The sequence below is a fragment of the Streptomyces sp. NPDC045998 genome, assembly GCF_056430285.1.
Map to the genome: position 1 here is coordinate 287,653 of NZ_JBWKLJ010000001.1, position 40,611 is coordinate 328,263.

Sequence of the window (40,611 nt, forward strand, 5' to 3'; positions counted from 1 at the left end):
CCCTGGTCGCGCAGGGCCTGTCCAACGACGAGATCGCGGGCCGCATGGTGATCAGCCCCATGACGGCGAAAACCCACATCAACCGCGCCATGGCCAAGCTTCACGCCCGTGACCGGGCCCAGCTCGTGGTCCTCGCCTACGAAACCGGCCTGGTGGCGCCGCGCGGCTCCTGAGACTGTCGTGCGTGCCGGACGGCCTCGCCCGCCTCCTCCGGTACGCCGAAGGCCCCGGCCGCGGTCCTGGGGAAGGACCGAGGCCGGGGCCTTCGGATCACGATGCTGGGTCCGTACCCGCGTGGCGAACGCAGGCCGCGTACGGTCCCGGGGTGCCGGTCGGGAGCGGATGAGAGGGCCCGCTTGGGTCCCTTCCGGCGGCTGATCCCGTGGGATCAGGGTGAATCAGGATGGATCAAGAGCAGAAGGCTCAGCCCTGGAGGGAGGACACCTTGGCAGCCAGCGCCGACTTCTTGTTGGCGGCGGCGTTCTTGTGGATGACACCCTTCGAGACGGCCTTGTCGAGCTTGCGGGCGGCCTCGCGAGCGGCCACGGTGGCCTTCTCGACGTCACCCGCGGCGGCAGCCTCACGGGCCTTGCGGATCGCGGTCTTGAGCGACGACTTGACGGCCTTGTTGCGCAGGCGCGCCTTCTCGTTCGTCTTGTTCCGCTTGATCTGGGACTTGATGTTCGCCACGAAAGAGCCTTTTCAGGTTCGTAAGGATTTCTTAGAGGAGTGCCTCAATGCTGAGAGGGCTATGAGACACAGCTGCCCACGGTACCAGTCGCGCTGCGAGCGGCCCAAACCGAGCGCCCGTCCCCGTCCGTGGGACCATGGAACCTACGTATCGATCCGACGTCGACCCGAGCAGAGACGCCAGCGTCTCGAGAATCAGGACCCTGCGTGCCCGCGACCCCTACCCACGTGCCCGAGCCGAGCCGTACCGACCCGGCGCTGATCCGCAACTTCTGCATCATCGCGCACATCGACCACGGCAAGTCGACCCTCGCCGACCGGATGCTCCAGCTGACCGGTGTGGTCGAGCAGCGGCAGATGCGCGCTCAGTACCTCGACCGCATGGACATCGAGCGCGAGCGCGGCATCACGATCAAGTCCCAGGCTGTGCGTCTGCCGTGGGCCCCGACCACGGGCCCCGGTCAGGGCAACACCCACATCCTCAACATGATCGACACCCCCGGCCACGTCGACTTCACGTACGAGGTGTCGCGGTCCCTGGCCGCCTGCGAGGGCACCATCCTGCTCGTCGACGCCGCCCAGGGCATCGAGGCGCAGACCCTCGCCAACCTCTACCTGGCGATGGAGAACGACCTCACCATCGTCCCGGTGCTCAACAAGATCGACCTCCCGGCCGCCCAGCCGGAGAAGTTCGCCGAGGAGCTGGCGAACCTGGTCGGTTGCGAGCCCGACGACGTCCTGCGGGTGTCCGCCAAGACCGGTCTCGGCGTCGAGGCGCTGCTCGACCGCGTGGTCAAGGACGTCCCGGCACCGGTCGGCGTCGCCGACGCCCCCGCCCGCGCGATGATCTTCGACTCGGTCTACGACTCGTACCGCGGCGTCGTGACGTACGTCCGTGTCATCGACGGACAGCTCAACAAGCGCGAGCGCATCCGCATGATGTCCACCAACGCGACCCACGAGCTGCTGGAGATCGGTACGAACTCGCCCGAGATGCTCCCGGCGGACGGGCTCGGCGTCGGCGAGGTCGGGTACCTGATCACGGGTGTGAAGGACGTCCGGCAGTCCAAGGTCGGTGACACCATCACCACCCTGCACAAGGGCGCCACCGAGGCCCTCGGCGGTTACAAGGACCCGAAGCCGATGGTCTTCTCGGGCCTGTATCCGCTGGACGGCTCCGACTACCCCGAGCTGCGCGACGCCCTCGACAAGCTGCAGCTCAACGACGCCGCGCTCGTCTACGAGCCGGAGACGTCCGCCGCGCTCGGCTTCGGCTTCCGCGTCGGCTTCCTGGGCCTGCTCCACCTCGACGTGATCCGCGAGCGGCTGGAGCGCGAGTTCGGCCTCGACCTCATCGCCACCGCGCCCAACGTGGTCTACCGCGTCCTCATGGAGGACGGCACCGAGCACACGGTCACCAACCCGAGCGAGTTCCCCGAGGGCAAGATCAGCGAGGTGTACGAGCCGGTCGTACGCGCCACGATCCTCGCCCCCAGCGAGTTCATCGGCTCGATCATGGAGCTGTGCCAGACCCGCCGCGGCACGCTCCTCGGCATGGACTACCTCTCCGAGGACCGGGTCGAGATCCGCTACACCCTCCCCCTCGCCGAGATCGTCTTCGACTTCTTCGACCAGCTGAAGTCCAAGACGCGCGGGTACGCCTCCCTCGACTACGAGCCCACCGGCGAGCAGGCCTCCAGCCTCGTCAAGGTCGACATCCTGCTGCACGGCGACAAGGTCGACGCCTTCTCCGCCATCACGCACAAGGACGCGGCGTACGCGTACGGCGTCCGGCTCGTCGCCAAGCTGCGCGAGCTCATCCCGCGGCAGGCCTTCGAGGTGCCGATCCAGGCGGCCATCGGCTCCCGTGTCATCGCCCGCGAGACGATCCGCGCCATCCGCAAGGACGTCCTCGCCAAGTGCTACGGCGGTGACATCTCCCGTAAGCGGAAGCTGCTGGAGAAGCAGAAGGAAGGCAAGAAGCGGATGAAGATGGTCGGCTCCGTCGAGGTGCCGCAGGAGGCCTTCATCGCGGTGCTGTCGAGCGACGAGTCCGCCGGCGGCAAGAGCAAGAAGTAGCCGGGAGCTGCGAAGAGGCAGCCCCGCGCGGGTACGTGCGCCAAAGCGCCCGTTCGGTTCACGGACGGGCGCTTTTGCGTGCCCACGGACCGCACAGGTACTGCACAGTCGTTATGAACCGGGTATCAAGCGCCTGGCCGTAGCCCCTTACATGGCGGACGACGGCGCTCTAACCTGATCCCGCCCGAGGGTTACTCGCCAGTTAAACAACCACCCCGTCGTGCAGCCCTGCCGCAAGCCGCCGCCCGGAGGACGCCGTGAGCGACACCAAGACCCTGATCGAGAACCGGCCGCCCTCCGTGGCGTCCCTCTTCCTTGAGCGCGTCGCGAAGACCCCGGACGCCGAGGCCTACCGCTACCCCGTCCCCGCGGCCTCCGGACAGGGCCCCGACGACTGGAAGTCCCTCAGCTGGCAGCAGGCCGCCGACCGCGTGTACGCCGTCGCCGCCGGCCTCGTCGACCTGGGCGTCCAGCCGGAGGAGCGCGTCGCGCTCGCCTCCGCCACCCGCGTCGAGTGGATCCTTGCCGACCTCGGCGTGATGTGTGCCGGCGCGGCCACGACCACCGTCTACCCGCAGACCAACGCCGACGAGTCCGCGTACATCCTCGCCGATTCCGACAGCCGCGTGCTGATCGCCGAGGACGCCGCCCAGCTCGCCAAGGCCCGCGCCAAGCGCGCCGACCTGCCCCACCTCGCCCACGTCGTCGTCATCGACGCCGGCGCGGTGCAGGCGGACGAGGCCGACCCCGAGGGCTGGGTCCTCTCCCTCGCCGAGCTCGAAGAGCGCGGCAGGGCGTACCTCGCCAAGCACCCGGACGCCGTCAAGGAGCGGGTCTCCGCGATCACCGCCGACCAGCTCGCCACCCTCATCTACACCTCCGGCACCACCGGCCGTCCCAAGGGCGTACGGCTGCCGCACGACAACTGGTCGTACATGGCCAAGGCCATCGCCGCGACCGGCCTCATCACGGCGGACGACGTGCAGTACCTGTGGCTGCCGCTCGCGCACGTCTTCGGCAAGGTGCTGACCTCCGGCCAGATCGAGGTCGGGCACGTCACCGCCGTCGACGGTCGCGTCGACAAGATCATCGAGAACCTGCCGGTCGTCCAGCCCACTTACATGGCCGCCGTGCCCCGCATCTTCGAGAAGGTCTACAACGGGGTCGCGGCCAAGGCACGGGCGGGCGGCGGCGCCAAGTACAAGATCTTCACCTGGGCGGCCGGGGTCGCGCGCGAGTACGCCAAGGTCACCCAGGACAACTTCCGCCGCACCGGCACCGCGAGCGCCCCCTTCGGCCTCACCGCCAAGCACAAGGTCGCCGACGCGCTCGTCTACTCCAAGCTCCGCGACGCCTTCGGCGGCCGGCTGCGCGCCGCCATCTCCGGCTCGGCCGCCCTCGCGCCCGAGATCGGCTACTTCTTCTCCGGCGCCGGCGTCCACATCCTGGAGGGGTACGGCCTGACGGAGTCCAGCGCCGCCAGCTTCGTCAACCCCGGCGAGGCGTACCGCACCGGTACGGTCGGCAAGCCGCTGCCCGGCACCGAGGTCCGCATCGCCGACGACGGCGAGATCCTGCTGCGCGGCCCCGGCATCATGGCGGGCTACCACGGGCTGCCGGAGAAGACCGCGGAGGTGCTGGAGCCGGACGGCTGGCTGCACACCGGGGACATCGGCGAGCTGTCGGTCGACGGCTACCTGCGCATCACCGACCGCAAGAAGGACCTCATCAAGACGTCCGGCGGCAAGTACATCGCGCCCGCCGAGGTGGAGGGCCAGTTCAAGGCGGTCTGCCCGTACGTCTCGAACATCCTCGTCCACGGCGCCGACCGGAACTACTGCACGGCGCTGATCGCCCTCGACGAGCCCGCCCTCCTCGGCTGGGCCGAGGAGCACGGCCTGAGCGGCACGTCGTACGCCGACCTCGTGGCCAGGCCCGAGGTGAACCAGCTCGTGCAGGGGTACGTGGACCGGCTCAACGAGGGGCTGCAGCGCTGGCAGACCATCAAGAAGTTCCGGCTGCTCCCCCGCGACCTGGACATCGAGCACGGCGAGCTCACGCCGAGCCTCAAGCTGAAGCGGCCGGTCGTGGAGCGCGAGTACAAGCACCTGATCGAGGAGATGTACGAGGGCGCCAGGGAGGCGTGAGCGGCTGCCGGGCCCACCGGCCGGCCCACGCGCTCGCCCGGGCCGCGCCCGCCGGCCCGGACCCGCCCCGCCGGCCCGGGCCCGCTCCGGCGGGCGCGGGCTACGGTCGAGGCGTGACCGGCGTGACCGGCGTGACCGGCGAGGCGGGCATGACACCGGTGACTTCCGTGACTTTGGTGATGCCGGTGACATCGGTCGCCGGAGTGCCCGGAGTGCCCGGAGTGCCCGGAGTGACCGGTGTGAACGTCCCCCGCCGCCGCTCGATCGCCGCCGCGGCCCGCAGGCACAGGTCCTCCCGGTACATCCCGCCGATGATCTGCACGCCCTGCGGCAGCCCGTCGGCGACGCCCACGGGCACCGTCACCGACGGCGTACCGACGAACGTGTTCGCCCTGCACAACCGAAGCGCCGCCATCGTGCGGGCGTTGTCCTCCACAGTGCCGTGCATGGTGTCGGGGAAGGGCGCCGGCTCGGTCGACACCGGCCCCAGCACGAGCGGGAACCGCTCGAAGAGCCGGGCCCAGTCGCGCTGGACGCCCAGGCGGACACCGGTGAGCCGGAGGTACTCCGCGAGGTCGACGGGCGGGTGCTCCTGGAGGGTGTACTCCACGTGCCGCCGGTTGTCCTCGGTGAGCAGGTCCCGCACCGCCGGCCACATGAGGGCGAACTCCGTGAAGATCAGCCCGTGGTAGGCGTCGACGGCCTCGTCCAGCCTCGGCACCTCGACCTCCTCCAGTGCGTACCCGGCGTCCTCCAGCGCCGCGGCCGCCGCCTCCACCCCGGCCCGCACGTGCGGGTGGACGCCACCCCCGCCCGGGTCGGTGACGACGCCGACCCGGACCGGGCGGCCGGGCGCGAGGGGCGGCCCGTCGAGCGGGACCGGCACCGCGCGCGGGTCCTGCGGATCGGCGCCGGCGAGGACCTCGTACACCAGCCGCAGGTCCGCGACCGAGCGCGCGAGCGGGGCGTCGACGGGAAACAACTGGGAGGACAGCGTCGGGTCCTGCGGACCGATCCGGTGGTCGAGCGCGAACCTGCCGTAGGAGGGCTTCAGCGCGGCCACGCCGTTGAACGCCGCCGGAACGCAGATCGACCCGCCCGAGTCGTTGCCGAGCCCGAGCGGCGCCATGCCCGTGGCGACCGCGACCCCGTCGCCCCCGCTGGTTCCCCCGGGTGTCCGGGCCGGGTCCCAGGGGTTGCGGGTGGCGCCGTACAGCGTGCTGACGGTGTGCATGCCGGCGACGGTCATGTCGGGCAGGTTGGTCCGGCCGACGGGTATCGCCCCGGCCCGGCGCAGCCGGCGCACCGGCGGCGCGTCCTCGGCGGGTACGAGACCGCGGAACCGGGGCACGCCGAAGGTCGTGGCCGAACCGGCGACGTGGATGTTCTCCTTCACCGTGAACGGCACGCCGGCCAGCGGGCCGAGCGGCTCACCCGCGGCCCGGCGGCGGTCGGTGTCCCGAGCCGCGGCACGGGCGCTGTCGGCGAGGACCTGGGTGACCGCGTTCACCTCGGGGTTGGCCGCGTCGATACGTGCGAGATGGGCCTCGACGACGTCCACGGCGGGGACCTCGCCGCCCGCGACGGCATCCGCCAACGCGGAGGCGTTCCAGTGCCACAGTTCCTGATCCATGCGACGGCTCCTCGGCTGCTCATAGAGATACAATCCTGTATACGGATACAGGTCTGTATATGAAGAGCGCCATCGGGTTTTCCCGCCCCGCGCGAAGGGCGAGCGGTGAGGGGTGACGGGCGACGGATGGCCGACGAGGGAGAGCAGGTCACGGCATGGCACCCCCCAAGCGGCGCCTGACGCGCGAGGAGACCAGGAAGCAGACGCGGGACCGCCTGCTGGAGGCCGCGGCCGAGCTCTTCACCGAACGCGGCGTCAACGGCACGTCCGTCGAGCAGATCGCCGAACGAGCCGGCTTCAGCCGCGGCGCGTTCTACGGCAATTTCGACGACAAGAACGAGCTCGTACGCGAACTGCTCCTGCGCCGCACCCAGGCCGAACTGCGCGAGGTGCAGGCCATGGCCGCCGACGCCGCCTCCTTCGCCGAGGTGCTGGACCGGCTCCGCGCCTGGAACAGGGCCCGCGCCGAACACCTCCCCTCCTGGCTGACACTCCGCCTGGAGCTCCTCCTCCACGCGGTGCGCAACCCCGACCTCCGGCGGCCCCTCGCCGAGCGCGAAGAGCTCGCCCGGGGCGCCATCGGGGAAGGCATCCGGCAGGAACTGGTCCGGCGCGGCGTCGCCACCCCGCCCGCGGACCCGTTCTCGCTCGCCCTGATCGCCCACGCCCTGGAGGACGGCCTGCTGATCCAGCGGCTCCTGACCCCCGACCGGATCAGCGCCGAGGTGGTCGTCGACGCGGTCGAGCTGCTCCTCGACTCCTGGGCCGCCCTGGGCGCCGCCGAGAGGTAGGTTCCGCGTCCGCGGGGGCTTGCTTCACGGGGGCGGGACCCGCTTTTCGTGTCCTTCCCGCGCCCACTTCGATGACTCGGCGCTTATGGGCGAGCTCGATCTGTCACTCTGTCGGTGTCCGAACCGGGAGCCGACGAGGAGAGCACGTGGGGTCCTTTCCAGCACAGCGGTCACAGCGGCCGCAGGCGCTCCAGCCCATGGACGCACTCGAGCCCAAGGACGCACTCGAGCCCATGGACCCGCCCATGGACCCGCCCATGGACCCGCTCCAGCCCATCGAGGCCATGGCGTCCATGGCCTCGATGGCGTGCGCGGAGTCGCAGGACCATCTGCCACCCCGGCAGCCGCCGCCCCACCACTCCGTGGCCCGCACCAGCCTGCCCGGCAACCCGCTCGCCCCCGGCGCCGCACGCCGCTTCGTACGGGCCGCGCTCGCCGACTGGACCGGCCTGGCGCTGCCCGCCACCGCCGCGATCACCGACCGCGTGGCGGACGACGCCGTGCTCGTCGTCGCCGAACTCGTCACGAACGCCGTCGTCCACGCGGGCACCACCGTCGAGCTCCTCTTCCGGCTGGAGGAGCCCGACGCCGACCAGCCCGCCGCCCTGGTCCTCGAAGTCTCCGACCACCACCCCGCCCGCACCGTACGCAACGAACACCCCGCCCACGAGGAGGGCGGACCGGAGGAGTACGGCCGCGGGCTCCAGCTCGTCGCCGCCCTCGCCGAGTGCTGGGGCATCACCTACCGCCCCGGCCTCAAGACCGTCTGGGCCCGCCTCCCCCTCGACGGCTGGAACACCTGCCCCGTGCCCGGCCCCGAGCCGGCCATCCAGCGCGGCCTGCGCGCCGCCGAGATCCTCGCCCCCGCGCCCCGCCGCGCCGTCCGCGACGACCAGGAGTGGGTCGGCAGCGGCGCGCTGACCTTCCTCGCCGAGGCGTCCGACCTCCTCGCGGGCCAGCTCGACGAGGACCTCGTCGCCGCGCTCGCCGGACAGCTGCTGGTACCGAGGCTCGCGGACTGGTGCGCCTTCTGGCTGGAGGGCGACGGCGGCGAGGGCGGCGCGGCAGCCGTGCCCCGCCTCGCGCGCGTCTGGCACGCCGACGAGTCAGCCATCGAGCCGCTGCGCGCGGTCCTGCAGATGGAGCCGCCGAAGCTCCCCGGCCCCGCCCACACCGCCCCCGTGCCCGTCCCGTGGCCCGACCCGTCGGGCGACGGCCACGGCACCGCGCTCGCCCTGTGCCTCGTCGTGGGCGGCCGCGGGCTCGGCACCCTGATGATCGGGCGGTGCGGCACCAGCCGCATCCCGGACGCGGTCACCGCCCTCATCGAGGACTTCGCGCGCCGCGTGGCGCTCGCCATCGGCGCCGCCCGCCGGTACACGCGCCAGGCCACCATCAGCCGCGTCCTCCAGCGCGGACTGCTGCCCAGCAAGGTCGCCCAGATCCCGGGCGTCGCCAGCCACGTCGTGTACGAGCCCAGCGACGACGGGCTCGCGGGCGGCGACTTCTACGACGTCTTCCAGGCGGCGGGCCGCTGGTGCTTCATGCTCGGCGACGTCCAGGGCAGCGGCCCCGAGGCCGCCGTCGTCACCGGCCTGGCCCGCCCCTGGCTGCGGCTGCTCGCCCGCGAGGGCCACCGCGTCGGCGAGGTCCTCGACCGGCTCAACCGGCTCCTCCTCGACGACGCCACCGAAGCCGCCGAGGCCGCCGCGCTGGTCGTCGCCGCCGCCGGGGGCCCCGACGCCCAGCCGATCAGCCCCACCCAGTCACGGTTCCTGTCCCTCCTGTACGGCGAGCTCGCGCCGCTCCCACCGGAGGAGGGCGGCGGCGCCCGCTGCACCCTCGCCTGCGCCGGGCACCCGCTCCCGCTGCTCCTGCGCCCCGACGGCGCCGTGTCGCCCGTCGCCGTGCCGCAGGTGCTCCTCGGCGTCATCGACGACGTCGCGTACGAGACCCACACCTTCCACCTCGCGCCCGGCGACACCCTGCTGTGCGTCACCGACGGCGTCACCGAGCGGCGCTCCCGCGCCGGCCGGATGTTCGACGACGAGGACGGCCTCGCCCGGACGCTCGCCGGCTGCGCCGGGCTCACCGCCCAGGGCGTCGCCGACCGGATCCGGCAGGCCGTGCACACCTTCGGCGAAGGGCCGGTCTCCGACGATCTCGCCCTCCTCGTCCTCCAGGCCGGGGAACCACGCGAGTGACGGACAATGGGCGGTATGCCTTCCGTACTGCCCGATGGCGAGCCCATGCCCGAGGACGGCGCGCTGCCCGCGTCCGCCCTGCTCGGGGCCGGTGAGCGGCCGCTCGGGTTCTATCTGCACGTGCCCTACTGCGCGACCCGCTGCGGCTACTGCGACTTCAACACGTACACCGCCACCGAGCTGCGCGGCTCCGGCGGCGTGCTCGCCTCGCGCGACAACTACGCCGAGACCCTCGTCGACGAGGTGCGCCTCGCGCGGAAGGTGCTGGGCGACGACCCCCGCCCCGTGCGGACCGTCTTCGTCGGCGGCGGTACGCCGACCCTCCTCGCCGCCGCCGACCTCGTCCGCATGCTCGGCGCCATCCGCGACGAGTTCGGGCTCGCGGACGACGCCGAGATCACGACCGAGGCCAACCCGGAGTCCGTCGGCCCCGCGTACCTCGCGGAGCTGCGGGAGGGCGGCTTCAACCGGATCTCCTTCGGCATGCAGAGCGCCCGGCAGCACGTCCTGAAGGTGCTCGACCGCACGCACACCCCCGGGCGGCCCGAGGCGTGCGTCGCGGAGGCGCGGGCGGCGGGCTTCGACCACGTCAACCTCGACCTGATCTACGGCACGCCCGGCGAGAGCGACGACGACTGGCGCGCCTCCCTCGACGCGGCGATCGGCGCGGGCCCCGACCACGTCTCGGCGTACGCCCTGATCGTGGAGGAGGGTACGCAGCTGGCGCGGCGCATCCGGCGCGGCGAGGTGCCCATGACCGACGACGACGTCCACGCCGACCGGTACCTGATCGCCGAGGACGTCCTGTCCGGGGCCGGCTTCGCCTGGTACGAGGTGTCCAACTGGGCCACCTCGGAGGCCGGGCGGTGCCTGCACAACGAGCTGTACTGGCGCGGCGCCGACTGGTGGGGCGCGGGCCCCGGCGCGCACAGCCACGTCGGCGGCGTGCGCTGGTGGAACGTCAAGCACCCGGGCGCGTACGCCGCCGCACTGGCCGCCGGGCGGTCGCCGGGCGCGGGCCGCGAGGTCCTCTCGGAGGAGGACCGGCGGGTCGAGCGGGTGCTGCTGGAGCTGCGGCTCCGCGAGGGCTGCGGCCTGGAGCTGCTCAAGCCCGCGGGTCTGCTCGCCGCCGAGCGCGCGGTAAGGGACGGTCTCCTGGACCCCGGTCCTTACGCCGAGGGGCGTGCCGTCCTGACGCTGCGCGGACGGCTGCTGGCGGACGCGGTGGTGCGGGACCTGGTGGACTGAGCCCTTCCGGGCCGCCGGCCCGGCCCGGCGGCCCTACGGCGCCGTGACGAAATCGATCAGCTCCTCCACCCGCCCCAGCAGCTCCGGCTCCAGGTCCTTCCAGTCCCGCACCCGCGACAGGATGTGCCGCCACGCCGCTCCCGTGTTCTCCGGCCAGCCCAGGGCGCGGCACACGCCCGTCTTCCAGTCCTGGCCCCGCGGGACGGCGGGCCACGCCGGGATGCCCACCGCCGACGGTTTCACGGCTTCCCAGATGTCGATGTACGGGTGTCCCACGACCAGCGTGTGGGCGTCCGTGACCTGTGCCGCGATGCGGGACTCCTTGGAGCCCGGCACCAGGTGGTCCACCAGGACCCCGAGGCGGGCGTCCGGGCCGGGCGCGAAGTCGCGGACGATCGCGGGCAGGTCGTCGACGCCCTCCAGGTACTCGACGACCACGCCCTCGACGCGCAGGTCGTCGCCCCACACCCGCTCCACGAGCTCCGCGTCGTGGCGGCCCTCCACATAGATGCGCCCCGCGCGGGCCACCCGCGCGCGTGCGCCGGGGACGGCGATCGAACCCGAGGCGGTACGGGTGGGCCGTACCGGAGCGGCGGAGGACGGGCGGACCAGGGTGACCGGGCGGCCCTCCAGCAGGAACCCGCGCGGCGCCAGCGGGAACACCCGGTGCTTGCCGAACCGGTCCTCCAGGGTCACCGTCCCCGCCTCGCAGCGGATCACCGCCCCGCAGAAACCCGTCCCCACCTCCTCCACCACCAGATCCGGCTCGGCGGGCACCTCCGGCACCGGGGCCGGCGGCCGCTTCCACGAGGGCGTCAGATCAGGGTCGTAACTGCGCATTCGGCAGACGCTACGACACCCCGAACCGCCGGGCCAGCTCATCGCGTTGGGCGCGTACGAAGGCGGCGTCGACCACCGCGCCGTGCCCCGGCACGTACAGCGCGTCCTCCCCGCCCAGCTCCAGGAGCCGGTCCAGCGCGGCCGGCCAGCGCGACGGGATGGCGTCCCGGCCCGCCTGGGGGTCGCCCGACTCCTCCACCAGGTCCCCGCAGAAGACGACCTCCGGGGCGCCGGGCACCAGCAGCACCAGGTCGTGACCGGTGTGACCCGGCCCCACGTTGGCCAGCAGCACCTGCCGCCCACCCAGGTCGAGCGTCCACTCGCCGGTCACCAGGTGGTGCGGCCTGACCAGCACGTCCACCGCCTCGACGGCCTCCGCGGCGGCGACCCCGTGCCGGACCGCGTCCGCCCGCAGATCGTCCCGCTCACGGGTCAGCAGCGTGTCGACGCCGACCGCGCCGAACACCTCCGCCCCCGCGAACGCCGCCGTACCCAGCACATGATCGAAATGGGGATGGCTGAGTGCGATATGCGTCACCCTCCGCCCTCCGCCGAGCAGCTTCTGCGCCTGCCCCCGGATCTCCGCCCCCTCGCGGAGCGTGGCCCCCGTGTCGAAGAGCAGAGCCGCGCCCTCACCGGCCACCAGGGCGGTGGTGGCGTCCCAGACGGGCAGCCGCCGACGGCCCACACCGTCGGCGAGCCGCTCCCATCCGAAGTCCTCCCAGCTGACGTCCATACCGTGACGCTAGCGCGGTAGCGTGGCCGCCGCCCTTGCTAGGGGCGTACCCCGGCGCCGTACACTGGCCGGGTGATACCTGGCACTCGGACCCGTCGAGTGCCAATGGACACCGAGTAACCGAAGCCAGCTGGAGGTGCGCGCGATGCTCAGCGAACGCAGACTCGAGGTGCTGCGCGCCATCGTCCAGGACTACGTCGGCACCGAGGAGCCCGTCGGCTCCAAGGCGCTCACGGAGCGCCACAACCTCGGCGTCTCGCCGGCCACCGTGCGCAACGACATGGCGGTGCTGGAGGAGGAGGGCTTCATCGCCCAGCCCCACACCAGCGCGGGCCGCATCCCCACGGACAAGGGCTACCGGCTCTTCGTCGACAAGCTCGCCGGCGTCAAGCCGCTGTCGACGCCGGAGCGCCGCGCGATCCAGAACTTCCTGGACGGCGCGGTGGACCTGGACGACGTCGTCGGCCGTACGGTGCGGCTGCTGGCGCAGCTGACCCGGCAGGTCGCGGTCGTGCAGTACCCGTCCCTCACGCGCTCCACCGTGCGGCACGTGGAGCTGCTGTCGCTGGCCCCGGCCCGGCTGATGCTGGTGCTGATCACCGACACGGGCCGGGTGGAGCAGCGCATGGTGGACTGCCCCGCGCCGTTCGGCGAGCAGTCCGTGGCCGACCTGCGGGCGCGGCTGAACAGCCGTGTCGTGGGGCGGCGCTTCACCGATGTGCCGCAGCTGGTGCAGGACCTCCCCGAGTCGTTCGAGACGGAGGACCGCGGGACCGTCTCCACGGTGCTGGCCACGCTGCTGGAGACGCTGGTGGAGGAGACCGAGGAGCGGCTGATGATCGGCGGCACCGCCAATCTGACGCGCTTCGGGCACGACTTCCCGCTGACGATCCGGCCGGTGCTGGAGGCGCTGGAGGAGCAGGTGGTGCTCCTGAAGCTGCTCGGCGAGGCCAAGGACTCGGCGATGACCGTACGCATCGGGCACGAGAACGCCCATGAGGGGCTGAACTCCACGTCCGTCGTCGCGGTCGGCTACGGTTCGGGCGACGAGGCAGTCGCCAAACTCGGCGTGGTCGGACCGACCCGCATGGACTACCCCGGAACGATGGGAGCGGTACGCGCAGTGGCACGTTACGTCGGACAGATCCTGGCGGAGTCGTAGTGGCCACGGACTATTACGCCGTACTCGGCGTACGCCGCGACGCGTCCCAGGACGAGATCAAGAAGGCGTTCCGGCGGCTCGCGCGCGAGCTGCACCCGGACGTCAATCCCGATCCGAAGACGCAGGAGCGGTTCAAGGAGATCAACGCCGCCTACGAGGTGCTGTCGGACCCGCAGAAGAAGCAGGTCTACGACCTCGGCGGCGACCCCCTGTCCGCCTCCGGCGGCGCGGGAGCGGGCGCCGGCTTCGGCGCCGGCGGCTTCGGCAACTTCTCCGACATCATGGACGCCTTCTTCGGTACGGCGTCCCAGCGCGGCCCGCGCTCGCGGACCCGGCGCGGCCAGGACGCGATGATCCGGCTGGAGATCGACCTCAACGAGGCCGCCTTCGGTACGACGAAGGACATCCAGGTCGACACCGCCGTCGTCTGTACGACGTGTTCCGGTGAGGGTGCCGCGCCCGGTACGTCGGCGCAGACCTGTGACATGTGCCGCGGCCGCGGTGAGGTCTCCCAGGTGACCCGGTCCTTCCTGGGCCAGGTCATGACGTCCCGCCCCTGCCCCCAGTGCCAGGGCTTCGGCACCGTGGTGCCGACGCCGTGCCCGGAGTGCGCCGGCGACGGGCGCGTACGGTCCCGCCGTACGCTCACGGTCAAGATCCCGGCCGGTGTCGACAACGGCACCCGCATCCAGCTCGCGGGCGAGGGCGAGGTCGGCCCGGGCGGCGGCCCCGCCGGCGACCTGTACGTCGAGATCCACGAGCTGCCGCACGCGGTCTTCCAGCGGCGCGGGGACGACCTGCACTGCACGGTGACCATCCCGATGACGGCGGGCGCGCTCGGTACCAAGGTGCCGCTGGAGACGCTGGACGGGATGGAGGAGGTCGACATCCGGCCCGGTACGCAGTCGGGCCAGTCGATCCCGCTGCACGGGAGGGGCGTCACCCACCTGCGGGGCGGCGGACGCGGCGACCTCATCGTGCACGTCGAGGTCCAGACGCCGTCGAAGCTCGACGCGGAGCAGGAGCGGCTGCTGCGGGAGCTGGCGAAGCTGCGGGGCGAGGAGCGGCCGACGGGTCAGTTCCAGCCGGGGCAGCAGGGGCTGTTCTCGCGCCTGAAGGACGCGTTCAACGGACGCTAGCCGTCGGTGATCCGCGGGTGGATCCAGCGGTGATCGGTGCTGACCGGGGGCCTGCGCCCCCGGTCGGCTGCGTTCCGGGCCCGGTGATCCGGGGGTGTCCCGGGGCGTTCCGGAGGGGGCGAGCCCCGGGAGGCACCCCAGCGGACCAGGGGGCGGAACCGGGGGCGGGCGGGATTCGGAGGCGGACCCGTGGCGTGACACCATGCGTGCATGTCCTCCGCACTGACCGATCTCTGCCGGTACCCGATCGTGCAGGCACCCATGGCGGGTGGTGCCTCCTGCCCGCAGCTCGTCGCCGCCGTGTCCGAGGCGGGCGCGCTCGGTTTCCTCGCCGCCGGCTACAAAACGGCCGACGGCATGTACCAGGAGGTCACACAGGTCCGGGGGCTGACCTCGGGCGCCTTCGGGGTGAACCTCTTCATGCCGCAGCCCGGGCACGCCGACGCCGCCGCCGTCGACGTGTACCGGCACCAGCTGGCCGGGGAGGCCAACTGGTACGACACACCGCTCGGCGACCCGGACGCCGGACGCGACGACGGCTACGAGGCCAAGCTGGCGATCCTGCTCGACGACCCGGTGCCGGTGGTGTCGTTCACCTTCGGCTGCCCGACCCGGGAGACCCTCGACGCGTTCGCGCGCGTCGGGACGTACACGGTCGTGACCGTGACCTCGCCCGAGGAGGCGCAGGCCGCGCAGTACGCGGGCGCCGACGCCGTCTGCGTCCAGGGCGTCGAGGCCGGCGGCCACCAGGGGACGCACCGCGACGATCCGGAGACGGACGCGTGCGGCACCGGGCTGCTCGCGCTCATCGCGCAGGTCCGCGAGGCCGTCCAGATACCGATGATCGCCGCCGGCGGGCTGATGCGCGGCAGCCAGATCGCGGCCGTCCTCGCGGCGGGCGCGCAGGCCGCGCAGCTCGGCACGGCGTTCCTGGTCTGCCCCGAGTCGGGCGCGCACACCCTGCACAAGCAGGCCATGACCAACCCGCTGTTCACGCGCACTGAGCTGACCCGGGCCTTCTCGGGGCGGCCCGCGCGCGGACTGGTGAACCGGTTCATGCGGGAACACGGGCCGTACGCACCGGCCGCGTACCCCGAGGTGCACCACCTCACCAGCGGCCTGCGGAAGGCCGCGGCGGCCGCGGGCGACCCGCAGGGCATGGCGCTGTGGGCGGGCCAGGGGCACCGGCTCGCCCGCGAGCTGCCCGCCGCCCAGCTCGTCGAGGTGCTCACCACCGAACTGCGGGCCGCGGCGGCCACGCTCGCGCTGCGGGGGGCCGCATGACCGCGCCCGTCTTCGTCGTCGAGCACCTGGACCGGATCACCGGCGGGAGCACCGTGACCCTCGACGGCCCCGAGGGGCGGCACGCCGTCTCCGTACGCCGCCTGCGCGTCGGGGAGGAGATCGTCCTGACGGACGGCGCCGGCACCGGCGCGTACGGCACCGTCGCCGCCGTCGAGGGCAAGGACCGTCTCGACGTGGCCGTGCGCGAGGTGCGGGCCGAGCCCGGGCCGAGCCCCCGGATCACCGTCGTGCAGGCCCTGCCCAAGGGCGACCGCGGCGAGCTCGCGGTCGAGACCATGACCGAGACCGGCGTCGACGCGATCGTGCCGTGGGCCGCGTCCCGCTGCATCACCCAGTGGAAGGGCGACCGGGGCGCCAAGTCCCTCGCCAAGTGGCGTGCCACCGCCCGCGAGGCCGGCAAGCAGTCCCGCCGCCTGCGCTTCCCGGACGTCGCCGAAGCCGCCTCCACCAAGCAGGTCGCGCAACTGCTCGCCGCCGCCGACTTCGCCGCCGTCCTGCACGAGGAGGGCGCCGAGCCGCTGGCCACCGCCGACCTGCCCGCGACCGGCGAGATCGTCCTGGTGGTCGGGCCCGAGGGCGGTGTGTCGCCCGAGGAGCTGACCGCCTTCGCGGATGCGGGCGCACGGCCGTACCGGCTGGGGCGCAGCGTGCTGCGCACCTCCACCGCGGGGACGGCCGCCACGGCCCTGCTGCTGGGGAGGACCGGGCGCTGGTCGTGATCGTCACGGATAAGCTGCGTCCGTAGTGATGATCCGATTCGAGATGATCCGATTCGAGAAGGGGCCGGAGCATGGCCGGAGAGCCGCAGGACGACTGTCTGTTCTGCAAGATCGTGTCGGGGGACGTCCCGGCCACGATCGTCCGTGAGACCGAGACCACCGTCGCCTTCCGCGACATCAACCCGCAGGCGCCCACCCACGTCCTGGTGATCCCCAAGGCGCACCACCGCGACGCCGCCGCGCTCGCGGCCGCCGCGCCCGAGATCGCCGCCGACGTGCTGCGCGAGGCCGGTGAGGTCGCCGCGGAGGAGAAGATCGACTCCACCGGCTACCGCATCGTCTTCAACACCGGCACCGGTGCCGGGCAGACCGTCTGGCACGCCCACGCGCACGTCCTCGGCGGCCGCGGCCTCAACTGGCCCCCCGGGTAGTCGACGCCGATGTCGGTCCGTGAACTCGTGGTGCTGGGCACCGCCAGCCAGGTGCCCACCCGCCACCGCAACCACAACGGCTACTTCCTGCGCTGGGACGGCGAGGGCCTGCTCTTCGACCCCGGCGAGGGCACCCAGCGCCAGATGCTGCGCGCCGGGGTCGCCGCGCACGACATCAACCGGATCTGCGTCACCCACTTCCACGGCGACCACTCCCTCGGGCTCGCCGGCGTCATCCAGCGCATCAACCTCGACAAGGTCCCGCACCCGGTCACCGCGCACTACCCGGCGAGCGGCCAGCGCTTCTTCGACCGCCTGCGGTACGCCACCGCCTACCGGGAGACCGTGCGGCTGACAGAGGCACCGGTCGCCGACGACGGCGTGCTCGCCGAGACCCGCGCCTTCACCCTCGAGGCGCGCCGCCTGTCGCACCCCGTCGAGTCCTTCGGCTACCGGCTGACCGAGCCCGACGGCCGCCGCATGCTGCCCGCCAAGCTCGCCGAGCACGGCATCAAGGGCCCTGACGTGGGCCGCCTCCAGCGCGACGGCCTGCTCGGCGGCGTACGCCTGGAGGACGTCAGCGAGGTGCGGCGCGGGCAGAAGTTCGCGTTCGTCATGGACACCCGGCTGTGCGACGGCGTGTACGCGCTCGCCGAGGGCTGCGACCTGCTCGTCATCGAGTCGACGTTCCTCGACGAGGACGAGTCCCTCGCCATCGAGCACGGCCACCTCACCGTCGGCCAGGCGGCCTCGGTGGCGCGCGAGGCGGGTGTACGCCACCTCGTCCTCACGCACTTCTCGCAGCGCTACGGCGACCCGGCCGTCTTCGCCCCCCAGGCCCGCGCGGCCGGCTTCGACGGCGAGCTGACCGTCGCCCACGACCTCGTCCGGGTGCCCCTGCCCAAGCGCTAGAAGGTCGTGTCCGCTCACGCCCGTCCGCCTGACGGCCCGCCCTGCGGGCGGACGGACGCTACTTTCCGGACACTTTCTGGGCCCTGAGGTGCTGCCAGAAGTCCGATTCTTGCCCGCGTGAAGGATTCAGTCACTTTGCGTAGCTCAGATGTTGCTCAAGGAAACGTCGATCTCTGTTCGCATCCGACTGCCGGCTGTAGTTTCGGGGTCGTCAACGCGGTCGGCAGGATGTTCGGCTGTTCTGTTGGTCGCACGAGGGAAGACCAACCCTTGGGGGAGAAATGGCTCAAGCACAGCGCTCCGGTGTTCTCAGACGGGCTGTGGAGGCGGGCCTCATAGCGGCGCTCGCGGTGGCAGCGCTGCCCACGGCGGCTCAGGCGCTCGGTGCCGAGCGGACGTGGAACACCTCGAGCACCCCGCTCAAGGTGACCGGCTACGGCAGCACGGGCTACGCGTACGGCACGTGGAAGGTGGCCAACACCTCCAACGGCACCCGCTCGATCGTCATGAGCTACACCAAGCTCTCGAACGCCGACGACCACAAGGTCTATGTCGAGCTGGGCACGCAGGTCAACGCCGGGTACTGCTACCAGGCCAGCAAGTACATGACGTGCACCCAGAAGTACTGGGACCACGCCAGTGCCGAGACCGGACACCACAGCAGCAGGTCGTACGTCTACAAGTCGGCTTCGACGGGCGTGTCGGGCGACGCCGACTACGCGCGCGGCAAGGTCCGCGCCCGTCTGGACATCCCGTACCGTACCGATCCTGCGACCGGCTGGTCGTACACCGACGGCGGCGACAAGTACTGATCCGTCATGGTCTGGGCCGGTCCTCTGTGCAGGGCCGGCCCAGACCGGTCTCGGCAGGACCGACACCTCGAACACGCCGCTGCCGCACGCGCCGAAGACTCGCGCCGGGTGTCGAGGCGGGCGGAGAGGTGTGTCATGGCCCGTTGGCGGGCTACGGGAGAAACGGGAGAGCAGTGAGTCTTCATCGCTTGAGCTGTGACGAGTTGGTCAAAGACCATGGGGGCAGCTTCCAGTTGGGTCCTTTGTCCCTGGAGGTCACTGACGGGGTGACATGCCTGGTGGGGCCGAACGGCGCGGGAAAGTCGACGTTCTTTCGACTCGCGGCCGGCCTGGAGAAGCCCACGGCCGGCACGGTGACCTTGCAGGCAGGCGGTGACACCGAGCGTGCCCCGGCGTTGGGCTACCTTCCCCAGGAGCCCGAGATGCCTCCGGGGGCAACGTGCGAAGAGTTCCTGCACTACGTCGCCTGGGTCCACGAGATCCCTGCGAAGCGGCGGCACGAGGCTGTGCGCGAAGTCCTCGCCCAGACCAACCTCACCGAACGCAGAACAAGCAAGATCCGCACTCTTTCGGGTGGTATGGCGCGGCGGTTGGGGATCGCTCAGGCGCTGATCCACGATCCGGTGATGCTGCTCCTGGACGAGCCCACGGTGGGACTCGACCCGCGTCAGCGCATCGCGCTCCGGGAGACGATCTCCTCTCTCGCCGCCGGGCGCGTCGTCATCGTCTCCACCCACCTGGTCGAAGACATTCGCGGGCTGGCCGACCGCGTCATCATCCTGCACGGCGGCACGGTCGTCTTCGACGGCGACGTACCGACTCTCGAAGGCAAATCGGACCCCGAAGCGCCAGGGGACACCGATCTGGAACGTGCTATCGCGACTCTGATGGGGGCTCCAGAATGACGCTCCGGCTTCGTTATGCCCTCAAGACGCTCATCGGCCCCTGGGTCGTACTCCCCGTCATCGCCTTGGAAGTGGTCAATCTCTTCCAGCGCGGCATGCCCTGGCGAGGGGAGCCGCTGTGGACGGTGGACTGGTTCGCCATCTCCCTGTTCATCGTGGGCCCGCTCCTCGCCGGCGCGGCAGCGGTCGACGCCGCGCGACTGTCGAAGACGGGCAGCATCCATCTGGTGCTTGCCGTGCGACATCCGCATCGCCCCTACCTTCGCGCCGCTGCCTGGTGCATCGTCCCCGTGCTGGCGGTGCACGTTCTCGTCATCGCCGTGGGACTCGTCATCAGCGGCCTGCACGGCACCCCGCAGTGGCCCGGGCTGATCGGCGCGGTCGTCGTGCAGTGCCTGGCGGTCTGCTGGTACGTGGCCATCGGGTCGGCGATCGGACGTCTGGCCGGCCCGCTGGTGGCAGGAGCCATCGGCGCCATCGGCTCCTTCACCCTCATCTACGTGCTGGGGGAGGGCAGCACCGGCCGGTTCGAGCCCCTCTCTCTCGGCGGTGCCACCGTCTCCCGCCTCGGTTACGAATACACCGCCGGCTACCTGCTCTCGCAGGCCGTGCTGTTCGCGCTGACCGGAGCGGCGATGCTGATCCTGCCGGTCACGCTGCGATCGGGCCGCCGTGTCCTCACGGTCGTCGGCACGGTGCTGGCCGCAGGCGTCGTCGTTCTCGTCATGGGCGCTCAGTACGCGCTGCCGGACCAACGACTGACCGAGAAGGCCGACGCCCCCACCGCCTGTACCGAGGACGCCGGACCGACCGTCTGCATGTATCCGGAGCACCAGCGCTTCCGGGGTCAGGTCATCCAGCACGTGCGCACCCTCACCGAGGCCGCCGGCAAAGCCGGCCACACCGCGCTCGTGCCCCGGCGCATCGACGAGTTGAGCCGGACGTACCAGGTGTCGGACTCCGGCCGGGTCGGCCTGGAAATCCCCGCGGAGGCCTATGCGTCCGGAACGGTGTCCATCCAGGACGTCGCCTCGAACCTGATCCGGCCTCTGCACTGCACGGCGATGTACAAGGAGCCCGGCCCCGGACAGAAGTACTGGGAACGCGAGTTCTCCCTCTATTTCACGCTCATGCACGCCGCCGGAATCAAGGTCGACCCCGCCGAGTTCCCCGTGCAGCCGCGCCTCCTGACGCCCGCCGAAACCGAGAAGATCATGAACGACTACGCCGACTGCGAGCTGGAAGGCGCATGAGCGCTCGTGCACACCTCGTACGCGCCTGGGCCGGGGTCCATCCGACCCGTCCCGCCGCGGTACTCCTCCTGATCAGTGGCCTGCTCTCACTCCTCGGGGCGCAGGCGCTGATCGAGAGCCTGGGTTTTCTGCTGTTCGAGACGCCCGTATCGCTGCTGCTGCTCGTACCCGTCATCGCAGGCATCGCCGTCGGCGTCGGCACGGGCAGCGCCATCGGCGTTCCCCTGCCGGAGCCTCGGCGGTTGCTGCCCGCGCGGCTCGGTTGGCTGCTGGCTCTGACCACTGCAGGTTGCCTCGCGGTCAGCGCCGGTCAGCTCGTGGCTCCAGCGATCACCTGGCAAGCCGGCGTCCGCAACCTTCTGCTGCATGCGGCGCTGGCCGTCGTCACGGTCGGTCTGGCCGGTCCGGCGATGGCCTGGGTGCCACCCGTCGCACTGACCCTCGCCAGCATGGTCTTCGGCTACCCGCCTTCAGAACCTCGCTATTACTGGTGGGCCGCCATCATGGAGGAGACCGTGACGCCGGGTCAGTGGGTAGTGGCGGCCGGCCTGTTCCTGGGGGCCGCGATCGTCTACACGTGTCGTCCACTCACGGTCGGCTACATCGGCCGCCACTCCCGGCTTCACGCCGGTCCGGCACCCGCACGGCCCGGAGACGGGTGAGCCACTCGAGACCGCCAACCACCGGGGGATCCATGAACCAACTCTGGTCGATCATCGCGGCACTCGTCGCGGTCAACATCGCGGGCTTCCTCGCGGCTCTGCTCTTCATCAAGGTCCGCCGGATGCAGAGGAGGCGACGCGGATAGCGCGGACGCCGACACGTACGAGGCCTGCCTCAGCCTCGCCCACCCGCCCATGGAGTACGCCGACGAGCACGATGCGTGACCTGCCGCGCGTTACGCTGCGCAGACTCCCGGAAAGTGATCGAGGCAGGCAGGCACCATGGCACCCCTCCCCAAAGCGGAACTCCACCTCCACATCGAAGGCACCCTCGAACCCGAGCTCGCTTTCGCCCTCGCCGCCCGCAACGGCATCACCCTGCCGTACGCCGACACCGAGGAGCTGCGCAAGGCGTACCTCTTCAGCGACCTGCAGTCCTTCCTGGACCTGTACTACGGGCTGATGGCCGTGCTCCGCACCGCCGACGACTTCGCCGAGCTCGCCGACGCCTACCTGGCGCGCGCCGCCGCGCAGGGCGTGCGCCACGCCGAGATCTTCTTCGATCCGCAGGCGCACACCAACCGCGGCATCCCCCTCGGCACGGTGGTGGAGGGGCTGGCCAGGGCCCTGGACCACAGCGAGGAGCGGCACGGGATCTCCACGCAGCTCATCATGTGCTTCCTGCGCGACCTGCCGGCCGAGTCCGCGATGGAGACGCTCCAGGCGGCGAAGCCGTACCTGAGCCGGATCGCGGGCGTCGGGCTGGACTCGGCGGAGGTGGGCCACCCGCCGTCGAAGTTCGCCGAGGTGTACGAGGCGGCCGCCGCGCTCGGGCTGCGGAAGGTCGCGCACGCGGGCGAGGAGGGCCCGCCGGCGTACATCAGTGAGGCCCTGGACGTGCTCGGCGTCGAGCGGATCGACCACGGGCTGCGCGCGGTGGAGGACCCGGAGCTGATGGAGCGGCTGGCGCGGGAGCGGGTGCCGCTGACGCTGTGCCCCCTGTCGAACGTACGGCTGCGCGCCATCGACATCCTGGAGCAGCACCCGCTGAAGCGGATGCTGGAGGCCGGGCTCCTGGTCACCGTCAACTCCGACGACCCCGCCTACTTCGGCGGCTACGTCGGCGACACCTTCCACGCGGTCCACGAGGCCCTCGGCCTGGACCAGGAGCAGCTGCGCGAGCTGGCCCGCAACTCCTTCACGGCGTCCTTCCTCGACCACGACGAGGAGCGCAGGGCGCGTTACCTCGCCGAGGTCGAGGCGTACGACTTCGGCTCGCCCGAATCGGCCGACGCGGTCGACTCCGCGAGGCCGTAGGCCCGCTGCGTCGCGGCGGCCGGCCCTCGCAGGTCGGCCAGGTCGGCGACCGGGATCTCCGCGACCGGCTGCTCCGGGGCGCCGACCTGGGGCGCCAGCGCCGTGGGCGCCGCGGTGGCCGCGACCACGGCCGCGGGCGCGCCGCCCCGGCGCCGGATCGCGCCCGGCACCAGCGGGCGGCCCGCGGTGTGCAGGGCCACGGCGGTCATCGGCACGGCGAGCAGCAGCAGGAGCCCGCCGAGGACCAGGCCCATGACCGGGTAGCCCGCCGCCTCCGACAGGAGGCTCCCGGTGACCGGGCCGCAGGCCGTGCCCAGCGAGGACGCCGAGCCGACGAGCACCGCCCAGCGGCCGCGCGGGTCCAGCGACGCGGCCAGGCCGATCACGTACGACAGGACGACCGGGTAGCAGGCGTTCCACAGGATCTCGCCGGTCGCGAAGGACGCCAGCCCCTCGGCGGAGGAGCTCAGCGCGATGCAGCCCGCGATGGCGACCGTGCCCAGGCCGATCGGCACCGCCCGGCCGAGCCGGGAGCCGAGCGCCCCGGCCGTCGTGACGCCCAGCAGCCCGGCGCCGAGGGCGGCCGCGAAGACCGCGCCCACCGTGACCTCGCTCAGGCCCGCCTGGGTGAGGCCGATGCGGCCGCTGACACCCCACAGGGCGTTCTGCGCCATCGACCAGCACACCATCGCGGCCGCCAGCACCACCCCGGCCCACAGGCGCGGCAGCGGCGCGCTCTCCTCGCGTACCTCACCGGTGTCGTGGCCGGCCTCCAGCCGGGACGTCGCGGGCCACACCGCCGCCGCCGCGAGCGCGAGCGACGCGAACGGCAGCACGTGCCCGCCGCCCAGGTGCGGCAGTGTCAGGTACAGCGCGCCCGCCGTCGCCGAGACCGACAGCAGGCCCAGCGTGGACGTGCGGTGCGGGTCGGGTCGGCCCGCGATCCCGGCCGCGGCGACCGCCAGGGCCGTACCGGAGCCGAAGCCGCCGACCGCGGCGCCCGCCACGACGAGCGGGACGTACGAGGTGAGGGCCGCGCCGCCGTAGCCGGCCACGGCCAGCGCCAGGCCGGCCCGGGCGAGGCGCCGGGGACCGTAGCGCTCCACGCGGGCCGCGAGCGTGAACCCGGCGGTGGCGGAGCACAGAAGCAGCGTCGAGCCGACGAGCCCGGCCTCGGCGGGGGAGAGGCCGAGTCCGGCGGAGAGGCGGCCGACGACGGTCGGCAGGAGGTACGAGGCGAGGTAGCCGGCGGTGAAGAGCGCGACGAGGGGCCACGGGGCGCGCGGGCGCGGGGGCATGGGCGTTCCAGCGGACAGAAAGGCGGGAGGGGGAGGGGGAGCGAAGCGAGGGGAGAGCGCTCGTGTCTGTCCACGGGTTCACGGAAGCGGACGTCGCACGGAAACGTCGTAGGGGAACGTCGTACGAAACGTCGCGGGGAAGCGGAACGCGCACGGGAACGCGCGCCAATTTGTATCAAGCGGGCGACGCGGGCGAGAAGCCATGTATATGTGATCTGCATCACAATCTGTTTGGAGGCCGGGAAGCCGGGTAAAGAGGGTGGTTCTCGGCGCGTCTTTCACCCCCGCCGACCGCCCGGGTTCAGGCACACTGGCCACGTCCGTACCGCGACCGGGGAGCCCGCAGTGACCACACCCAGAGGAGAGCAGCAGCAGCGACAACACACGGCCGGCGTCGACCCCTTGGCCCCCCTGCGCGCCCCCGGTGATCCCGCGTGCGACGTCTTCCTCACCGGCACGGTCTTCCTCGACATCATCTTCACCGGCCTCGATTCCGCCCCGGTGCGCGGCACCGAGACCTGGGCCCGCGGCATGGGCTCCAGCCCCGGCGGCGTCGCCAACATGGCGACCGCCCTCGCCCGCCTCGGCCTGCGCACCTCCCTCGCCGCCGCCTTCGGCGACGACCACTACGGCGACTACTGCCGGGACGCCCTGGAGCAGGGCGAGGGCATCGACCTCTCCCGGTCGCGCACCGTCCCTGGCTGGCACTCCCCGGTCACCGTCTCCATGGCGTACGAGGGCGAGCGGACCATGGTCTCCCACGGCCACGAGGCCCCGCCCCCGGAGGCCGCCCTCGGGCACCTGCCGGAGTACCCGCCCCGCGCGCGTGCCGCCGTCGCCTCGCTCGTACCCGGCCGCCCCGAGCCGTGGGTCGCCGAAGCGGCCCGCCACGCCACCCGGATCTTCGCCGACGTCGGCTGGGACGAGACCGGCCGCTGGGACCTCGCGGCCCTGCCCGGCCTGGAGCACTGCGAGGCGTTCCTGCCCAACGCCGAGGAGGCGATGCGCTACACCCGCACCTCCTGCCCCCGCGCCGCCGCCCGCGCGCTCGCCGACAAGGTGCCGCTCGCGGTCGTCACCCTCGGCGCGGAGGGCGCGTACGCCGTGGACTCCGGCAGCGGGGAGACCGCCGAGGTGCCGGCCATCGAGGTGGAGGCGCTCGACCCGACCGGCGCTGGAGACGTCTTCGTGGCCGGGTTCGTGACCGGCACGCTCGCCGGCTGGCCGCTCGCCGACCGGCTGGCCTTCGCCGGGCTGACCGCCGCCCTGTCGGTGCAGGAGTTCGGCGGGTCGCTCTCCGCGCCGGGCTGGGTGGAGGTGGCGGCCTGGTGGGAGTACGTACAGGAGTGCGGCGACCAGGACCCCGAGGCGCTGCGCCGGTACGCGTTCCTGGAGTCCCTGCTCCCCGCCCCGATCCGGCCCTGGCCGCTGCGGCGGGCCGTGCCGACGATCGGCTTCCGCCGCCCGACCTGAACGGCGGCCGGCGGACGGGAATGGCGGCCGGGGGACGGGGCAGGGACAGCGTGGGGTCGGAGCGGGGACGGGGTTACGGGAAAAGCCTTCGGACCTGTCAGTCGCACGACGTACGCTGGACAGTCCAGAGGGTCTCGATCGGCGAGAACCCTGCAGCAGGAGGTATGTGCAGGCCAGAGAGCCGGCCCATGACTCACACACCCACAGACCAGGACCAGGTCCGAGCCCACTTCACCGTGCCTGCCAAGCACCCCATGGTGACGGTGCTCGGCTCCGGCGACGCGCTGCTGCGCGTCATCGAGAAGGCGTTCCCGGCGGCCGACATCCACGTCCGGGGCAACCAGATCAGCGCGGTCGGCGACGCGACGGAAGTCGCCCTGATCCAGCGCCTGTTCGACGAGATGATGCTGGTGCTCCGCACCGGGCAGCCGATGACGGAGGACGCAGTGGAACGCTCCATCGCCATGCTCAAGGAGGAGACGGGGGGACGGGGGGTCGAGACGCCGTCGGAGGTCCTCACCCAGAACATCCTCTCCAGCCGCGGCCGTACCATCCGCCCCAAGACGCTCAACCAGAAGCGGTACGTCGACGCCATCGACAAGCACACCGTGGTCTTCGGCATCGGCCCGGCGGGCACCGGCAAGACGTACCTGGCCATGGCGAAGGCCGTCCAGGCCCTGCAGTCCAAGCAGGTCACCCGGATCATCCTGACCCGGCCGGCCGTCGAGGCGGGCGAGCGCCTCGGCTTCCTGCCCGGCACGCTCTACGAGAAGATCGACCCGTACCTGCGGCCGCTGTACGACGCGCTGCACGACATGCTCGACCCCGACTCGATCCCCCGCCTGATGGCGGCGGGCACGATCGAGGTCGCGCCGCTGGCGTACATGCGCGGCCGGACGCTCAACGACGCGTTCATCATCCTCGACGAGGCGCAGAACACGAACCCTGAGCAGATGAAGATGTTCCTCACCCGGCTCGGCTTCGATTCCAAGATCGTCATCACCGGTGACATCACCCAGATCGACCTCCCGGGCGGCACCAAGAGCGGTCTCCGCCAGGTCCGGGAGATCCTGGACGGGGTGGACGACGTCCACTTCTCAATGCTCACGTCGAACGACGTCGTCCGGCACAAGCTCGTCGGCCGTATCGTCGACGCGTACGAGAAGTACGACAACCAAAACGGGAAGTAGCACACCAGCACCATGTCGATCGACGTCAACAACGAGTCCGGCACCGAGGTCGACGAGCAGGCGATCCTCGACGTCGCCCGCTACGCCCTGGGCCGCATGCGCATCCACCCGCTCTCCGAGCTCTCGGTGATCCTGGTGGACGCCGAGGCGATGGAGCAGCTCCACATCCAGTGGATGGACCTGCCGGGCCCGACCGATGTGATGTCCTTCCCGATGGACGAGCTGCGTCCGCCGTCCAAGGACGACGAGGAGCCCCCGCAGGGGCTCCTCGGCGACATCGTGCTCTGCCCCGAGGTCGCCACCAAGCAGGGCCAGGACGCCCCCACGCAGCACTCCATGGACGAGGAGCTCCAGCTGCTCACCGTCCACGGCGTGCTGCACCTGCTCGGTTACGACCACGAGGAGCCGGACGAGAAGGTGGAGATGTTCGGGCTCCAGGCGGCGATCATCGACGGCTGGCGGGCGGAGAAGGGCCTGACCGGCCCCTCCCCGGCGCCGACCGTCTCATGACCGCCCAACTGCTCCTCGGCGCGGTCGCGCTGGTCGTGGTCGCGTGGCTCGCCGCCTGCGCGGAGGCCGGCATCGCGCGCGTGTCCAGCTTCCGTGCCGCCGAGGCGGTACGGGCCGGGCGGCGCGGCGCGGCCAAGCTGGCCCAGGTCGCCTCCGACCCGGTCCGGTACCTGAACGTGGCGCTGCTGGTACGCGTCGCCTGCGAGATGGCGGCCGGTGTCCTCGTCACGTACGTCTGCCTGAACGAGTTCGCCGAGACCTGGTCCGCGCTGTTGGTCGCGATAGGCGTGATGGTGCTCGTGTCGTACGTCGCCGTCGGCGTGTCGCCCCGCACCATCGGCCGCCAGCACCCGCTGAACACCGCCACCGCCGCCGCGTACGCCCTGCTGCCGCTGGCCCGCGTCATGGGCCCGGTCCCGCAGCTGCTGATCCTCATCGGCAACGCCCTCACCCCCGGCAAGGGCTTCCGCAAGGGCCCCTTCGCCTCCGAGGCCGAGCTGCGCGCCATGGTCGACCTCGCCGAGCAGGAGTCCCTCATCGAGGACGACGAGCGGCGCATGGTCCACTCCGTCTTCGAGCTCGGCGACACCCTCGTCCGCGAGGTGATGGTCCCGCGCACCGACCTCGTCTCCATCGAGCGCTTCAAGACCATCCGCCAGGCCCTGACGCTGGCGCTGCGTTCCGGCTTCTCCCGCATCCCCGTGACCGGCGAGAACGAGGACGACATCGTCGGCATCGTCTACCTCAAGGACCTCGTCCGCCGCACCCACATCAACCGCGACGCCGAGAGCGACCTCGTCTCCACGGCCATGCGGCCCGCCGCCTTCGTCCCCGACACCAAGAACGCCGGTGACCTGCTGCGCGAGATGCAGAAGGAGCGCAACCACTGCGCGGTGGTGATCGACGAGTACGGCGGCACCGCCGGCATCGTCACCATCGAGGACATCCTGGAGGAGATCGTCGGCGAGATCACCGACGAGTACGACCGCGAACTGCCCCCCGTAGAACCGCTCGGCGACGGCCGCTACCGCGTCACCGCCCGCCTCGACATCGGCGACCTCGGCGAGCTCTTCGGTCTCGACGCGTACGACGACGAGGACGTCGAGACGGTCGGCGGACTGCTCGCCAAGGCCCTCGGCCGCGTCCCCATCGCCGGGGCGAGCGCCGTGGTCGACCTGCCGGACGGCCGCGCCCTGCGGCTGACGGCCGAGTCCCCGGCGGGCCGCCGCAACAAGATCGTCACGGTCCTCGCCGAGCCGGCCCCGGAGCCGGAACCGGATCGGGAGGCGGCATGACTCCGGAGCGGCTGCGCGCCTTCTGCCTCTCCTTCAACGCCGCGGTGGAGGACTTCCCCTTCGGGCCGGACACCTCGGTCTTCAAGGTCGAGGGCAAGATGTTCGCCCTCGCGGCCCTGGACGCCCGCCCGCTGACCGTGAACCTCAAGTGCGACCCGGAGATCGCGGTACGGCTGCGCGCGGAGCACCCCGCGATCGTTCCGGGCTGGCACATGAACAAGCGCCACTGGAACACCGTCACGGTCTCCGGCCTGCCCGACCGCCTCCTCCGCGAGCTCATCGAGGACTCGTACGACCTGGTCGTCGCGGGTCTGCCGCGCGCCACCCGGCTGCGCCTCGGCCACCCGTGAAGTGGGTTCTCTCGAAAGTCAGTTCGTAAATAGGCGGAGCCTTTGCCTCCGATGTGTGTATCCTCAGCCCGGCCGATCATCGGCGGGGAGGGGGGAACCGTGCTCCCCAGGAACATCCACATCCCAAGGGGAGAACACATCTTCATGCGTACCCGCATTCGTCGCGGCGCTGCCGTCGCGCTCACCGTTTCCACGCTCACCTTCACCGCCGCGTGCGGTGGCTCCGCGGACAAGGGCGGCTCCGACAAGGCCAAGTCCTCCGAGGCGCCCGGCAAGTCCGCGGAGAAGCCGGCGGAGGCCGCGGCGAAGCCGCTGACCGAGGCGCAGATGAAGGCGGGCGTGCTCGCCGTCGCCGACCTGCCCAAGGGCTGGGCCGACGCCCCGACCGAGCCCGGCGACGACACCACGTACAAGGTCGACAAGCCTGAGTGCCAGCCTCTCTCCGACCTGCTGCAGAAGAAGGTCGCCGGTGCGACCATCGGCGCCGAAGAGGACTTCCGTGGTGACAACGGCGCGAGCCAGCTCACCCACCAGATCATGAGCTTCCCCGGCACCGGCGCCGCGGACTTCATGAAGTCCACCGGCACCGCCGCGGACAAGTGCACCTCCTTCGGCACGGAGCTGGAGGGCACCCCCATGACGATCAAGGTCGCGAAGCTGGACGCGCCGAAGAGCGGCGAGGAGACCCACGGCGTCGCCCTGAGCATGGACCTCGGCGGCGAGATGGCGCTCACGATCAACGTGGTCGTCGCCCGTCAGGGCGCGGGCGTGAGCCGGGTCATCTACCTGCCCGGCACCGCGAACGCCGGCAAGAGCGTCAACGACCTCGCCAAGGTCGCGGGCGACAAGTTCGCCAAGGCCGCCCAGGGCTGACGCTGATCGCGGACTTATCCTCGGGGCATGACGCAGACGACATCCGACCTCGGCCCCGAGGACCGCAAGATCATCACGCTGGCGCGCAGCGCCCGTGCCCGCAACGGTGTGCCCGAGGGCGCGGCGGTGCGGGACGAGACGGGGCGCACGTACGTCGCCGGGACCGTCGCGCTGGAGTCGCTGAACCTCAGCGCACTCCAGACGGCGGTCGCGATGGCCGTGGCCAGCGGCGCGAAGTCGCTGGAGGCCGCGGCCGTCGTCACCGAGGCCGACGCCGCCTCGGACGCGGACCGCGCCGCCGTCCGCGACCTCGGCGGCCCGGCCACGCCCGTGCTGGTGGCCGGCCCCGACGGCGAGCTGCGTGCCACGGTGAGCGCCGGCTGATGGCGGGCACGGGGGAGAACGCCGGCGAGAAGACCGGCGAGAACACGGGTGAGAAGACCGGCGAGAACACCGGGCGGAAGCCCGGGAAGAAGACCGGGGGCCTGACCTACCCCTGGGTCGTGCTGGGGGTCGGCGCCATCGGCGTCGCCATCAACGTCGTCGACTGGTTCGTCGGGGACGGCCGGCCGCAGCCCTACGACGTGTTCCCGCTGCTGCTCGTGCTGTGGGCGGCCGGCGACCTGCTGAAGGAGCGCCGGCCGACCGCCGCCCGGGCGATGCGGGGAACCGCCGGAGTGCTGTTGTTCGCGGCCGGCCTCGCCGTCGGCGTCCGGGCCGCCGCCGCGGCCGCACGCGGTGAAACGTTCGACTGGCTGGACCTGATCGTGGGCGTGCTGGTGATCCTCTACGCGGTCGCGATGGCCTCCGCGCTGGCCATGCGGAAGGGCAGCGGTACGTGAGGGTGCCCGCATCGGGGAGAATGGCCCCTATGAGCGCTCGTAATCCAGAAACCGAAACCACCCACAGGGCCGGTTTCGCCTGCTTCGTCGGCCGTCCCAACGCGGGCAAGTCCACCCTCACGAACGCTCTGGTCGGACAGAAGGTGGCGATCACCTCCAACCGGCCGCAGACCACCCGCCACACCGTGCGCGGCATCGTGCACCGCCCGGACGCGCAGCTGGTCCTGGTCGACACCCCGGGGCTGCACAAGCCGCGCACCCTGCTGGGCGAGCGGCTCAACGACGTCGTCCGCACCACCTGGGCCGAGGTCGACGTCATCGGCTTCTGCCTCCCGGCGAACGAGAAGCTCGGCCCCGGCGACCGGTTCATCGCCAAGGAGCTCGCCGGGATCAAGAAGACCCCGAAGGTGGCGATCGTCACCAAGACGGACCTGGTCGACTCCAAGACCCTCGCCGAGCAGCTCATCGCGATCGACCGGCTCGGCGCGGAGCTGGGCATGGAGTGGCAGGAGATCATCCCGGTGTCGGCGGTCGGCGGCAAGCAGGTCCAGCTCGTGGCCGACCTGCTGGTCCCGCTGCTGCCCGAGTCCCCGCCGCTCTACCCCGAGGGTGACCTCACGGACGAGCCGGAGCAGGTCATGGTGGCCGAGCTGATCCGCGAGGCCGCGCTGGAAGGCGTACGGGACGAGCTGCCGCACTCCATCGCGGTCGTCGTCGAGGAGATGATCCCGCGCGAGAACCGCCCGGCGGACAAGCCGCTGCTGGACATCCACGCCAACGTCTACATCGAGCGCCCCAGCCAGAAGGGCATCATCATCGGCCCCAAGGGCCAGCGCCTGAAGGAAGTCGGCACCAAGTCCCGCAAGCACATCGAGGCGCTGCTCGGTACGCCGGTCTTCCTCGACCTGCACGTGAAGGTCGCCAAGGACTGGCAGCGCGACCCCAAGCAGCTCCGCAAGCTCGGCTTCTGACGCAAGACCCGGCTGGGCGGGGGAGACCCCGTCACGCAACCAGCCGCCCGGCCGGGTGTCACGGGCCCTGCGCGGAGCGTGCGGCCGGGCTCACGCGCCCTCGCGGAGCACCCGGCTCACCAGCTCGCGCTGCGCGTCCGACAGGTGCGGGTCCGCGCAGCGCACCGTACGGCCGTCCACGCTGATCTCGTACTGGAAGCCGTCCGGCACCCCGGGCGGCGGCGCCCCCCGGTCCGTGGCCAGTGCGGCCTCTGCCAGGGTGTGCCATTCGGCAGCGTCGCGGCGGCCCGAGGTGTCCACCTCGGCCCGCCGCTCGATGCCCGCGAAACCGCCCGTGCGTGTGACCCGAATCCGCATGGGCCCTGTCTACTCCGTCGGCACCCCCACCGTCGACCAGGCCTTGGTCACCGCGTCGTGCTCCGCGCCCCCCGCGCCGTACCGCGCGCTCGCCGCCGCCACCGTCAGTTTGGCGAAGTCCGCGAACTCCGCGTCCACCGCTAGCTCGCCACCGGTCAGCACGTCGTACCAGATCCGCCCGGCCCGCTCCCAGGCGTTGCCGCCGAGCCGGGTGGCGACCAGGTAGAAGGCGTGGTTCGGGATGCCGGAGTTGATGTGGACGCCGCCGTTGTCGGAACCCGTGTGCACGTAGTCGTCCATCGTCGCGGGCTGCGGGTCCTTGCCGAGGACGTCGTCGTCGTACGCCGTGCCGGGCGCCTTCATCGAGCGCAGCGCCACGCCCTGGACGTCCGGGGCCAGCAGCCCCGCCCCGATGAGCCAGTCCGCCTGCTCGGCCGTCTGCTGGAGCGCGTACTGCTTGACCAGCGAGCCGAAGACGTCCGACATCGACTCGTTGAGCGCGCCCGGCTGGCCGAAGTACGCCAGGTTCGCCGTGTACTGCGTGACGCCGTGCGCCAGCTCGTGGCCGATGACGTCCACCGCGAGGGTGAAGTCGAGGAAGATCCGGCCGTCGCCGTCGCCGAAGACCATCTGCTCGCCGTTCCAGAAGGCGTTGTTGTAGTCCCGGCTGTAGTGGACCGTCGCGTCCAGCGGCAGGCCCGACCCGTTGATCGAGTCGCGCTCGTACGCGTCCCGGAACAGCTCGAAGGTCGCGCCGAGACCGGCGTACGCGCGGTTGACGGTCGCGTCACCCGTCGGCTGCTGGCCCTCCGCGCGCACCTTCTTGCCCGGCAGCGCGCTCTTGTGCTCGGCGTCGTAGATCGTGCGCCGCGGTTTGCCGGCGGGCGCGTCGGCCGCCCGGGGTACGGCGGCGGCGCCGGTGACCGTGGTCAGGCGGCGCGCGGTGCGGTTGGCCGCGTCCGTGACGAGGGTGCGGCGGGCGGCCGCGGCGATCAGCGGGTCGGCGGAGCGGCTCAGCCGGTCCAGCAGGTGCGGCGGGACGACCGAGCAGAACGCCGATGAGCAGCGGGTGGAGGGACCGGAGGTGCGCGTGGCAGGTGCGGTGGTCATGTTCCGCAATGTCGCAGCGCGTCACGCACCTGTCACGAGGTGCGACGACGATTCCTGAAAAGGAGTGATTCCTCACGCTTGGGTGATTACAGCGCGGAATCCCGCATACTGAAACAGACCCCCGCCCGCCGTGCCCCTCGGCTAGGCTGCTTCGCATCATGCGTTTCGGGCTGCTTCTCCTTAGCTGCCGCGGCGAGGGCCTGTAGTCGTAGGCCGACCCCCTCCCCGCGGAGTCTGGTGCTGCGTTCGACCCTGTCGGCCTCCCCCATAGCCCTTCGGACATGGGGGACCCCCAGATCAGGACACCCCCAGGAGCCCTACGCAATGTCTCAGTCCCAGTGGATCGGCCGTCCCACGCCCGTCACCAACGCGACGCACACCCAGAAGGCGTCCGGGATGCCCATCCACAAGTACCGCCCGTACGACGCCGTCGACATCCCCGACCGCACCTGGCCGGACCAGCGCATCACCAAGGCCCCGCGCTGGCTGTCGACCGACCTGCGGGACGGCAACCAGGCGCTGATCGACCCGATGTCCCCCGCCCGCAAGCGGGAGATGTTCGACCTGCTCGTGCGCATGGGCTACAAGGAGATCGAGGTCGGCTTCCCGTCCTCCGGCGAGACCGACTTCGCGTTCGTACGGTCCATCATCGAAGAGGGCGCGATCCCCGAGGACGTGACGATCTCCGTCCTGACGCAGGCGCGTGAAGACCTGATCGAGCGGACCGTCGAGTCACTGCGCGGCGCCCACCGCGCCACCGTGCACCTGTACAACGCCACCGCGCCCGTCTTCCGCCGGGTCGTCTTCCGCGGTTCCAAGGAGGACGTCAAGCGGATCGCGGTCGACGGCACCCGGCTGGTGATGGAGTACGCCGACAAGATCCTGGGCGACGAGACCACCTTCGGCTACCAGTACAGCCCGGAGATCTTCACCGACACCGAGCTGGACTTCGCCCTGGAGGTCTGCGAGGCGGTCATGGACGTCTGGCAGCCCGAGGAGGGCCGCGAGATCATCCTGAACCTGCCCGCCACGGTGGAGCGCTCCACGCCCTCCACGCACGCGGACCGGTTCGAGTGGATGTCGCGCAACCTGTCGCGCCGCGAGTACGTCTGCCTCTCCGTCCACCCGCACAACGACCGCGGTACGGCGGTGGCGGCGGCCGAGCTGGCCATCATGGCGGGCGCCGACCGCATCGAGGGCTGCCTGTTCGGGCAGGGCGAGCGCACCGGCAACGTCGACCTGGTCACCCTGGGTATGAACCTGTTCTCGCAGGGTGTCGACCCGCAGATCGACTTCTCGCAGATCGACGAGGTGCGCCGCACCTCCGAGTACTGCAACCAGATGGAGGTCCACCCCCGCCACCCCTACGCGGGCGACCTGGTCTACACCGCCTTCTCCGGCTCCCACCAGGACGCCATCAAGAAGGGCTTCGACGCGATGGAGGCCACCGCCGCCGCGGCCGGCAAGACCGTCGACGAGATCGAGTGGGCCGTGCCGTACCTGCCGATCGACCCCAAGGACGTCGGCCGGTCCTACGAGGCGGTCATCCGCGTCAACTCGCAGTCCGGCAAGGGCGGCATCGCGTACGTCCTGAAGAACGACCACAAGCTGGACCTGCCGCGCCGCATGCAGATCGAGTTCTCGAAGATCATCCAGGCGAAGACCGACGCCGAGGGCGGCGAGGTCACGCCGAAGGACATCTGGGCCGTCTTCCAGGACGAGTACCTGCCCAACGCGGACGACGCCGCCGCCCGCTGGGGCCGCATCCAGCTGCGCTCCGGCCAGACCACGACCGACAAGGACGGCACGGACACGCTGACCGTCGAGGCGGTCGTCGACGGCCAGGACGTCGTCCTGACCGGTTCCGGCAACGGTCCGATCTCGGCCTTCTTCGACGCGCTCCAGTCCATCGGCATCGACGTACGCCTGCTGGACTACCAGGAGCACACGATGAGCGAGGGCGCCTCCGCGCAGGCCGCCTCGTACATCGAATGCGCCATTGACGGCAAGGTCCTGTGGGGTATCGGCATCGACGCCAACACCACCCGTGCCTCGCTGAAGGCGGTCATCTCGGCCGTCAACCGCGCCGCGCGCTGACCCCCGCACCCTTCCGTACGCCGAACCCCGCCCGCCGACAGCGGGCGGGGTTCGGCCATGTCCGGTGGCGTTCTCTGGACGAGGTACTGACGCGGCATCACCGATGTGGCTAACATCACGCCCACGCGGCAAGGTGGCCGAGGCTAGATGGAGGTGCGACGTGCTGCCAGCACGAGGATCACGCGGCCGGAAATTGCGCATCTGCTCCATCTCCACCACGTGGAACACCATCGGTGACGGTGAGTTCTTCTGCCCCGGCTGCGGCGGCGACCGCAACTATCGGCGCCGCACCGGCCGCCGCCGGTTCACTCTTTTCGGTGTTCCGCTGCTGCCGCGGGGCATCGCCGGGCCCGTCGTCGAGTGCGCGGCCTGCCACGCGCACTTCGGCCTGGACGCCCTCGACCACCCGACGACGGCCCGCTTCTCGGCGATGCTGCGCGACGCCGTCCACACCGTCGCCCTCGCCGTCCTCGCGGCGGGCGGCGTCTCATCCCGTACGGTCCTGCAGACCGCCGTCTCCACGGTCCGCGCCGCCGGGTACGAGGACTGCACCGCCGACAGCCTCACCTCGCTCATCGAGGCCCTCGAAGCCGACACGGGCCGCTTCGTGACCGACACCGACGGCCCCTGCGGCGCCGCGCTCGCCATCGAGCTCCACGAGGCGCTGGAGCCGCTCACCCCGCACCTCGCCCCGGCAGGCCGCGAGTCGATCCTGCTCCAGGGGGCGCGGATCGCCCTCGCGGACGGCGCCTACACCCAGGCCGAGCGCGAGGTGCTGACGACCGTCGGCAGCGCGCTGCGGCTGTGCGCCGACGACACCGTCCGCCTGATGGAGGCGGCGCGGGCGCCGTTCTAGGCACCCCCTGGATCCGGGGGCGCGTCATCTCGGCGCATGTGCCGATCGGACGAAGTGGTCCTCCGCGTCTTCCATTTCGCTGCTCGACAGTTTCATCAAGGCCTCGTACTTTTCGCGGCCCAGGTAATACGCGCCCGTGTGATGGGAAAAGAAGAACCGGCCGGTCTCGTCCATGAGAAGGGTCGCGCCATCGTAGGTGTCGTAACCGATGGGGAAGAGCCTGGTGCCCAGCTCTCCCGCCAGTTCGTCGATCTCCTCGGCGTCTCCCTTGAAGACGAGGTGCGGGGTGAACACCGCGCGATTCTCCGGTGCCGTGTCGAGGACGGCTCTGAGGAACGCGTGCTCCCGGATGAAGGCGAGGGCGGGTGCGGAGGGCCGGCTGTCCACGCCGTAGGTCCGGTACCGCTCCACCACCGTCGCGATCGCCTCGGCCGCCTGCTCCCCGACGTCGCGGCCCGGGTGCCAGCCCGCCTCCGTCAGCCACGCGTCGACCTCTTGCGGTGTGGAGAGTATCGGCATCGTCGCTCTCGCTCCCTGTGTGTGCCGTTGCGGTGATCAACGGGTGCACGGCTTACGGGATTCCCGACAGGCCTTTACCGGGATTCCTCGCCGCCGCCTTCCGCCGCCCGTCCTTTCCGCCACCATCCCTTTCCGTCGCCGGCCCTGTTCGCAGGGAAGTCGGCGCACGTAGGATGATCAACATGTCTTCGGTTCTCCGGCGTACGGCTGCTCTCGCCGTCCTCGTCGCGTTGCTTCCCGCCGCCCTGTCGGGATGCACGGCCGACGAGGGACCCCGGCCCTCTGCGGGGGCGGGAGAGGGGAAACCGGCTGCCGGGCAGCCGAAGGGACTCGGTGACATCGTCGTCGCGGGCCGGGCCGTCACGGGAGCGCAGCCGACCGGGTCGGAAAAGGTGCCCTACCAGCGCACGTACACCGACGGGGAGTTGTACGCCGCCGTCACCGGGTACCGGTCGACGGCCTACGCGTACAACGGTCTGGAAGCGGTCTACGAGGACGTACTCGGGCCGGCCGCCCGTCATGGCGGACGCGCGCCCGGCGATGTGGTGACGACCATCGACCCCGCGCTGCAGAAGGCCGCCGCCGACGGGCTGAGCGGGCGCAAGGGCGCCGCGGTCGCCCTGGACGTGAAGAGCGGCAGGATCAAGGCCCTGGTCAGTGCTCCGTCCTTCGATCCCGCCACCTTCAGCGGGAACGCGCCCAAGGACGTCGAGGCGTGGAAGGAGCTGGAGAGCGACGAGGACCATCCGAAGCTCAACCGCGCGCTGCGGCAGGCGGTGGCACCGGGCGACACCTTCCACCTCGTCGTCGCGGCGGCGGCCGTCGAGCAGGACCTCTACGGCTCCGTGGACGCCCCGACCCGCAGCCCCCTCACCCCCGGCGTCCCCGCCCGCTGCGAGAACGCGTCGCTGCGGACCGCCCTGCGGTTCTCCTGCGACAACGTCTTCGCCCGCGTCGCGACCGACCTGGGCGAGGACACCCTGGCCCAGGCCGCCGAGGCGTTCGGCTTCAACGACGACCGCCTCGACGTGCCCGTGCGGGCCGTCACGAGCACCTACCCGCGCGGTGCGGACGGTGAGGCGGACCTCGCGGCGACCGGCAACGGGCTCGGTGGAGTGACCGCCACGCCCGTACAGATGGCGAGGGTCATGGCGGTCGTCGCCGGAGGAGGCGGTCAGGTCCGACCGACGATGGTCGACCACGTGGTGCGGGCGGACGGGAGCACCCAGCGGCCGGCGGCCGAAGGCGCCCCGGGCCGGGTCGTCGCACAGGCGACCGCCGACCAGCTGCGCTCGGCGCTGGGGCCCTCGGCGTCCCGGACGGCGTGGGTCGCGGCGGCGTCGGACGACGGAGACGGGGCCGGAGCGGCCGCGTGGTCCGTGTCGTACGCCCGCGCCGGCGACGGCGGCCTCCTGGCGATCGCCGTGTGCGTCGAGGGTGCCGACGGCGCGACGCCGGCCGTGCGCGTCGCCGAGCGGCTGAGCCGGGCCGCCGCGGCGCGCACGGGTTCCTGAGGGCCTGCCGCCCGCGTGCCGGGCCGTGTCCGGCGTGTCGCCTCCCCGCCGGACACGGGACTGACAGACGCTGGACGGATGCTGCTACTGGGACGGTCGCAGGTCGAGGCGCTGCTCGACATGGACGCGCTGATCGACAGGCTCGCCCCGGCGATGGTGGACCTCAGCGAGGGGCGGGCCTCGGTGCCCGACCGGGTGGCGGCCGTCGTGCCCGAGCAGGACGCCTTCCTCGCCGCCATGCCGGGGTTCGTGCCGTCGGCCGGAATCCTGCTGAGCAAGCTGGTGTCGGTGTTCCCGCACAACACCGGGAGAGCGGCGGGGAGGGCCGGGAAGGCAGGCAGGGCCGGGGCCGGAGGTGCCGGAGGTGCAGGCGGTGCCGGTGGTGTCGCCGGGAAGCCGCTGCCGACGCACCAGGCGCTGATCGTGGTCTTTGACCCGGCGACCGGGGAGCCGACCGCGCTGCTGGACGGGACCGCCATCACCGCCGCGCGCACGGCCGCCGGTTCGGCGCTGTCGGCGCGGCTGCTGGCGCGGGACGACGCGGCGGTCCTCGCGCTCCTCGGCACCGGGGTGCAGGCGCGTGCCCACGCCCGGGCCATGTGCAGGGTGCGGCCGGTCCGGGAGATCCGGGTGGCCGGGCGGGACCCGGTACGGGCCGGGGTGCTGGCCGAGGAGCTGTCGGCGGAGCTCGGCGTGGACGTCGTCGCCGCGCCCCACTACGCCGCCGCGCTCGACGGCGCGGACCTCGTCGCCGCCGCCACCCACCCCGTCGACCCGGTGGTACGCCGGGAGTGGCTCACCCCCGGCGTGCACATCGCGTCCGTCGGGTTCAGCCGGGCCGGCCGCGAGATCGACGACACCACCGTCGCCGACGCGCTCGTCTGCGTCGAGTCGCGGCGGGCCGCGCTGGCGCCGTTCCCCGCCGGGAGCAACGACCTGCTCTACCCGATCCGGGACGGTGTCATCACCCCGGACCACATCCACGCCGAGCTCGGCGAGCTGGTCGAGGGCAGCAGGCCGGGACGTACGTCGGCCGACCAGATCACCCTCTACAAGTCGGTCGGCGTCGCCGTCCAGGACGCGGTGGCCGCGGCGCTCGTGGTGGACGCGGCGCGGGCGCGGTCGGTCGGGGACCGGATCGACCTGGGCTGAAGGCCGGTCTGGTGGCCGGCCTGCTGGCCGGTTTTCGTCGTTGCGACGGGTGAGAACGTGCCGGTACGTTGACGCGGTGACTGCCGGGTCGGCCATGGGCCACACACGAGTAGGGCACCCGGCCTCCGCGTGACGCCGGGGCGGGGCAGATCCCCGCCGTCTCTGTGTTCCTCCTCCGCGTACCCATGCGTCTTCTCCGGAGCAGAAAGCAGAGACCACACTCTTGCCCAACGATTTCAACCAGCCCGTCATCGACGAGTTCCGGGCCAACCACGGCCGCGTCGGCGGGATGTTCGAGGGAGCCCGGCTCCTCCTGCTGACCACGACCGGCGCCCGGTCCGGCAAGCCCCACACCACCCCCGTCGGCTACTACCCCGACGGCGACGGCCGCGTCCTGGTCATCGCCTCGGCCGGCGGCTCCCCCCGGCACCCCGCCTGGTACCACAACCTCCTGGCCAACCCCCGTGTGACCGTCGAGAGCGGCGTCTTCACGTACGAAGCCGACGCCACCGTCCTGACGGGCGACGCACGCGACCGGGCCTTCGCCCGCGCCGTGGAGGCCGACGCCGGGTGGGCCGACTACCAGGCCAGGACGGAACGCGTCATCCCCGTCGTCGCCCTCGACGAGGTCCCCGGCCCGCCGAACATCAACGCGGCGTCCCTCGGGGAGGCCATCAAGGTCGTCCACGACGCGTTCCGGCGCGAACTGGGCCTCATCCGCAAGGAGATAGCGCAGTCCGGGACCGCCGGTGGCCTCGGCACCCAGCTGCGCGTCAACTGCCTCACCCTCTGCCAGGGGCTGCACAACCACCACACCGGGGAGGACACGATGCTCTTCCCGATGCTCGCCGACCGTCACCCCGCGCACCCCGGCCTCGCGCCGGTGATGGACCGGCTGAAGCGGGAGCACGAGCGGATCGCCGTGCTGCTCGCCGCGTTGCGGGACGCCGTCTCCGACGAGGAGGCGGACGGACCCCGGGTCCTCGCGGAGGTCGAGCGGCTCATCGAGGAACTGGAGGAGCACCTCCGGTACGAGGAGGAGCAGCTGATCCCGCTGCTGGACGCGTGAACAGGGCGGTGGGGGGGGGGGGGGGGGGGGGGGGGGGGAGAAGGGGGGGGGGGGGGGGGGGGGGGGGGGGGGGGGGGGGGGGGGGGGGGGGGGGGGGGGGGGGGGGGGGGGGGGGGGGGGGGGGGGGGGGGGGGGGGGGGGGGGGGTACG

The 40,611-nt window shown here is 71.8% G+C and carries 39 protein-coding genes (1 of these 39 only partly in view); 31 read left to right on the top strand and 8 right to left on the bottom strand.

The genetic code is table 11. The features are described 5' to 3' along the window. Positions 1-173 carry the end of a response regulator gene (locus AC07FJ_RS01230; protein ID WP_479044018.1) on the top strand. 490 nt of this gene lie to the left of the window's left edge, so the window shows 173 of its 663 coding nt (coding positions 491-663); its start codon lies off the left edge, out of view; the stop codon is at positions 171-173. A 250-nt stretch (positions 174-423) separates the two neighbouring features. Here the strand turns inward: AC07FJ_RS01230 and rpsT are convergent, their stop codons facing one another. Then, a complete protein-coding gene (gene rpsT / locus AC07FJ_RS01235; protein WP_479044020.1) occupies positions 424-690 on the bottom strand; it encodes a 30S ribosomal protein S20 in 267 nt (88 codons plus the stop codon). A 207-nt stretch (positions 691-897) separates the two neighbouring features. On the opposite strand from rpsT, the gene lepA reads away from it, so the two are divergent. Continuing rightward, complete coding sequence (gene lepA / locus AC07FJ_RS01240; protein ID WP_479044022.1) at positions 898-2,769, top strand: translation elongation factor 4; 1,872 nt, start codon at positions 898-900, stop codon at positions 2,767-2,769. A 257-nt stretch (positions 2,770-3,026) separates the two neighbouring features. Then, positions 3,027-4,916: an AMP-dependent synthetase/ligase gene (locus AC07FJ_RS01245; RefSeq protein WP_479044024.1), complete on the top strand. Its 1,890-nt coding sequence runs from the start codon at positions 3,027-3,029 to the stop codon at positions 4,914-4,916. A gap of 100 nt (positions 4,917-5,016) precedes the next feature. Here the strand turns inward: AC07FJ_RS01245 and AC07FJ_RS01250 are convergent, their stop codons facing one another. Continuing rightward, a complete protein-coding gene (locus tag AC07FJ_RS01250; protein WP_479044026.1) occupies positions 5,017-6,549 on the bottom strand; it encodes an amidase in 1,533 nt (510 codons plus the stop codon). A gap of 155 nt (positions 6,550-6,704) precedes the next feature. Here AC07FJ_RS01250 and AC07FJ_RS01255 point away from each other — a divergent pair, with 155 nt between their 5' ends. From AC07FJ_RS01255 to hemW, 3 genes are all read left to right on the top strand, one after another. Continuing rightward, positions 6,705-7,340, top strand: a complete 636-nt coding sequence (locus tag AC07FJ_RS01255) for a TetR/AcrR family transcriptional regulator (protein ID WP_479044027.1) — start codon at positions 6,705-6,707, stop codon at positions 7,338-7,340. Positions 7,341-7,642: 302 nt separating this feature from the next. Then, positions 7,643-9,544, top strand: coding sequence for a SpoIIE family protein phosphatase (locus tag AC07FJ_RS01260; RefSeq protein ID WP_479045218.1), 1,902 nt, complete (start codon positions 7,643-7,645; stop codon positions 9,542-9,544). A 15-nt stretch (positions 9,545-9,559) separates the two neighbouring features. Continuing rightward, complete coding sequence (hemW, locus tag AC07FJ_RS01265; RefSeq protein ID WP_479044030.1) at positions 9,560-10,792, top strand: radical SAM family heme chaperone HemW; 1,233 nt, start codon at positions 9,560-9,562, stop codon at positions 10,790-10,792. A gap of 33 nt (positions 10,793-10,825) precedes the next feature. On the opposite strand, the gene AC07FJ_RS01270 is transcribed toward hemW, so the two are convergent. Together AC07FJ_RS01270 and AC07FJ_RS01275 are read right to left on the bottom strand one after the other, a co-directional pair. Further along, positions 10,826-11,632: a DUF3097 domain-containing protein gene (locus AC07FJ_RS01270; RefSeq protein ID WP_361413642.1), complete on the bottom strand. Its 807-nt coding sequence runs from the start codon at positions 11,630-11,632 to the stop codon at positions 10,826-10,828. Positions 11,633-11,642: 10 nt separating this feature from the next. After that, positions 11,643-12,368, bottom strand: coding sequence for an MBL fold metallo-hydrolase (locus AC07FJ_RS01275; protein ID WP_479044031.1), 726 nt, complete (start codon positions 12,366-12,368; stop codon positions 11,643-11,645). A 145-nt stretch (positions 12,369-12,513) separates the two neighbouring features. Between AC07FJ_RS01275 and hrcA the strand changes: the two genes are divergently transcribed. From hrcA to AC07FJ_RS01330, 11 genes are all read left to right on the top strand, one after another. Beyond that, on the top strand, positions 12,514-13,530 hold the full coding sequence (hrcA, locus tag AC07FJ_RS01280; protein WP_361413647.1) for a heat-inducible transcriptional repressor HrcA: 1,017 nt from the start codon (positions 12,514-12,516) through the stop codon (positions 13,528-13,530). Continuing rightward, a complete protein-coding gene (gene dnaJ, locus AC07FJ_RS01285; RefSeq protein ID WP_355355927.1) occupies positions 13,530-14,669 on the top strand; it encodes a molecular chaperone DnaJ in 1,140 nt (379 codons plus the stop codon). The genes hrcA and dnaJ overlap by 1 nt, the downstream gene beginning before the upstream one ends. Before the next feature lie 210 nt (positions 14,670-14,879). Continuing rightward, entirely contained in the window at positions 14,880-15,953 is a 1,074-nt protein-coding gene (locus AC07FJ_RS01290) for a nitronate monooxygenase (protein ID WP_479044033.1), read from the top strand. Next, positions 15,950-16,693, top strand: a complete 744-nt coding sequence (locus AC07FJ_RS01295; RefSeq protein WP_479044035.1) for a 16S rRNA (uracil(1498)-N(3))-methyltransferase — start codon at positions 15,950-15,952, stop codon at positions 16,691-16,693. Before AC07FJ_RS01290 ends, AC07FJ_RS01295 begins: the two co-directional genes overlap by 4 nt. Before the next feature lie 71 nt (positions 16,694-16,764). Continuing rightward, positions 16,765-17,124, top strand: a complete 360-nt coding sequence (locus AC07FJ_RS01300) for a histidine triad nucleotide-binding protein (protein ID WP_361413659.1) — start codon at positions 16,765-16,767, stop codon at positions 17,122-17,124. 9 nt (positions 17,125-17,133) lie between these two features. Continuing rightward, positions 17,134-18,036, top strand: coding sequence for a ribonuclease Z (locus AC07FJ_RS01305; protein WP_479044037.1), 903 nt, complete (start codon positions 17,134-17,136; stop codon positions 18,034-18,036). A 281-nt stretch (positions 18,037-18,317) separates the two neighbouring features. Beyond that, positions 18,318-18,848, top strand: a complete 531-nt coding sequence (locus AC07FJ_RS01310; RefSeq protein WP_479044040.1) for a hypothetical protein — start codon at positions 18,318-18,320, stop codon at positions 18,846-18,848. Positions 18,849-19,036: 188 nt separating this feature from the next. Continuing rightward, on the top strand, positions 19,037-19,753 hold the full coding sequence (locus tag AC07FJ_RS01315) for an ATP-binding cassette domain-containing protein (protein ID WP_479044042.1): 717 nt from the start codon (positions 19,037-19,039) through the stop codon (positions 19,751-19,753). Positions 19,754-19,878: 125 nt separating this feature from the next. After that, a complete protein-coding gene (locus AC07FJ_RS01320; protein WP_479044045.1) occupies positions 19,879-21,006 on the top strand; it encodes a hypothetical protein in 1,128 nt (375 codons plus the stop codon). Then, positions 21,003-21,668 (top strand): hypothetical protein, encoded by a 666-nt coding sequence (locus AC07FJ_RS01325; protein WP_479044048.1) that lies wholly within the window; start codon positions 21,003-21,005, stop codon positions 21,666-21,668. Before AC07FJ_RS01320 ends, AC07FJ_RS01325 begins: the two co-directional genes overlap by 4 nt. Before the next feature lie 282 nt (positions 21,669-21,950). Continuing rightward, entirely contained in the window at positions 21,951-22,985 is a 1,035-nt protein-coding gene (locus AC07FJ_RS01330) for an adenosine deaminase (protein ID WP_479044050.1), read from the top strand. Here AC07FJ_RS01330 and AC07FJ_RS01335 read toward each other — a convergent pair. Further along, positions 22,910-24,283 (bottom strand): MFS transporter, encoded by a 1,374-nt coding sequence (locus tag AC07FJ_RS01335; protein WP_479044053.1) that lies wholly within the window; start codon positions 24,281-24,283, stop codon positions 22,910-22,912. The two genes, AC07FJ_RS01330 and AC07FJ_RS01335, sit on opposite strands and share 76 nt — an antisense overlap. A 345-nt stretch (positions 24,284-24,628) precedes the next feature. On the opposite strand from AC07FJ_RS01335, the gene AC07FJ_RS01340 reads away from it, so the two are divergent. The 9 genes from AC07FJ_RS01340 (at position 24,629) to era (ending at position 31,787) form a co-directional block, all read left to right on the top strand. Beyond that, positions 24,629-25,756, top strand: coding sequence for a carbohydrate kinase family protein (locus AC07FJ_RS01340; RefSeq protein WP_479044055.1), 1,128 nt, complete (start codon positions 24,629-24,631; stop codon positions 25,754-25,756). 188 nt (positions 25,757-25,944) lie between these two features. After that, on the top strand, positions 25,945-26,946 hold the full coding sequence (locus AC07FJ_RS01345) for a PhoH family protein (protein WP_361413680.1): 1,002 nt from the start codon (positions 25,945-25,947) through the stop codon (positions 26,944-26,946). A gap of 12 nt (positions 26,947-26,958) precedes the next feature. Further along, on the top strand, positions 26,959-27,456 hold the full coding sequence (gene ybeY, locus AC07FJ_RS01350) for an rRNA maturation RNase YbeY (protein WP_361413683.1): 498 nt from the start codon (positions 26,959-26,961) through the stop codon (positions 27,454-27,456). Continuing rightward, entirely contained in the window at positions 27,453-28,751 is a 1,299-nt protein-coding gene (locus AC07FJ_RS01355; protein WP_479044057.1) for a hemolysin family protein, read from the top strand. The genes ybeY and AC07FJ_RS01355 overlap by 4 nt, the downstream gene beginning before the upstream one ends. After that, entirely contained in the window at positions 28,748-29,101 is a 354-nt protein-coding gene (locus AC07FJ_RS01360; protein WP_361413688.1) for an MmcQ/YjbR family DNA-binding protein, read from the top strand. The genes AC07FJ_RS01355 and AC07FJ_RS01360 overlap by 4 nt, the downstream gene beginning before the upstream one ends. Positions 29,102-29,245: 144 nt before the next feature. Then, positions 29,246-29,974: a hypothetical protein gene (locus tag AC07FJ_RS01365; protein ID WP_479044060.1), complete on the top strand. Its 729-nt coding sequence runs from the start codon at positions 29,246-29,248 to the stop codon at positions 29,972-29,974. A 27-nt stretch (positions 29,975-30,001) separates the two neighbouring features. After that, positions 30,002-30,358 (top strand): cytidine deaminase, encoded by a 357-nt coding sequence (locus AC07FJ_RS01370; protein WP_361413693.1) that lies wholly within the window; start codon positions 30,002-30,004, stop codon positions 30,356-30,358. Further along, a complete protein-coding gene (locus AC07FJ_RS01375; protein ID WP_479044062.1) occupies positions 30,358-30,816 on the top strand; it encodes a hypothetical protein in 459 nt (152 codons plus the stop codon). Before AC07FJ_RS01370 ends, AC07FJ_RS01375 begins: the two co-directional genes overlap by 1 nt. Positions 30,817-30,836: 20 nt before the next feature. Beyond that, complete coding sequence (gene era / locus AC07FJ_RS01380; RefSeq protein ID WP_468291156.1) at positions 30,837-31,787, top strand: GTPase Era; 951 nt, start codon at positions 30,837-30,839, stop codon at positions 31,785-31,787. Positions 31,788-31,877: 90 nt separating this feature from the next. On the opposite strand, the gene AC07FJ_RS01385 is transcribed toward era, so the two are convergent. Together AC07FJ_RS01385 and AC07FJ_RS01390 are read right to left on the bottom strand one after the other, a co-directional pair. Continuing rightward, positions 31,878-32,144, bottom strand: coding sequence for a protealysin inhibitor emfourin (locus AC07FJ_RS01385; RefSeq protein WP_479044064.1), 267 nt, complete (start codon positions 32,142-32,144; stop codon positions 31,878-31,880). A 9-nt stretch (positions 32,145-32,153) separates the two neighbouring features. Next, the gene (locus tag AC07FJ_RS01390; RefSeq protein WP_479044066.1) at positions 32,154-33,254 is read right to left on the bottom strand and encodes a M4 family metallopeptidase; all 1,101 of its coding nucleotides are present in this window, start codon (positions 33,252-33,254) and stop codon (positions 32,154-32,156) included. A gap of 324 nt (positions 33,255-33,578) precedes the next feature. Here AC07FJ_RS01390 and leuA point away from each other — a divergent pair, with 324 nt between their 5' ends. Together leuA and AC07FJ_RS01400 are read left to right on the top strand one after the other, a co-directional pair. Beyond that, positions 33,579-35,351, top strand: coding sequence for a 2-isopropylmalate synthase (gene leuA / locus AC07FJ_RS01395; protein WP_479044068.1), 1,773 nt, complete (start codon positions 33,579-33,581; stop codon positions 35,349-35,351). A 160-nt stretch (positions 35,352-35,511) separates the two neighbouring features. Beyond that, positions 35,512-36,207: a TerB family tellurite resistance protein gene (locus tag AC07FJ_RS01400; protein WP_479044070.1), complete on the top strand. Its 696-nt coding sequence runs from the start codon at positions 35,512-35,514 to the stop codon at positions 36,205-36,207. A 24-nt stretch (positions 36,208-36,231) separates the two neighbouring features. Here AC07FJ_RS01400 and AC07FJ_RS01405 read toward each other — a convergent pair whose 3' ends face one another. Next, positions 36,232-36,726, bottom strand: coding sequence for an SUKH-3 domain-containing protein (locus tag AC07FJ_RS01405; protein ID WP_479044072.1), 495 nt, complete (start codon positions 36,724-36,726; stop codon positions 36,232-36,234). Between the two features lie 182 nt (positions 36,727-36,908). Between AC07FJ_RS01405 and AC07FJ_RS01410 the strand changes: the two genes are divergently transcribed. The 3 genes from AC07FJ_RS01410 to AC07FJ_RS01420 all read left to right on the top strand — a co-directional run bounded on the left by AC07FJ_RS01410 (position 36,909) and on the right by AC07FJ_RS01420 (position 40,461). Further along, entirely contained in the window at positions 36,909-38,240 is a 1,332-nt protein-coding gene (locus tag AC07FJ_RS01410) for a penicillin-binding transpeptidase domain-containing protein (RefSeq protein ID WP_479044074.1), read from the top strand. 78 nt (positions 38,241-38,318) lie between these two features. Continuing rightward, complete coding sequence (locus tag AC07FJ_RS01415) at positions 38,319-39,392, top strand: ornithine cyclodeaminase family protein (protein ID WP_479044077.1); 1,074 nt, start codon at positions 38,319-38,321, stop codon at positions 39,390-39,392. A gap of 223 nt (positions 39,393-39,615) precedes the next feature. Next, positions 39,616-40,461 (top strand): nitroreductase/quinone reductase family protein, encoded by an 846-nt coding sequence (locus AC07FJ_RS01420; RefSeq protein WP_479044079.1) that lies wholly within the window; start codon positions 39,616-39,618, stop codon positions 40,459-40,461. Positions 40,462-40,611: the final 150 nt, after the last annotated feature.

Bases quoted from the DNA above. Each gene is read 5' to 3' on its own strand.
- AC07FJ_RS01250 (WP_479044026.1), bottom strand. From the start codon at position 6,549: ATGGATCAGGAACTGTGGCACTGGAACGCCTCCGCGTTGGCGGATGCC.
- AC07FJ_RS01255 (WP_479044027.1), top strand. From the start codon at position 6,705: ATGGCACCCCCCAAGCGGCGCCTGACGCGCGAGGAGACCAGGAAGCAG.
- AC07FJ_RS01260 (WP_479045218.1), top strand. From the start codon at position 7,643: ATGGCGTGCGCGGAGTCGCAGGACCATCTGCCACCCCGGCAGCCGCCG.
- hemW (WP_479044030.1), top strand. From the start codon at position 9,560: ATGCCTTCCGTACTGCCCGATGGCGAGCCCATGCCCGAGGACGGCGCG.
- AC07FJ_RS01270 (WP_361413642.1), bottom strand. From the start codon at position 11,632: ATGCGCAGTTACGACCCTGATCTGACGCCCTCGTGGAAGCGGCCGCCG.
- AC07FJ_RS01275 (WP_479044031.1), bottom strand. From the start codon at position 12,368: ATGGACGTCAGCTGGGAGGACTTCGGATGGGAGCGGCTCGCCGACGGT.
- hrcA (WP_361413647.1), top strand. From the start codon at position 12,514: ATGCTCAGCGAACGCAGACTCGAGGTGCTGCGCGCCATCGTCCAGGAC.
- AC07FJ_RS01290 (WP_479044033.1), top strand. From the start codon at position 14,880: ATGTCCTCCGCACTGACCGATCTCTGCCGGTACCCGATCGTGCAGGCA.
- AC07FJ_RS01295 (WP_479044035.1), top strand. From the start codon at position 15,950: ATGACCGCGCCCGTCTTCGTCGTCGAGCACCTGGACCGGATCACCGGC.
- AC07FJ_RS01300 (WP_361413659.1), top strand. From the start codon at position 16,765: ATGGCCGGAGAGCCGCAGGACGACTGTCTGTTCTGCAAGATCGTGTCG.
- AC07FJ_RS01305 (WP_479044037.1), top strand. From the start codon at position 17,134: ATGTCGGTCCGTGAACTCGTGGTGCTGGGCACCGCCAGCCAGGTGCCC.
- AC07FJ_RS01310 (WP_479044040.1), top strand. From the start codon at position 18,318: ATGGCTCAAGCACAGCGCTCCGGTGTTCTCAGACGGGCTGTGGAGGCG.
- AC07FJ_RS01325 (WP_479044048.1), top strand. From the start codon at position 21,003: ATGAGCGCTCGTGCACACCTCGTACGCGCCTGGGCCGGGGTCCATCCG.
- AC07FJ_RS01330 (WP_479044050.1), top strand. From the start codon at position 21,951: ATGGCACCCCTCCCCAAAGCGGAACTCCACCTCCACATCGAAGGCACC.
- AC07FJ_RS01335 (WP_479044053.1), bottom strand. From the start codon at position 24,283: ATGCCCCCGCGCCCGCGCGCCCCGTGGCCCCTCGTCGCGCTCTTCACC.
- AC07FJ_RS01345 (WP_361413680.1), top strand. From the start codon at position 25,945: ATGACTCACACACCCACAGACCAGGACCAGGTCCGAGCCCACTTCACC.
- ybeY (WP_361413683.1), top strand. From the start codon at position 26,959: ATGTCGATCGACGTCAACAACGAGTCCGGCACCGAGGTCGACGAGCAG.
- AC07FJ_RS01355 (WP_479044057.1), top strand. From the start codon at position 27,453: ATGACCGCCCAACTGCTCCTCGGCGCGGTCGCGCTGGTCGTGGTCGCG.
- AC07FJ_RS01360 (WP_361413688.1), top strand. From the start codon at position 28,748: ATGACTCCGGAGCGGCTGCGCGCCTTCTGCCTCTCCTTCAACGCCGCG.
- AC07FJ_RS01365 (WP_479044060.1), top strand. From the start codon at position 29,246: ATGCGTACCCGCATTCGTCGCGGCGCTGCCGTCGCGCTCACCGTTTCC.
- AC07FJ_RS01370 (WP_361413693.1), top strand. From the start codon at position 30,002: ATGACGCAGACGACATCCGACCTCGGCCCCGAGGACCGCAAGATCATC.
- AC07FJ_RS01375 (WP_479044062.1), top strand. From the start codon at position 30,358: ATGGCGGGCACGGGGGAGAACGCCGGCGAGAAGACCGGCGAGAACACG.
- era (WP_468291156.1), top strand. From the start codon at position 30,837: ATGGCCCCTATGAGCGCTCGTAATCCAGAAACCGAAACCACCCACAGG.
- AC07FJ_RS01385 (WP_479044064.1), bottom strand. From the start codon at position 32,144: ATGCGGATTCGGGTCACACGCACGGGCGGTTTCGCGGGCATCGAGCGG.
- AC07FJ_RS01390 (WP_479044066.1), bottom strand. From the start codon at position 33,254: ATGACCACCGCACCTGCCACGCGCACCTCCGGTCCCTCCACCCGCTGC.
- leuA (WP_479044068.1), top strand. From the start codon at position 33,579: ATGTCTCAGTCCCAGTGGATCGGCCGTCCCACGCCCGTCACCAACGCG.
- AC07FJ_RS01405 (WP_479044072.1), bottom strand. From the start codon at position 36,726: ATGCCGATACTCTCCACACCGCAAGAGGTCGACGCGTGGCTGACGGAG.
- AC07FJ_RS01410 (WP_479044074.1), top strand. From the start codon at position 36,909: ATGTCTTCGGTTCTCCGGCGTACGGCTGCTCTCGCCGTCCTCGTCGCG.
- AC07FJ_RS01415 (WP_479044077.1), top strand. From the start codon at position 38,319: ATGCTGCTACTGGGACGGTCGCAGGTCGAGGCGCTGCTCGACATGGAC.